This window comes from Mesorhizobium sp. DxT (assembly GCF_058448885.1).
On the sequence record NZ_JBZFLJ010000004.1, the window covers coordinates 169,869 to 225,899 of the forward strand.

51 protein-coding genes and 1 tRNA gene (2 of these 52 running past the window's edge) are annotated in these 56,031 nt (G+C 63.6%); 29 read left to right on the forward strand and 23 right to left on the reverse strand.

All coding sequences use genetic code 11. The features are described 5' to 3' along the window. From ACVJNE_RS10090 to aceA, 3 genes are all read right to left on the reverse strand, one after another. Positions 1-353 carry the 5' end (the start) of a glutamine synthetase family protein gene (locus ACVJNE_RS10090; RefSeq protein ID WP_444727158.1) on the reverse strand. 1,081 nt of this gene lie to the left of the window's left edge, so only the first 353 of its 1,434 coding nucleotides appear in the window; the start codon lies at positions 351-353; its stop codon lies beyond the left edge, outside the window. Positions 354-501: 148 nt separating this feature from the next. Next, the gene (locus tag ACVJNE_RS10095) at positions 502-747 is read right to left on the reverse strand and encodes an SMc00767 family acetate metabolism repressor (RefSeq protein ID WP_173186949.1); all 246 of its coding nucleotides are present in this window, start codon (positions 745-747) and stop codon (positions 502-504) included. 40 nt (positions 748-787) lie between these two features. Next, positions 788-2,077: an isocitrate lyase gene (gene aceA / locus ACVJNE_RS10100; protein ID WP_173186947.1), complete on the reverse strand. Its 1,290-nt coding sequence runs from the start codon at positions 2,075-2,077 to the stop codon at positions 788-790. A 226-nt stretch (positions 2,078-2,303) separates the two neighbouring features. Here aceA and ACVJNE_RS10105 point away from each other — a divergent pair, with 226 nt between their 5' ends. After that, positions 2,304-3,737, forward strand: coding sequence for a helix-turn-helix domain-containing protein (locus ACVJNE_RS10105; protein WP_499565222.1), 1,434 nt, complete (start codon positions 2,304-2,306; stop codon positions 3,735-3,737). A 14-nt stretch (positions 3,738-3,751) separates the two neighbouring features. On the opposite strand, the gene ACVJNE_RS10110 is transcribed toward ACVJNE_RS10105, so the two are convergent. The 3 genes from ACVJNE_RS10110 to ACVJNE_RS10120 all read right to left on the reverse strand — a co-directional run bounded on the left by ACVJNE_RS10110 (position 3,752) and on the right by ACVJNE_RS10120 (position 5,795). Further along, positions 3,752-4,411 (reverse strand): LysR family transcriptional regulator, encoded by a 660-nt coding sequence (locus tag ACVJNE_RS10110; RefSeq protein ID WP_499565224.1) that lies wholly within the window; start codon positions 4,409-4,411, stop codon positions 3,752-3,754. Positions 4,412-4,420: 9 nt separating this feature from the next. Continuing rightward, positions 4,421-4,630: a helix-turn-helix domain-containing protein gene (locus tag ACVJNE_RS10115; protein ID WP_499565226.1), complete on the reverse strand. Its 210-nt coding sequence runs from the start codon at positions 4,628-4,630 to the stop codon at positions 4,421-4,423. A 187-nt stretch (positions 4,631-4,817) separates the two neighbouring features. Continuing rightward, positions 4,818-5,795: an NADPH:quinone reductase gene (locus ACVJNE_RS10120; protein ID WP_499565228.1), complete on the reverse strand. Its 978-nt coding sequence runs from the start codon at positions 5,793-5,795 to the stop codon at positions 4,818-4,820. Positions 5,796-5,908: 113 nt separating this feature from the next. Between ACVJNE_RS10120 and ACVJNE_RS10125 the strand changes: the two genes are divergently transcribed. From ACVJNE_RS10125 to ACVJNE_RS10150, 6 genes are all read left to right on the forward strand, one after another. Continuing rightward, positions 5,909-6,862 (forward strand): DMT family transporter, encoded by a 954-nt coding sequence (locus ACVJNE_RS10125; RefSeq protein WP_499565230.1) that lies wholly within the window; start codon positions 5,909-5,911, stop codon positions 6,860-6,862. Between the two features lie 88 nt (positions 6,863-6,950). After that, the gene (locus ACVJNE_RS10130) at positions 6,951-8,420 is read left to right on the forward strand and encodes a glutamine synthetase family protein (RefSeq protein WP_499565232.1); all 1,470 of its coding nucleotides are present in this window, start codon (positions 6,951-6,953) and stop codon (positions 8,418-8,420) included. A 116-nt stretch (positions 8,421-8,536) separates the two neighbouring features. After that, positions 8,537-9,634, forward strand: a complete 1,098-nt coding sequence (locus ACVJNE_RS10135; RefSeq protein ID WP_499565234.1) for a polyamine ABC transporter substrate-binding protein — start codon at positions 8,537-8,539, stop codon at positions 9,632-9,634. Between the two features lie 72 nt (positions 9,635-9,706). Then, on the forward strand, positions 9,707-10,849 hold the full coding sequence (locus ACVJNE_RS10140; RefSeq protein ID WP_499565235.1) for an ABC transporter ATP-binding protein: 1,143 nt from the start codon (positions 9,707-9,709) through the stop codon (positions 10,847-10,849). Between the two features lie 15 nt (positions 10,850-10,864). Further along, a complete protein-coding gene (locus ACVJNE_RS10145; protein ID WP_499565237.1) occupies positions 10,865-11,833 on the forward strand; it encodes an ABC transporter permease subunit in 969 nt (322 codons plus the stop codon). A gap of 3 nt (positions 11,834-11,836) precedes the next feature. Further along, positions 11,837-12,655: an ABC transporter permease gene (locus ACVJNE_RS10150; protein ID WP_173186933.1), complete on the forward strand. Its 819-nt coding sequence runs from the start codon at positions 11,837-11,839 to the stop codon at positions 12,653-12,655. Positions 12,656-12,661: 6 nt separating this feature from the next. On the opposite strand, the gene ACVJNE_RS10155 is transcribed toward ACVJNE_RS10150, so the two are convergent. Further along, positions 12,662-14,497 carry an AsmA family protein gene (locus ACVJNE_RS10155; RefSeq protein ID WP_499565239.1) on the reverse strand — a complete coding sequence of 612 codons (1,836 nt, stop codon included), beginning with the start codon at positions 14,495-14,497 and terminating at the stop codon, positions 12,662-12,664. Positions 14,498-14,716: 219 nt separating this feature from the next. On the opposite strand from ACVJNE_RS10155, the gene ACVJNE_RS10160 reads away from it, so the two are divergent. After that, positions 14,717-16,675, forward strand: a complete 1,959-nt coding sequence (locus ACVJNE_RS10160) for an acetoacetate--CoA ligase (protein ID WP_499565241.1) — start codon at positions 14,717-14,719, stop codon at positions 16,673-16,675. 249 nt (positions 16,676-16,924) lie between these two features. Here the strand turns inward: ACVJNE_RS10160 and ACVJNE_RS10165 are convergent, their stop codons facing one another. From ACVJNE_RS10165 to ACVJNE_RS10175, 3 genes are all read right to left on the reverse strand, one after another. After that, positions 16,925-18,625: an ABC transporter permease gene (locus ACVJNE_RS10165; protein WP_499565244.1), complete on the reverse strand. Its 1,701-nt coding sequence runs from the start codon at positions 18,623-18,625 to the stop codon at positions 16,925-16,927. Between the two features lie 97 nt (positions 18,626-18,722). Continuing rightward, positions 18,723-19,781 carry a Fe(3+) ABC transporter substrate-binding protein gene (locus ACVJNE_RS10170; RefSeq protein WP_499565246.1) on the reverse strand — a complete coding sequence of 353 codons (1,059 nt, stop codon included), beginning with the start codon at positions 19,779-19,781 and terminating at the stop codon, positions 18,723-18,725. A gap of 192 nt (positions 19,782-19,973) precedes the next feature. Then, positions 19,974-23,780 carry a histidine kinase dimerization/phospho-acceptor domain-containing protein gene (locus ACVJNE_RS10175; protein WP_499565248.1) on the reverse strand — a complete coding sequence of 1,269 codons (3,807 nt, stop codon included), beginning with the start codon at positions 23,778-23,780 and terminating at the stop codon, positions 19,974-19,976. Between the two features lie 254 nt (positions 23,781-24,034). Between ACVJNE_RS10175 and ACVJNE_RS10180 the strand changes: the two genes are divergently transcribed. Further along, the gene (locus ACVJNE_RS10180) at positions 24,035-24,499 is read left to right on the forward strand and encodes a phasin (RefSeq protein ID WP_499565250.1); all 465 of its coding nucleotides are present in this window, start codon (positions 24,035-24,037) and stop codon (positions 24,497-24,499) included. 219 nt (positions 24,500-24,718) lie between these two features. Continuing rightward, positions 24,719-24,795 (forward strand) — tRNA-His (locus ACVJNE_RS10185). A gap of 21 nt (positions 24,796-24,816) precedes the next feature. Here the strand turns inward: ACVJNE_RS10185 and arr are convergent. Further along, positions 24,817-25,230, reverse strand: a complete 414-nt coding sequence (gene arr / locus ACVJNE_RS10190; RefSeq protein WP_499565252.1) for an NAD(+)--rifampin ADP-ribosyltransferase — start codon at positions 25,228-25,230, stop codon at positions 24,817-24,819. A 109-nt stretch (positions 25,231-25,339) separates the two neighbouring features. Between arr and ACVJNE_RS10195 the strand changes: the two genes are divergently transcribed. Together ACVJNE_RS10195 and ACVJNE_RS10200 are read left to right on the forward strand one after the other, a co-directional pair. Next, a complete protein-coding gene (locus tag ACVJNE_RS10195; RefSeq protein ID WP_499565254.1) occupies positions 25,340-25,693 on the forward strand; it encodes a hypothetical protein in 354 nt (117 codons plus the stop codon). Positions 25,694-25,760: 67 nt separating this feature from the next. After that, the gene (locus tag ACVJNE_RS10200; protein WP_499565255.1) at positions 25,761-27,230 is read left to right on the forward strand and encodes a multicopper oxidase family protein; all 1,470 of its coding nucleotides are present in this window, start codon (positions 25,761-25,763) and stop codon (positions 27,228-27,230) included. 28 nt (positions 27,231-27,258) lie between these two features. Here the strand turns inward: ACVJNE_RS10200 and gcvA are convergent, their stop codons facing one another. Further along, positions 27,259-28,158: a transcriptional regulator GcvA gene (gene gcvA / locus ACVJNE_RS10205; RefSeq protein ID WP_499565257.1), complete on the reverse strand. Its 900-nt coding sequence runs from the start codon at positions 28,156-28,158 to the stop codon at positions 27,259-27,261. Positions 28,159-28,279: 121 nt separating this feature from the next. Between gcvA and ACVJNE_RS10210 the strand changes: the two genes are divergently transcribed. Continuing rightward, positions 28,280-29,341: an SDR family oxidoreductase gene (locus tag ACVJNE_RS10210; protein ID WP_499565259.1), complete on the forward strand. Its 1,062-nt coding sequence runs from the start codon at positions 28,280-28,282 to the stop codon at positions 29,339-29,341. Positions 29,342-29,349: 8 nt separating this feature from the next. On the opposite strand, the gene xseA is transcribed toward ACVJNE_RS10210, so the two are convergent. Both xseA and ACVJNE_RS10220 read right to left on the reverse strand, forming a co-directional pair. Then, the gene (gene xseA / locus ACVJNE_RS10215; RefSeq protein ID WP_499565466.1) at positions 29,350-30,852 is read right to left on the reverse strand and encodes an exodeoxyribonuclease VII large subunit; all 1,503 of its coding nucleotides are present in this window, start codon (positions 30,850-30,852) and stop codon (positions 29,350-29,352) included. Positions 30,853-30,980: 128 nt separating this feature from the next. Further along, the gene (locus ACVJNE_RS10220; RefSeq protein WP_368802311.1) at positions 30,981-31,937 is read right to left on the reverse strand and encodes a LysR substrate-binding domain-containing protein; all 957 of its coding nucleotides are present in this window, start codon (positions 31,935-31,937) and stop codon (positions 30,981-30,983) included. A 182-nt stretch (positions 31,938-32,119) separates the two neighbouring features. On the opposite strand from ACVJNE_RS10220, the gene ACVJNE_RS10225 reads away from it, so the two are divergent. Next, positions 32,120-32,410 (forward strand): YjiS-like domain-containing protein, encoded by a 291-nt coding sequence (locus ACVJNE_RS10225; protein WP_499565261.1) that lies wholly within the window; start codon positions 32,120-32,122, stop codon positions 32,408-32,410. Between the two features lie 99 nt (positions 32,411-32,509). On the opposite strand, the gene ACVJNE_RS10230 is transcribed toward ACVJNE_RS10225, so the two are convergent. The 3 genes from ACVJNE_RS10230 to ACVJNE_RS10240 all read right to left on the reverse strand — a co-directional run bounded on the left by ACVJNE_RS10230 (position 32,510) and on the right by ACVJNE_RS10240 (position 35,786). Continuing rightward, positions 32,510-33,397, reverse strand: coding sequence for a DUF937 domain-containing protein (locus tag ACVJNE_RS10230; RefSeq protein WP_499565262.1), 888 nt, complete (start codon positions 33,395-33,397; stop codon positions 32,510-32,512). Between the two features lie 121 nt (positions 33,398-33,518). After that, positions 33,519-34,892 carry a glutamate--cysteine ligase gene (locus tag ACVJNE_RS10235; RefSeq protein ID WP_173186885.1) on the reverse strand — a complete coding sequence of 458 codons (1,374 nt, stop codon included), beginning with the start codon at positions 34,890-34,892 and terminating at the stop codon, positions 33,519-33,521. A 156-nt stretch (positions 34,893-35,048) separates the two neighbouring features. Continuing rightward, positions 35,049-35,786, reverse strand: coding sequence for a 16S rRNA (uracil(1498)-N(3))-methyltransferase (locus ACVJNE_RS10240; RefSeq protein WP_499565264.1), 738 nt, complete (start codon positions 35,784-35,786; stop codon positions 35,049-35,051). A 134-nt stretch (positions 35,787-35,920) separates the two neighbouring features. Between ACVJNE_RS10240 and ACVJNE_RS10245 the strand changes: the two genes are divergently transcribed. After that, positions 35,921-36,418, forward strand: coding sequence for a GyrI-like domain-containing protein (locus ACVJNE_RS10245; RefSeq protein ID WP_499565266.1), 498 nt, complete (start codon positions 35,921-35,923; stop codon positions 36,416-36,418). A gap of 3 nt (positions 36,419-36,421) precedes the next feature. On the opposite strand, the gene ACVJNE_RS10250 is transcribed toward ACVJNE_RS10245, so the two are convergent. Beyond that, positions 36,422-37,060, reverse strand: coding sequence for a hypothetical protein (locus tag ACVJNE_RS10250; protein ID WP_499565268.1), 639 nt, complete (start codon positions 37,058-37,060; stop codon positions 36,422-36,424). An 88-nt stretch (positions 37,061-37,148) separates the two neighbouring features. Here ACVJNE_RS10250 and ACVJNE_RS10255 point away from each other — a divergent pair, with 88 nt between their 5' ends. From ACVJNE_RS10255 to ACVJNE_RS10295, 9 genes are all read left to right on the forward strand, one after another. Further along, entirely contained in the window at positions 37,149-37,856 is a 708-nt protein-coding gene (locus tag ACVJNE_RS10255; RefSeq protein WP_499565270.1) for a type 1 glutamine amidotransferase, read from the forward strand. Positions 37,857-37,862: 6 nt separating this feature from the next. Beyond that, the gene (locus tag ACVJNE_RS10260) at positions 37,863-39,077 is read left to right on the forward strand and encodes a BaiN/RdsA family NAD(P)/FAD-dependent oxidoreductase (protein WP_499565468.1); all 1,215 of its coding nucleotides are present in this window, start codon (positions 37,863-37,865) and stop codon (positions 39,075-39,077) included. A gap of 173 nt (positions 39,078-39,250) precedes the next feature. Further along, entirely contained in the window at positions 39,251-39,547 is a 297-nt protein-coding gene (groES, locus tag ACVJNE_RS10265; RefSeq protein WP_173186877.1) for a co-chaperone GroES, read from the forward strand. Positions 39,548-39,620: 73 nt separating this feature from the next. Continuing rightward, entirely contained in the window at positions 39,621-41,264 is a 1,644-nt protein-coding gene (gene groL / locus ACVJNE_RS10270; RefSeq protein WP_368802314.1) for a chaperonin GroEL, read from the forward strand. 212 nt (positions 41,265-41,476) lie between these two features. Continuing rightward, complete coding sequence (locus ACVJNE_RS10275) at positions 41,477-41,656, forward strand: CsbD family protein (RefSeq protein WP_421928920.1); 180 nt, start codon at positions 41,477-41,479, stop codon at positions 41,654-41,656. Positions 41,657-41,943: 287 nt separating this feature from the next. Further along, positions 41,944-43,335 carry an MATE family efflux transporter gene (locus ACVJNE_RS10280; protein WP_499565272.1) on the forward strand — a complete coding sequence of 464 codons (1,392 nt, stop codon included), beginning with the start codon at positions 41,944-41,946 and terminating at the stop codon, positions 43,333-43,335. Positions 43,336-43,375: 40 nt separating this feature from the next. After that, a complete protein-coding gene (locus ACVJNE_RS10285; protein ID WP_499565274.1) occupies positions 43,376-43,810 on the forward strand; it encodes a YqaA family protein in 435 nt (144 codons plus the stop codon). A gap of 78 nt (positions 43,811-43,888) precedes the next feature. Continuing rightward, positions 43,889-45,280, forward strand: coding sequence for a class II fumarate hydratase (fumC, locus tag ACVJNE_RS10290; protein ID WP_499565276.1), 1,392 nt, complete (start codon positions 43,889-43,891; stop codon positions 45,278-45,280). A gap of 133 nt (positions 45,281-45,413) precedes the next feature. Then, complete coding sequence (locus ACVJNE_RS10295; protein WP_499565278.1) at positions 45,414-45,794, forward strand: DoxX family protein; 381 nt, start codon at positions 45,414-45,416, stop codon at positions 45,792-45,794. A gap of 103 nt (positions 45,795-45,897) precedes the next feature. Here the strand turns inward: ACVJNE_RS10295 and hisG are convergent, their stop codons facing one another. From hisG to hisS, 3 genes are all read right to left on the reverse strand, one after another. Continuing rightward, positions 45,898-46,593, reverse strand: coding sequence for an ATP phosphoribosyltransferase (gene hisG / locus ACVJNE_RS10300; protein WP_499565280.1), 696 nt, complete (start codon positions 46,591-46,593; stop codon positions 45,898-45,900). A gap of 172 nt (positions 46,594-46,765) precedes the next feature. Then, the gene (locus ACVJNE_RS10305; protein WP_499565282.1) at positions 46,766-47,884 is read right to left on the reverse strand and encodes an ATP phosphoribosyltransferase regulatory subunit; all 1,119 of its coding nucleotides are present in this window, start codon (positions 47,882-47,884) and stop codon (positions 46,766-46,768) included. A gap of 16 nt (positions 47,885-47,900) precedes the next feature. Then, on the reverse strand, positions 47,901-49,352 hold the full coding sequence (gene hisS / locus ACVJNE_RS10310; protein WP_499565284.1) for a histidine--tRNA ligase: 1,452 nt from the start codon (positions 49,350-49,352) through the stop codon (positions 47,901-47,903). 251 nt (positions 49,353-49,603) lie between these two features. Here hisS and ACVJNE_RS10315 point away from each other — a divergent pair, with 251 nt between their 5' ends. Further along, positions 49,604-49,744, forward strand: a complete 141-nt coding sequence (locus tag ACVJNE_RS10315) for a hypothetical protein (protein ID WP_173186863.1) — start codon at positions 49,604-49,606, stop codon at positions 49,742-49,744. A gap of 52 nt (positions 49,745-49,796) precedes the next feature. On the opposite strand, the gene ACVJNE_RS10320 is transcribed toward ACVJNE_RS10315, so the two are convergent. Then, positions 49,797-50,540: a metallophosphoesterase gene (locus ACVJNE_RS10320; protein WP_499565470.1), complete on the reverse strand. Its 744-nt coding sequence runs from the start codon at positions 50,538-50,540 to the stop codon at positions 49,797-49,799. After that, complete coding sequence (locus ACVJNE_RS10325; RefSeq protein WP_499565286.1) at positions 50,534-51,292, reverse strand: (Fe-S)-binding protein; 759 nt, start codon at positions 51,290-51,292, stop codon at positions 50,534-50,536. Before ACVJNE_RS10325 ends, ACVJNE_RS10320 begins: the two co-directional genes overlap by 7 nt. Before the next feature lie 127 nt (positions 51,293-51,419). On the opposite strand from ACVJNE_RS10325, the gene ACVJNE_RS10330 reads away from it, so the two are divergent. The 4 genes from ACVJNE_RS10330 to glcF all read left to right on the forward strand — a co-directional run. After that, the gene (locus tag ACVJNE_RS10330) at positions 51,420-52,916 is read left to right on the forward strand and encodes an FAD-linked oxidase C-terminal domain-containing protein (RefSeq protein WP_368802322.1); all 1,497 of its coding nucleotides are present in this window, start codon (positions 51,420-51,422) and stop codon (positions 52,914-52,916) included. Between the two features lie 36 nt (positions 52,917-52,952). Continuing rightward, a complete protein-coding gene (glcE, locus tag ACVJNE_RS10335; protein ID WP_499565288.1) occupies positions 52,953-54,158 on the forward strand; it encodes a glycolate oxidase subunit GlcE in 1,206 nt (401 codons plus the stop codon). 45 nt (positions 54,159-54,203) lie between these two features. Next, positions 54,204-54,581, forward strand: coding sequence for a DUF4870 family protein (locus ACVJNE_RS10340; RefSeq protein WP_499565290.1), 378 nt, complete (start codon positions 54,204-54,206; stop codon positions 54,579-54,581). Between the two features lie 425 nt (positions 54,582-55,006). Continuing rightward, positions 55,007-56,031, forward strand: partial view of a glycolate oxidase subunit GlcF gene (gene glcF / locus ACVJNE_RS10345; RefSeq protein ID WP_499565292.1) — the 5' portion only. 307 nt of this gene lie beyond the right edge of the window; 1,025 of the gene's 1,332 nt are visible here — the first part of the coding sequence; it begins with the start codon at positions 55,007-55,009; the stop codon falls past the right edge of the window.

The window sequence follows — 56,031 nt, forward strand, 5'->3', positions numbered from 1 at the left end:
GGCACCACGGACAGTGTCGACAGGTCAGGCAGCAGCTTCAGGTCGCCGTCATCTTCCGGGTAGGTAAAACCGTTGCCGTCTTCCGGATAATCGCCCGAGATCGTCGTCATGAAGACGGCCGAGGGCAGAGCGAGCGATGTGTTCGAGGTGAACTTCTTCGACGGCATCATCTTGCCGCGCGCCACGCCTGCCTGATCGGGCGTGATGCACTCGATGTCCTCGATGCCGCGCCAGTCCAGCCAGCCGGACGCTTCCTTCCAGTTCTTCACGCCCCTTTGGCTTTGCACGAATGCAGGTATGCGTGTCCTGCCATTGCGGCTGGCAGGCCGGGCTTCCTTCTTCTGGACGGGCATCAATCACCGGTTGGTCGTTTGAGATATGCCAGTATAGCCGGGCCCGGTGAGCGAAGGAAAGGGGGGCTCAGGCGCCGACGCGGTCGATCAATGCGAAGGGCGGCGTGTCGACACGCCGCCCTTCATCGGTTTCGTAATGTCGGTCGGGTCAGGCGGCGTTTCGCGCCTGGGTCACGATCACCGGCACCAGCAGGTCGCCCCAGTTTCCGTCGCCGCCATGGTGGCGCGCCGAGCGAACGAGCTCGACCGACACGCCCGCCTCCACCGCCTTCATGACGGACTGGTTGAGCCGGTGCAGGTCGTTCGCCACCATGCGGATGACGGCCTGCTGGTCGATGTTCATGCTCGAGGACTGCTCCTCGGCCCTTTCCTTGACACGGGTTCTGGGCGCCATTGGTCTTCTCCTTCGGTATGCCCTTGGGCGGTTGATCCGGTTATTCCGCCGCTGGGCGGAACTGGTCGTGTTCAGTCGATTCCTTCATGGCGGTGGTCGAAGACTGCCCGCCGGTGATCGCCATGGAGACGGCGTCGAAATAGCCGGTGCCGACCTCGCGCTGATGCTTCGTCGCGGTGTAGCCGTTTGCCTCGGCCGCGAACTCTGCTTCCTGAAGTTCCGAATAGGCGGCCATCTGCCGGTCCTTGTAGCCGCGCGCCAGCTCGAACATGCCGAAGTTGAGCTGGTGGAAGCCGGCCAGCGTGATGAACTGGAACTTGTAGCCCATCGCACCCAGCTCGCGCTGGAACTTGGCGATCGTCGCGTCGTCGAGGTTCTTCTTCCAGTTGAAAGACGGCGAGCAGTTATAGGCCAGCAGCTTGCCCGGATGCGCCTTGTGCACGCCTTCGGCGAACTTGCGCGCCTGCTCGAGATCGGGCTTCGAGGTCTCGCACCAGATCAGGTCGCAATGCGGCGCATAGGCCACCGCGCGGGCGATGCAGGGCTCGATGCCGTTCTTGACGTTGTAGAAGCCTTCCACCGTGCGGCCGGCGTCGTAGTCGACGAACGGCTTGTCTCGGTCGTCAATATCGGACGTCAGCAGCTTGGCGGCTTCCGCGTCGGTGCGAGCGATCACCAGCGTCGGCGTGCCCATGACGTCGGCGGCGAGTCGCGCGGCGTTGAGGTTGCGGATGTGGGCGGCAGTCGGGATCAGCACCTTGCCACCGAGGTGGCCGCACTTCTTTTCGGATGCGAGCTGGTCCTCGTAGTGCACGCCCGCAGCGCCGGCTTCAATGAAGGCCTTCATGATCTCGAAGGCATTGAGCGGGCCGCCAAAACCAGCTTCGGCGTCGGCGACGATCGGCGCGAACCAGGTATCGACCGACAGGCCCTTGCCTTCGGAGGTCTCGATCTGGTCGGCACGCTGCAGCGTGCGGTTGATGCGCTTGGCAAGCTCGGGGGCTGCATTGGCCGGATACAGCGACTGATCCGGATACATCGCGGACGCCGTGTTTGCGTCGGCGGCAACCTGCCAGCCCGAAAGGTAGATCGCCTTGAGGCCGGCGCGAACCATCTGCATCGCCTGATTGCCGGAAAGCGCGCCCAGCGCGTTGACGAAATCCTCTTCGTGGATGAGCTGCCACAGCCGGTTGGCGCCGTTCTCGGCCAGCGTATGCCGGATTTGGACGGAGCCCCGCAGTCGCTTCACGTCCGCAGCGGAGTAAGGGCGCTCGATGCCGTCATAGCGACCCTCGGGAGCGGAAGGGACGAGGTTGTAAAAATCGGTCATTGCAAACTCCGTGGCAATCTTTGCTATTCGTCAGGAGCCAATTTCGTCGACCCCGTATGTGACGAGATTTACATTGCGCTGCCGAAGACAACGAGGAAAATCAGGAAAAGGCGGCAAAAATTCGGGTGAAGCTGTATTGCGTTTGACATCGACGGTCTGTAAATTTGTAAATAATGTAAATACTGCCAGATGGGCAAGATTGTAAAATCCGGTCAAAGGCAGCGAGATGGCTGAGCAGAAAATATTCGCCGGGCCGCGCATTCGCAGGATCCGCAACGCGATAGGCCTGACCCAGACCGCGATGGCGGAGGGGCTCGGTATCTCACCCTCCTATCTCAACCTGATCGAGCGCAACCAGCGGCCGCTCACGGTCCAGCTCATCCTCAAGCTAGCCTCTGTCTACGATGTCGAGCCGGAAGCCCTGCAAGGCGAGGCTGGCGGTTCCGTCGCCGCGCTGCGCGAGGTGTTCGCGGATCCGTTGCTTGCGGGCGAACTGCCGAGCGACCAGGAACTGCTCGAGGTGGCCGAAGCCGCGCCCAATGCGTCGGCCGCGGTCGTCAAGCTGTTCCGCGCCTACAAGGAGCAGGCGGAGCGGCTGTCCGATCTTTCGGAACTGCTCGCGCGGGAGGGACGCGCGACCACTCTGTCATCGACCCGGCTTCCGATCGACGAGGTGCGCGAGACGTTCGAGCGCCGCCCGAACCACTTTCCGACACTGGAGGAGGAGGCCGAAGCCTTCACCCAGTTGCTGCAGCCCGGAGACGATCTCTATGCCGCGCTGAAGGAATGGTTGCGCCGCGATTACGGCATCGTCGTCAAGGTGCTGCCGGCTGCCACCATGCCGAACTGGCGGCGGCGCTACGACCGCCATTCGCAGCGCCTGTTCATCTCGGAGCGGCTGTCGCCCTTCGACCAGTTGCGCGAGGTGGCGATGGAGGCCTGCCTCATCCGCATGCAGGTGGCGGTGGCCGCCGAGCTGAGGGCGCTGAAGCTCGGCAGCGACGAGGCGCGCCGGCTTGCCCGCTTCGAGCTCGGGCGCTACGCGGCCCATGCGCTGATGATGCCGTATGCGGCGTTTCTGGCTGCGGCGCAGCGCGCCCGCTACGACATCGACGTCTTGCGCTCGCGTTTCGGTGTGTCCTTCGAGCAGGCTGCGAACCGGCTTGCCATGCTGCAAAGGCAGGGCGCAGCGGGCGTGCCCTTCTTCATGATTGAGGTGGATAATGCCGGCAACCGCTTCCGTCGCGCTGGCGCGCAGGGCTTTCCGCAGGCGCGTTTCGGCGGGGGATGCCCCAAGCTCGCGGTTCACGCGGCTTTCGCCCAGCCGGGGCAGGTGCTGGTTGAGGCGGTCGAGATGCCGGACGGCGCCGAGTTCCTGACGATCGCGCGTACGCTGGAAGGGCCGCAGGGCGGCTTCAACGAGCGCCCTCGGCGCACCGCGATCCTGATCGGTTGCGATATCGCTTTCCGGGATGAGGTCGTCTACGGCGCGGCTCTCCCGGCTGCGTCCGGCAAGGGGCCTGTGCCGTCCACGCCGGTCGGGGCTGCCTGCCGGCTGTGCGAGCGGGTCGGTTGTCTCGCGCGCGCCGAACCGCCGGTAACGCGACCGCTCGGCCTCGACGAGATGTCAACAGGCCTCAGCGCGTTCGATTTCCAGTAGCAGCAGCCTGGCTTCTACGCCCCGCCGACCGGCCGCTCGCCCTGGAACAGCGGCGCGTGAGCGCTGACCAGTTCCACGATGCGATCGATGACGGTTCGCACTTCGGCGCGGTGTCGGTCGTCATTGTGCATGACCAGCCATTGCGCGCCGCGCAGCTCTTCGATCTCTTCGCCTGCGCGCTCCAGCAGCGGGTCCCGGTCGCCGGCAAAGCAGGGCAGGAGGCCCTTGCCGACACCGACACGAACCAGATCGTGCAACGTACGCGGTGAGTTCGCCCAGGCGACGACATCGCCCTCGGCATGTTCGGCAAGCCAGCGGGCCGAGCGGGTCGCCATATCCTCCGGTGCGATCGCGACCCATCCTTCCTCGCGTCCCGGATGCGAGTGGCCACGGGCCCGGAAGGGTGCCTGAGCGACCATCACTGTGCGCCTGCTGGCTAGGTTCGGGCTTTCCGGCGGTGCGTTGCGCAGGCCGATTTCGACTTCCCGATGGGCGATGTCCAGCTTCGCCTCGGTGGCCTTGAAGGCGATGCGGAACGGGTCGTCAGGGGTCCACAGCCGGGCGAAATTGTCGGCGAGGAAGTTGGTCGTCCAGGTTCCGGACGAGATGCGGACCAGCGGCCGCCTGCCGCCCATATCGAGCCAGTCGTCGATCGTCCGCGCGCCGTCTTCCATCGTGCGCGCCTAGATGAGGAGCGATTGCCCGTCGGCGGTGAGTTCGTAGCCGGTCTGACGGCGGATGAAGAGTGGCCGGCCCACCGCCTGCTCGAGCGCCAGCATCCGCCTGCCGATCGTGGCGGGGCTCGATCCATACGCCTTTGCCGCTGCCGACAGCCCGCCGCCGCGGGCGACTGCGATGAAGAGTTGCAGGTCGTCCCAGTTGATGTTTTTCATCAGTGAAACATGACATCCGGATTTCCGGCGTTCAAGCGCCGAATGGCCACTCCTATCTTTCAGTTACGAAAGAATTCAGGAGATGCGCTATGGATTTCATGACAGCTCTTGTGCTCCTCCAGCACGAACTGACGCGAAAGTCGCGACAACAGCGGCGGGATTGGACGCTCGACACGCCCGAGCCCGATCATCCGACGGTGAGAACCACGTTTCCAGTCAGCCGGCCGCCTTCCACGGCCTCGTGCGCGGCAGCGATCTCGTCGAGCGGGAAAGTCGCGCCGACGGAGTGCTTGAGTGCGTCCGCCTCGAGCAAACGGGTAAGTTCGTCAACCGCCGCCGTCCTCTCGTCAGGCAGCAGGTCGTAAACGACGAAGACCGAAAGCTTGAGGCTGCCCCACAACATCGCGGGAAAGGAGATCGGGATGTCGCCTGCGACATTCGAGCCATAGCAGACCATGGTGCCATGAGGCGCGAGTACGCCCTTGGGCAACAGTGCAGCGGTGCTTGACAGGTCCATGTCGATGATGCCGTCGACGCCCTTTCCGCCGGTCAGCGCCTTGACGCGCTCGGCGACGTCCTCGTGGCGGTAGTCGATCAGTTCGTCAACGCCTGCCGCCCGGGCATGGGCCTGCCGGACCGGGGAAACGGTGCCAATCACCCGCGCGCCTCGCAACTTGGCTATTTGAACGGCGTAGTGGCCTACGGCTGCTGCTGCTCCGGTTATCAGCAGGGTCTTTCCGGCAATGTCGCCATGCAGGCTCACCGCGTGCAGCGCCGTCAGGGCCGGAATGCCAAGGCACGCGCCGGTCGCAAAGTCGATGTTCGAGGGCAGGGGGACAGCCTGTTCCTGCGGCACGGCAATATATTCGGCAGCCGTGCCCATCGGCCGCTTCCACTGGCCGTTCCAGACCCAGACCCGCTGCCCGACGCGGCTGTTCTCGACGCCTTTGCCCACCGCCTCGATGATTCCTGCGCCGTCCGAGTGCGGGATGATGCGCGGCGCGATCATGGGGCGGCCCTTGCGGCTCTTCACGTCGGAGGGGTTCACGCCGGATGCGTGCAGCCGCACCAAAACCTCGCTCGGCCCCGGTTTGGGCGTTTCCATCTCGCCGACTTCCAGAACTTCACGTGCTTCGCCATTCCGGTCGTACCAGGCCGCCTTCATGCCATCCCTCCAGCTTTGCGTGGGTGCCACAACTAGACGAGGTGGCTGGACCACGCCAGCCCCGACCATTCGCGCTAGCGATAATTCCCTTCGTCACGTCTGGAACAGCGGCCATGGCCCACGCAGCGCCACAGCACGAGATGCCGTCCGCAACGCCGGCCGCGCGCGAGGAGCTCACCGGCTTTCTCCTCGTTTTCCTGGCTGCGCTCTGCTGGAGCCTGGGCGGGGTCATCGCCCGTTTCATCGAGGCGGACGATCCGTTCACGTCGATCTTCTGGCGTTCGATCTGGGCTGCCACGTTCCTTCTTATGTACATGCTGTGGCGTGACGGCTTACGCGGCACGCTGCAGCTCTTCGGCGCCATGGGCCTGCCGGGACTGGCGGTTGCCTGCTGTTTCGCCATCGCGACATCGACCTTCGTGATAGCGCTGTCCTACACCACCGTCGCCAACATCCTGCTGATGCAGGCAGGCGCGCCGTTGATCGCGGCGCTTTTGTCGTTCCTGCTGTTCGGAGAGCGGATTTCATCGATTACGTGGCTCGCCATCGCGGTGGTCATCGCAGGCGTTGCCGTCATGGTGTCGGATTCGTTGACCGGCAACATGTCGATCGTTGGCGACGGGCTTGCGATCCTGATCGTTTTCGCCTTTTCGGTTGCGACCATCCTGACCCGTCGTTTCGCGCATGTGCGCATGACGCCCGCCATGTGCCTCGGCACCGTCTTCGCCGCCGTCTTTGCCGCGAGCCAAGCCTCGACGCTGACGGCCTCCGGTTCAGACATGGCGTTTCTGTTCGTCTTCGGTGCTGTCAATCTGGGCCTCGGCCTAGCCTTCTTCGCCACCGGTGCGCGTGTCATCCCCGCAGCCTATGCCGCCTTGCTGGCAACATTCGAGACGCTGTTCGGTCCGGTCTGGGTCTGGCTGGTGCATGGCGAGGTGCCGTCGTCGCGCACGCTTGTCGGGGGCGCGATCGTCTTTGCGGCGCTGATCATCTACATCGCGATCGAGTTTCGACGCATGTCGCGGCCGGCCCGGCCGGGCGTCACCGGCATCGCCGCGCCGCATTGACGTGCGCGCCGACCGCCCCTGTCCCCATTGACAAGCGCGCTGGGGCAGGGGCAGGCTGGCGGATCGGCAACAACCATACAGGTCTATTTTGCGTCCAACGTCACCCGGCGTCATCGCACCGGCGAGCAAGCGCACCGTCAAATCCAAAAAAACCGACAGCGCCGGCAAGACCGGCAGTAAGTCACGCGCGAAACCCAAGGCGACTGGCTTCATCTCGCCTGATCACGAGCGCGAATATCTGGCTTTCGTGGAGGAACATCCGGACATCGAGGCCGTCGAGTTCCTCATGGTCGATCCCAACGGGGTGATGCGTGGCAAGTGGGCGCCGGGCGATGCGTTGAAGAAGGCCTTCGAAGAAGGCGTCAATTTCCCGATGTCGCTCCATGGCCTCGATGTGTGGGGCAGGGAGGTCGAGGAGACCGGCCTTCACATCGAAACGGGCGACAAGGACGGCTATTGCCGCGCTACCCGGGGCTCTCTTTCGATCGTACCTTGGGCCAAGCGCAAGACCGCGCAGGTGCTGCTCCAGACCTTCTCGCCCGAAGGCGAGCCCTTCATGGCCGATCCGCGACAGGTGCTGAAGAAGAAGGTCGCCGAAGCCAACGCCAAGGGGTTCTTCCCGGTCGTCGCGTTCGAACTCGAGTTCTATCTGCTCGATCCGAACACGGACTGGGACGACGGCATGCCCGCCCCCGTGGGAGCGACAGCCGGGCCTGACCGGCTGCGCATGTATGGGCTCGACGATCTGGCCGAGCATGCGGAGCTGTTCGACATGATCCGCGACGCGGCCGCCGCGCAGAGCCTGCCGATCGACACCATCATCAAGGAAGCCGCGCCCGGGCAGTTCGAGGTCAACCTCAAGCACCGGGCCGATCCGCTGCGTGCGGCCGACGACGTCATCATGCTGCGCCGCATCGTCATCGGCTGCGCGCGTGCCCACGGGCTGACCGCCACCTTCATGGCCAAGCCGTTCCTCGAATATGCCGGCAACGGCATGCACGTTCATGCCTCGATGCTCGATGCGGATGGCGTCAACATCTTTGGTGGAGCCAAGGGAAGGAAGCGGCTGGAGTCGGCAGTCGCCGGGTTGCTCAAGACGATGCCGGAATCGCTGCTTCTGTTCATCAACACCTGGAACGGCTTCCGCCGCATCACGCCCGGCTCCTATGCGCCGACACGTGCCGTATGGGCCGAGAACAACCGATCCGTCGCATTGCGCATACCGGTATCCAACGACGAAAATCGCCGTGTCGAGCATCGCATCGCGGGTGCCGACGCAAATCCATACCTCGTCATGTCCGCAATCATCCAGGGCATGGTGGAGGGCGTGGAGCAGAAGGCGGTTCCGCCGCCGCCCGTCGAGGGCAACGCCTATGACGACGAAGGGCTCTTCCTGCCCGACGACATGGACGACGCGCTTCAGCTCATGGAGAAGAGCAGGTTCGTCGACAGGGCGCTCGGACCGCTTCTCGCCAAGGTCTACAAGGATTTGAAACGGGCGGAGATACTGGCGTTCTGGGGCGAGATCACGCCTCTGGAGCGAACGACCTATCTTTGATGCAACGCAGCGTTTTCGTGCTTGTCGCACTGCGAAAACGCCAATAGGCTTTCAACAAAGAACCCGGCCGTGAACGCAGACAACGAGCCGGGACGGGGCTTACAGAGGAGAACATCATGATCCGCAGGGCAATTGTCTATTCGACCGTCTCGCTCGCAGCGGCGACCTTCGCGTTCGCCGCGCAGGCGCAGGAGCGCGTCGTCAACGTGCTGAACTGGTCCGACTATATCGACGATTCACTCATTGCGGAGTTCACAGAAAAGACCGGCATCCGCGTCGTCTACGACGTGTTCGATTCCAACGAAATTCTCGAAACCAGGCTGCTTGCAGGCGGATCGGGCTATGACGTCGTCGTGCCGACCGGGTCGTTCCTGTCGCGCCAGATCCAGGCGGGCGTCTTCCAGAAGCTCCAGAAGGACAAGCTGCCCAATCTCTCCAACATGTGGGACGTGGTGACCACCCGCACCGACAAGTACGATCCGGGTGGCGAATACTCGATCAACTACATGTGGGGTACCGTCGGCATCGGCTACAACGTCCAGAAGGTTGCCGAGATCCTGGGGACCGAGAAAATCGATAGCTGGGATGTGCTGTTCAAGCCGGAAAACGCCGAGAAGTTCGCAAGCTGTGGCATCTACATGCTGGATTCGCCAAGCGACATCATCCCGATCGTGCTCAACTATCTCGGCTTCGATCCCAACAGCCACGAACCCGATGAGATCGCCAAGGCCGAAGAGCTTCTGCTTTCGATCCGTCCATCCATTCGCAAGTTCCACTCCTCGGAATATATCAATGCGCTGGCCAATGGTGACATCTGCCTGGCCGTCGGCTGGTCGGGTGACGTTCTTCAGTCGCGTGACCGCGCGGCAGAGGCAGACCAGGGCGTGACGGTGGCCTATGTGGCGCCAAAGGAAGGCACGCAGATGTGGTTCGACCAGATGGCCATTCCGGCCGATGCGCCCAATGTCGATGAGGCCCACGAGTTCCTCAACTTCATCATGGAGCCGGAAGTGATCGCCAAGGCGACGAACTACGTCTACTTCGCCAACGGCAACCTTGCCTCGCAGGACTTCATCGACGACGAGGTTATCAACGACCCCGCGATCTACCCGGACAAGGATGCGCTGGAGACGCTGTTCACCCACATTCCCTACGATTCCAGAACGCAGCGCGTCGTCACCCGGAGCTGGACCAAGGTGGTGACCGGCCAATAGGACGACGAAAACGCCGGTGCATCGCGCCGGCGTTTTCCTTTTGAGCGTGGCATCTGGACTGGGGAACCCGAGATGAAATCGCTTGGCAGCATTCGCAGGAGCTTTGCGCCCTGGAACGATCCCGAGGCGAAACCCTACATTTCGTTTGAACGTGTAACCAAGCGGTTCGGCGACTTCACGGCCGTCAACGACCTCTCGCTCGACATCTACGAACGCGAGTTCTTCGCGCTGCTCGGCGCTTCCGGCTGCGGAAAGTCCACGCTGTTGCGCATGCTGGCCGGTTTCGAGGAGCCGACCTCCGGCCGCATATTGCTGGAAGGCCAGGATCTGCGCGGCATTCCGCCCTATCGCCGGCCCGTGAACATGATGTTCCAGTCATACGCGCTGTTTCCGCACATGACGGTGGAAGCAAACATCGCCTTCGGTCTCAAGCAGGACGGCATGAGCAAGGGGGACATCGCGTCGCGCGTTGCCGAGATGCTCAAGCTGGTCAAGCTGGAGCAGTTCGCCAAGCGCAAGCCGCACCAGCTTTCCGGCGGTCAGCGCCAGCGCGTCGCGCTGGCACGTTCCGTGGCGAAACGACCGAAGGTGCTGCTGCTGGACGAGCCGCTCGGCGCGCTCGACAAGAAGCTGCGCGAGGAAACCCAGTTCGAACTGATGGACCTCCAGCAGGAGCTCGGCCTCACCTTCGTCGTCGTCACCCACGATCAGGAGGAGGCCATGACGATGGCTGACCGCATCGCCATCATGGACAAGGGCCAGGTGATGCAGGTGGCAACCCCTGCCGAGGTCTACGAAGCGCCTTCTTCCCGGTTCGTGGCCGATTTCGTCGGCAACGTGAACATGCTCGAGGGCACGGTCGCAGAGCGAAGCGACAACGCGGCGACAATTACGGGCGCCAGCGGCGCGCGCATTCGTGTCGAGAATGCCGGCGAGGCAACCGAGGGCAGCAGCGTCGCCTTCGCGATCAGGCCTGAGAAGATCAGGGTATCGTCGAAGCCGCCGGCCGAAGGCGCCACCAATGTGATGGAAGGCGAGATTTGGGATCTCGCCTATCTCGGCGACATGACGGTCTACCACGTCAAGCTGTCCGACGGGCAGGTGGTAAAGGCCAGCGCGCTTAACAGCGCACGTACGATGGACGACCCTCTGAGCTGGCATGACCGGGCCTGGATTTCCTTCGCGCCGGATGCCGGCGTCGTGCTGACCCGCTAGGATCGGGAGGCGGCCATGGCCCAAACGATTGCACGAGATGTCGCCGCAACGGCAGACCGGAATGAAGGGATCGGCGGCCGGTTTCTGGCTGCGGTGGCCAATCGCGCGGTGATCCTGGTCCCCTATCTCTGGCTTCTGGTTTTCTTCCTGGTGCCGTTCGGCATCGTGCTCAAGATATCATTGTCGCAGACGACCATCGCGATGCCGCCCTATCTGCCGGTATTCGGCCTCGGCGACGGCGTCTCGGGCTTCATCTCCAATTTTCGCGAACTGTCCTTCGAGAATTATCTCTGGCTCCTGGATGATGCGCTCTATTTCAACGCCTACGTCTCGAGCGTCGTCATCGCGGGCGTTTCGACATTCTTTGCGCTGTTGATCGGCTACCCGATGGCCTACGGCATGGCGCGCGCGCCTGAATCCATGCGGCCACTGCTGTTGATGCTTGTGATTCTGCCGTTCTGGACGTCGTTCTTGATCCGCGTCTACGCCTGGATCGGCATCCTGAAGCCCGAAGGTCTGCTGAACCAGTTCCTGATGTGGGTGGGCGTTATCGACACGCCGCTGCAGATCATGAATACCAACACGGCGATCTATATCGGCATCGTCTATTCCTACCTGCCTTTCATGGTGCTGCCGCTCTACGCGACGCTGGAAAAGATGGACTTTTCGCTGATCGAAGCGGCGCAGGACCTTGGCTGTCCGCCGACGACCGCATTCTGGAAGATCACCTTCCCATTGTCCTTGCCGGGCGTCGTGGCCGGTTGCCTGCTGGTCTTCATCCCGGCAATCGGCGAATTCGTCATTCCCGACCTGCTTGGCGGCTCGCAGACGCTGATGATCGGCAAGACGCTGTGGAACGAGTTCTTCTCCAACCGCGACTGGCCGGTCGCCTCGGCCGTGGCCATCGTGCTGCTGCTTATCCTCGTGGTGCCGATGATGTTCTTCCAGCGTGCTCAGGCGCGCGCGCAGGAACAGGGGAGGTAGGCCATGCAGGGGCAACTCAGCCGCTTCAACATCGCCTCGCTGGTGCTGGGGTTCTCGTTTCTCTACCTGCCGATCGTGCTGCTGGTCATCTACTCCTTCAACGACTCGCGCCTGGTCACGGTATGGGGCGGTTTCTCGACGCGCTGGTATGTGTCGCTGCTGTCCAACCAGCAGCTTCTCGACGCCGCCTGGGTGACGGCTCGGATCGCTTTCGTTTCGGCAACCGTGGCCACGGTGCTGGGCACGTTGGCGGCACTCGCGCTCACGCGTTACACGCGCTTTCGCGGGCGGTTCCTGTTTTCCGGCATGGTCTTCGCGCCGCTGGTCATGCCAGAGGTCATCACCGGTCTGTCGTTGCTTCTGCTGTTCGTTGCTGTCGGGCTCGATCGTGGGTTCCTAACCGTCACGCTCGCCCACATCACCTTCACCATGTGCTTCGTGGCGGTGGTTGTGCAGTCGCGCCTGCTGAGCTTCGACCGGTCGCTTGAAGAGGCGGCAATGGACCTCGGTGCAACGCCGGTACGCACCTTCTTTCAGGTGACGCTGCCGGTCATCATGCCCGCCATCGTGTCCGGCTGGATGCTGGCCTTCACACTGTCGCTGGACGATCTCGTGATAGCCAGCTTCACCTCGGGGCCCGGGGCCACCACGCTGCCGATGCGCATCTACAGCCAGGTGCGGCTGGGCGTGACGCCGGAGATCAACGCGGTCTGCACGATCCTTATCGTGGTCGTCACCGCAGGCGTACTGACCGCCGCCGTTCTCAACAAGCGGCGTGACGTGCAGCGCCGGCGCGATGAGCAGGCCGCCCAGCGCGGATAGCGCAGGCTATTCGAAGTCGATTGTGGATCCGACCTGTGCGGCAAACGGCGAATCCCACGCGCCACCGATGAAGAAGGAGAGATCGGCGTCGCCTGGTTGGCCATCTTCTCCGAGTGGCGCCAGATAGCCTGAAAGCGCCAGCGCGCGGCCGAAATAGGGAATGATGCCGCCGAGCGTCAGCACCTGCCCGTTGAGGCGGAATTCAGCCTTTTCGATCCGTGCGACGCCGCCATTGACCCTGGCTTTGAACTCTGCGCCGCGCATCGGCAGCGTGCCGCCGACGATTTCCGATAGAGCGAAGAACCCGCCTGCGGATGCGCGCTCCCTGAACTTGGCGAGATCGAAGCCCTGCAGCGCGCCTTCGCCCAGGGTTCCGCTAACGGTCCCTTCTGCATTGCCCATCACCGTGTTCCAGTCGCGGCCGGTGCCCTTCAGCATCAGCGAAAGATTGGCGCGCCCTTGCGGCACCAACTGAGTGGCGCCGGTCGCACTGGCGATTGCCCGCGCATCGACATTGTCTGCCATCATGCGCATCTCTACGGCCTTGCTCTCCCCCTGCAGGTCGACACGCACGCCTGCCTGCAGCTTGCCGTCGAAGACGGTCGCGTCCGAGATGTCGAAGGCGGCGAGCGTGCCCTTCACCTGGGCCGCAGCGGCCAGCTCGGTCATGGCGACTGATCCGAGTGTCGCATTGCCGGCCGACAGGCGCAGGTCCAGCGACAATTGCTCGGCGAAGCCCGTATCGATCTGGTCGTAGATGTTACCGCTCGTGGAAGCGATCGGCGTGAACGCTGCAAGAAAAGATCGCACGTCGAGCGTATCGAATGCGAGCGTCCCAGAAATGGCTGGAAGTGGATCGGCGAAGGAGACCTCAAGTACGCCGCGACCTGAATTGCCGCCCAGGTTCAGCGCGACCGAGTCAAGCCGCAGCCGCTGCGCTGTGCCTTGAACCGTTCCCGCAATAGACATCGCGCCGATCGCGGCGCCCGGCGCGATGTCTGTCTTCGACCATTCAAGCATGCGCCGCAGAGACGGCGACGAAAGACTGACCTTGCCGTCGAAGTACGTATTCGTCGACAGATTTGCCGTTCCTTCGAAGCTTGCTTCCAGTAGTGCCGATTTCAGGCTTGCGGTCGCCGGCGCATTGCCGCCGGCAAGAAGCAGCAGCGGCTGCGCGCTCGACCCTTCGACGCTGATGTTCTCGCCACGCCAGATGCCGGTGGCGTTCAGCCAAGCGGTGCGGTTAAGCGATGGCCAGACGATCTTGCCGTTGAGGCTGCTGATGCCATCATCATCGTCTCCATCGACGACCGCGATACGGCCATCGAAGAACTCGACCGTGCCGAACGCATCGTCCGGCAATGCGCTGCGGTCCGGATTGGCCGGGTTGCTGGCCACGATCCCCCGCGCCGCGGTCACCGCGCGGGTCATGCGCCCGCCGCCTGGCGAAGCGGGGAGATCGATGACCGAACCTTCGATGGTGAGCCGAAGCACCGGCCGGTACATCGCCACGGCCGAAAGCACCACATTGCCGCGCAGCGCCGACAGCGCCGAAAGGCCCACCTCCAGCCTGTCGGCCTTCAGCACCGGCGGATTTCCGTTGTCCGCCCATTCGAGGAATGCAACGTCGTGAAGCGTTGCCCTGAAGGTCGGCCAGACGTCGAGCACCGGCGCTTCGCCCAGTACTACCCGGTAGCCGCTCCAGAGACTGAGCTCATGAGCGATGCGGTCCCGTACGATCTGCGTGGATGCCACCCAGGGCAGCGCGGCTATGAACAACACCGCGAGCGCAAGCACTGTCGCCAGCGCGATAACGCCTCGTTTCAACATGGAAAGCCGCATCTCGCCTCGCCGCTGCGGGATGTCGCCGGCGACGCTCCCTACACTACTCGACCCGCAGGATAGCTGTTTTTCAACCTTTTGTGGCCTGCCGATGGCGTTTTCCACCAGCCAGATAAGGGTATTTTCGCCACCTTGCCTTGCTGGCGGACGATATGCTTAACCGTCTGCGAATTGTCGTCGGCATATTCCGCGCCGCCCGGCCCCTCAGGAGGAACCCGCATGAACCACACCGCCCCGCTTTGGAGCCCGTCGGCCGAAGAAATCGCGGCGTCGCCCATGACAGCCTTCATGGCGCTGGCTGCGAAGGCGAGCGGCAAGCCGATTGCGGATTACGAAGCGCTGCATGCGTGGTCGATCGACGATCGCGAAGCGTTCTGGTCGCTGATGTGGGACTATTGCGATGTGATCGGCGAGCGCGGCGAGCGGACGCTGATCGACGGAGACAGGATGCCGGGAGCCCGGTTCTTTCCTGATGCGAAGCTGAATTTCGCCGAGAACCTGCTTCGCAAGACGGGAAGTTCCGACGCGCTGGTGTTCCGCGGCGAGGACAAGGTTGAGCGCAGGTTGTCCTGGGACGAGCTGCGCGCACTGGTCTCGCAGCTTCAGCAGCTCTTTCGCGCTCATGGCGTCAAAGCCGGCGAGCGCGTCGCCGCCATGATGCCCAACATGCCCGAGACGATCGCCTGCATGCTGGCGGCGGCTTCCATCGGGGCGATCTGGTCATCCTGTTCACCGGATTTCGGCGAGCAGGGTGTGCTTGACCGCTTCGGACAGATCGAACCCGTGCTGTTCATCGCGCCCGACGGCTACTGGTACGCGGGCAAGCGCATCGAGGTCGGGGCGAAGATCGCGACCGTGCTTGACAGGATGCCTTCGGTTAAAGCGGCCCTGATTGTCGATTATCTCGGAGCGGCCAGGGAGGTGGCGGCCGGTATCGGCAAGGCCGAAGCGCTGGAGATCGCGCTTTCGCCTTTCGCACCTGCGCCGCTCGAGTTCGAGCGACAGCCTTTCGACCATCCGCTCTATATCCTGTTCTCGTCGGGCACGACGGGCATTCCCAAATGCATCGTTCATTCGGCAGGCGGCGCGCTGCTGCAGCACGTCAAGGAACAGCGACTGCATGCCGGCATCGGCGACGGCGACCGCTTCTTCTATTTCACCACATGCGGCTGGATGATGTGGAACTGGCTGGTGTCCGGCCTGGCATCCGGCGCGACGCTTCTTCTCTATGACGGCTCGCCCTTTTATCCGAACGGCAATGCCATCTTCGACTTCGCCCAGGCCGAGAAGATGACCTATTTCGGCACCTCCGCGAAGTTCATCGATTCCGTGCGCAAAGAAGGGCTGCGGCCGATCGAGACCCACGACCTTTCCTCCGTGCGCGTCATCTCGTCGACCGGCTCGCCGCTGGCGCCGGAGTGCTTCCGCTTCGTTTATGACGGCATCAAGAAGGACGTTCACCTGGCATCAATCTCGGGCGGAACCGACATCGTTTCCTGTTTCGTGCTCGGCGTGCCGATCAAGCCCGTCTGGGTGGGCGAAATCCAGGGGCCTGGCCTGGGCATGGCTGTCGACGTCTGGGACGATGCCGGCAAGTCCGTTCGGGGCGAAAAGGGTGAACTCGTCTGCACCCGGGCGTTTCCCTGTATGCCGGTGAAGTTCTGGGCGGACCCCGACGGCTCCAAATACAAGGCCGCCTATTTCGACCGCTTCGACAATGTGTGGTGCCACGGCGATTTCGCCGAATGGACGGAGCATGGCGGGCTCATCATCCATGGCCGCTCCGATGCGACCCTGAATCCTGGCGGTGTGCGTATCGGAACGGCGGAAATCTACAATCAGGTGGAGCAGATGGAGGAAATTCTCGAGGCGCTCTGCATCGGTCAGACCTGGGACGACGACGTTCGCGTCGTGCTCTTCGTGCGGCTTGCGGAAGGCGTTGTCCTGGATGAGGCGCTGGAAAAGAAAATCCGCACCAAGATCCGCACCGGCGCCAGCCCTCGTCACGTGCCCGCGCGCATCGTACCGGTTGCCGACATACCCCGCACCAAGTCGGGCAAGATTACCGAGCTTGCCGTGCGCGACGTGGTGCATGGCCGTCCGGTCAAGAACAAGGAGGCGCTTGCCAATCCCGAGGCACTTGAGCTCTACCGCGACATCACCGCGCTGCAATCGTAGCCGGCGTTATGGTTAGCAAACGGTTGCCGCGAAATTTACCTCGATTTCACGGATGATACAGAATCGTAAACTGCCGTATAGTCAGGTAAGGTTTTGTTAAGGTTCGGGCCCGATAGTCCTACTCAACTTGAGGGAGAAATCCCGCTCCGCTGCCTTGGAGCTCGGTACGCTCAAGCTTCTTGTGTGACAGCCAAATTCATACTCAGGCGCTTCTCTGAAGCGCCTTTTTCTTTGGCGCCGCAGCGCGCTTTACATCATCGCTTCGCGGTCGCGCATCAGCGCCCGCGACAGAAGCACGATCGGCACTGTGGCGGTGACAATGATCAGCAATGCCGCCACTGCGCCGTCCTCCACCGCTCCACGCGATGCGTCCTCGAAGACCGAGGTTGCGAGTGTATTGAAGCCAAAGGGGCGTAGCAGCATGGTTGCCGACAGTTCCTTGACCGTGTCGACGAAGACAAGTACCGCCGCAGTTGCTATTGCCGGCCACAACAGGGGCAGCAACACCTTGCCGGCGCTGCGATAGGGGCCATAGCCGAGATTTCGCGCGGCTTCGTCAAGATGCGGCGGCAGTTTTTCAAGTCCGCTACGCAACGCGCCTTCTGCCAAAGCGAGAAATCGGATCGAACATACCAGCACGACGGCCGCTGCCGAACCGGTCAGAAGCAGGCCGGTCGAGACACCGAAAAGGTCTCGCGCCCAGGCATCCAAGGCATTGTCGAACCGCGCCAGCGCAAAGAGCAGGCCTAGGCCAAGCACTGTCCCCGGCAATGCATAACCGACCATGGCGAGTCGGGTTGCAAATGCAACGGCACGTGATCTGTCGAGCCGCGCGGCCTGGATCAGCAGCATCGCCACGCAAACCGTGATGACGGCGGCACTGGAGCCGACAACAACCGTGTTGAGCAGCGTTTCTGCTAGATCACGTTCCGCGAACTGATATAGCCGCCGCGAGGCATATTGGCCGAAGACATAGAGCGGAATGCCGAAGCCGAAACCGACAGGGAGTGCGGTCAGCAATGTTGCCAGCGCTGCACGCATACCCGTCAACTGCACGCGCGATGGGCGGCTGTTCATTTGTGAGCCGCGCCCGACGTGGAAGCGCTGCTTGCGGCGCGCCCACTGCTCGAGCATAAGCACCGCGATCACGATGATGAGCATCATGCTGGCGATCTGTGCCGCACCTTCCAGGCTGCCGCGATTGAGCCATGTCGAATAGACTGAATAGGTAAGCGTCGAAACGCCAAGATATGTCGAAGCGCCGATGTCGTTCAGCGTTTCCATCATAACCAGAGCGACGCCTGCAACGATCGCGGGTCTTGCAACCGGCAGCAGCACCTTGCGCAGCACCTTGAAGGGCGGCGCGCCGAGCGTCCGTGCCACGTCGGCAATGTTGCGGCCCTGCATGATGAACACGACCCGGCTGGTCAGATAGACATAAGGATAGAGCACCATCGTGAGGACAAACGCTGCGCCGGGCGTCGAACGGATGTCGGGGAACCAGTAATCGCGCGGTGTCGCATAACCGAACAGATCGCGGATCGCGGTTTGGACGGGTCCCGTGAACAGCAGAAACTCGGCGAATGCGTAGGCCGCTAAATAGGGTGGTACCGCAAGCGGCAGCACCAGCATCCAGGCCAAAGGCCGTCGCAGCGGAAAATCGTATGCCACGACCGTCCATGCGCTGGCGACGCCGACGATCGCCGTGCCCACGGCAACAAGCGCGAGCAGCCACAGCGTCGTCGCCGTGGAATGAGGCAGCACATGCTGCGCCAGGTGACTTAGATCTGCGCCGTTGCCGGCGAGCGCGATGAAGATAACCACCATGAGCGGCATCAGCGCCAGGGCCGACGCGATCAATGCCGGTATGAGCGCGCTGTGATAGCGCATGCGGCGCACCGGTCTGGCTGGTTCCGTAGCCTCGAAGCCGTAGGTGGCGGGGGCGCTCAATTTCCGTCTCCCGGTCGCGGGGTAGCGGCCCCGGCGACATAGGCAAAAGGCCGGGTCATTGACCCGGCCCCAAGCTCTCTATTTGCGAAGCCGGCCGTCAGCTCGACGGTCCAGCGTCGAAGCCAACCTTATCGACCATCTCAGATGCAGCCTTCCGGTGCTTTGCGATCTCTTCCAGCGGCAGCGTGTCCGGCTTGATCTCGCCAAAGCTCTGGACGATTTCGGAAGCCTTGGTTCCCGGCCCGATCGGATATTCGAATACCTGCTCGGCGTAGATTTCCTGACCCTCGGGGCTCGACAGGAATTCCATCAGCTTGATGGCGTTATCCTTGTTCGGCGCATGCTTGGCCAGAGCCATGCCGGAGATGTTCACATGAGTGCCGCGATCCTCCCCGTTGGGGAACAATACCTTGATCGACTCTGCCCACTCCTTCTGCTCCGGCTCCTTCTCGTTGGTCTTCATCAGACCGACATAGTAGGTGTTGCCAAGGCCGATATCGCACTCGCCGGCGTGGATCGCCTTTGCCTGCGCGCGGTCATTGCCGTCGGGCTTACGAGCCAGGTTTTCCTTGAAACCTTCAAGCCAGTTCTCGGCTTCGTCCGCGCCCATGTGGGCGATCATCGAGGCAAACAGCGCGACGTTGTAGACGTGCTGGCCGCTGCGGATGCAGATGCGACCTTTCCACTTGGGATCGGCAAGTTCCTCATAGGTGATCGTGTCCTGCTCGACACGGTCCTTGGAGGCGTAGACCACGCGGCCGCGCGTGGTGAGGCCGAACCAGTGACCTTCGGTATCGCGATACTGCGCCGGGATATTGCCGTTGATGGTCTCGTTCTCCACCGGCTGCGTCACGCCGGCATCCTTGGCGCCCGACAGGCGGCCGATGTCGACGGTGAAGATCAGGTCGGCCGGCGAGTTGCTTCCTTCGGCAGCGATGCGCTCGTCGATGCCTGAGTCGAGAAACAGCACCTCGGTCTGAATTCCGGTTTCGGCGGTGAAGGCGTCCAGCAGCGGCTTGATGAGGTCGGGCTGGCGATACGAATAGATGTTGACCACCTCATCGGCCGCTGCGGCAAAGGGGACATAGGCGATGCCGGCTGCAAGCGCTGCCGCCGCGAGGCGGGTGCTGGTCGAGCGAGATGCTCCGAAAATCATGACTTCCTCCAGGCAGGGGGTTCAAAGCCCCGTGTTTGAACGGATCGGGTGTTCCAGCGGGAACAGGCGGTTCATGATCGAAACCGAATATGCCGTCAATAGAAAGCGCAACAAAATCAGCAGTTTAGAATTATTCTAAACTGCTGATGTCAGGTTTTAATCAGCGAATTTCGAGATTTGGCTTCCGGCGCCTCAATCCGCCAGCACGCGCGTTGACGGAAATGTGATCTCCACCATGGTGCCTTCGCCCGGATTCGACGAAATCGAGAAGCGGGCTCTGTTGGCTTCGACCATCGCCTTGGTCAGCGGCAGACCAAGGCCAGTGCCGTCGTGGCGGCCGCGCTTTAAAGCGTTGATCTGCTTGAACGGCTTCAACGCCTGGTCGATTTCCGACAGGCTCATGCCGATGCCGGTATCGCGCACCCGCATGACGACGTCGCCCGAAGGCTCGTAGGAGGTCGACACGATGACCTGCCCGCCGGCCTGGGTATAGCGGACCGCGTTGGAAAGCAGGTTCAGCGCGATCTGGCGCACGCTGCGCAGGTCGGCCACCACTTCCGGCAGGCGGGATGCGAAGCTCGAGCGGATGATGACACGGTCGCGGTTGGCCTGCGGCTGCATGACCGCGACGGACTCGCCCAGCGTGTCGTTGAGCGACACCGCCTCGTAATTCATCTCCTGCTCGCCGGCCTCGATCTTCGAGATGTCGAGCAGGTCATTGACGAGGTCGAGCACATGGTTGCCGGAACGGTTGATGTCGCGCAGGTAGTCGCGATAGCGGTCCGACCCGATCGGCCCGAACTTCTCGTCGATCATCAATTCCGAAAAGCCGATGATCGCGTTGAGGGGCGTGCGGATTTCATGGCTGACACGGGCAAGGAACTCGGTCTTTTGCGATGACGCGCGCTCGGCCTGGGTGCGCGCCTGGGTCAGTTCCTCCTCAGCGCGCTTCCACTGCGTGATGTCGCGCACAACGGCGCAATAACCGCTGTCGCCGGGCAGCCGACCGATGGTCATGAAAAGCGGAATGAAACGGCCTTCCGCCTCGCGGCCGATAACCTCGCGCCCGTCATTCAACACGCTTGCCACACCGTTTTCGGCAAGGCCGGCGAGGTAGTCCCGCGCTGCGCGCTGGCTTTCTATGGCGAACAGCGACGCAAACGGCTTGCCTTCGACGTCCACGCTGTCGAAACCGAACAGCGCTTCGGCCGGCCGGCTGATGTTGCGGATGGTTCCGTCCGCCGCGATCAGCACCACGCCATCGGTCGCCGTGTCTATGATCGTGCGCATCTCGGCGACGTGCAGCGCCATATCCTCGACCTCGGTGGGATCGGCCGTGATCGTCGGCTGGGCAAGAGGCTCCGCAGCCGCCATTGGCTGTGCGCCATCGGCGCGCTGCAGCGCCAGCAACAACGCCGATCCGTCGCGCCAGCGTATGGACTGCAAATGTGCGTCGACCGGAAATTCCTTGCCGCCCAGCGTGCGCAGCCGCAGCTTGCTCCCGTCGGGCTCCGATGCGGCATCCGGGCTCTTGTCGACGAACAACCTGTCGAGGCCGCCCTCTCGACGGATTTGATCGAGACTGGCGTAACCGGTCAGGTTCAGGAATTCGCGATTGGCGAAATAGAGGTCGTCGCCGGCGTGCACCAGAAGCGGCAGCGGCAACCCGGCTACCAGTTCGGTATCCAGCCCGGTTTCGTGGCTGCGCTCGCTGGAGACGAAAGCCGAAGGGGTGAACCCGTCCACGGCGATCGGCGGGGCAGGGGGAGGCGCGACGTCGGCGCCCATCGATCCAGCCGGCACCGCATCGATGGTCTCGTCGGATTCGGCATCCTGCGTGCCTGCTATCGGCGCCTCATCATCGGCCTGGAGGGCAGATATGTTCTCTTCGGCGGGTTCGTCGTGATAGCCTTCGGTTTCTTCGTCATATTCGGCCGAACCTTCGTCCTGTCTGACGGTGGCGAACTCTGACTCTTCATCACCCGCTGTGTCGCCAGAGGCTTCTGGCGCGTCCGGCACTTTCTGCTCAACGTCGCCGACGCCATCTTCCGCAACCGCTTCATCGTGGGCCGCATCGCCGGCCGCGTCGGCGTCTCGCTCGTCGGCGTTGTTGTAGGGGCCTGCTATGTCCTCATCGAAGTCCGAGCCTGCATCATCGGCGCCGTCTAGCTCGGCAAGGCGCGGCTCGTCGTAGAATTCGTCCGGAACTTCGTGGTGGTCTTCCGGTTCCAGCGCAACGGCATCATCGTCCGCCAAGTCGTTGGACCGCACCAGCGCGGTTTCTGCGCTCACAACGTCGGCAGGGGCCTCATCCGCCGTCCGGTCATTCGTCGCTTCAGGCTTCAAATCATCCGAGAGCTCGGTTGCCTTCTCTCTGGCCTGGTCCTGTTCCGCCTGACGCGCCTCGTTATAGTCGCGACGCAGCCGTGTCCGGATCTCCTCGAACGCGTTGCGCTCGCCCGGGGAAAGCTGCCTGCCCGGTGTGCGGACCGGGCGGTGCTCCGCGAGGCGCACGACCTTGTCGCTCGACCGCCGCTCATGTCCCTCGGTGAGTGACAGCGCCGGTACTTCTCCGTTGAATGGATCGTTGTCGGCTGGCGTCGTATCCGCGTCGCCGGATTCCTCCGCCGGCTTTCCCTCTGTGGGAGGCACGCCGCCGCCGCCCGCCAGCTTCATGCCGAGGGCATCCGGGTCGGCAGTCACGTCGCCCATGCGCACCACGCCGAAGCCGCGAAAACCTTCGAATTCGCGGTCGCGGTTGTAGACGGGCAGGGCTGCGAGATCGACGGGTGCCCGCAGGTCCGTGCCGGCGACGGGCCACAGAACCGAACGGCCTGACCAGGTGTCTCGACGCTGGAGCAGGCCGGCGATCTCGCCCTGCGGGTCGAGTTTGAACGCGGCGGCAACATCGTTGAACCGCCGGCCGAGCACGTCGGCAGCCTCCTTGCCGACGGCGCGGGTGAAATCGTCGGAGACGGCGCTGAATGCGCCATCGGCATCGGTTTTCCAGACAAAGCGCACGGGACCTTTGGGCAGATCCGGCCTCTGCTGCTGCTGCCGATCGTCAAAGTACCAGTCATCCGACGCATCCGGCGCCGGTGTTTCCTGGTCTTCGGGCGTGGCGGAAATGGGATCGGCCGCAGGGGTGGGCTCAGTCTCGGCCTCCGAAGAGTGCGCGACCTCCGCGGCTTCATCCTCGATGACGCGCTCCGGAAGATCGGCATCGGACGGAAGCGGTGCGACTTCGTCTTCCACCGGCTCCTGCCGCGCGTCGACGGTTGTCTGTGTCGGGATCTCGTCGCGGCCGCCTTCGCTGTCTGGCCCTATCTCCTCCACGGGCTCATCCACCGCGACAAGCAGGTGAAGGGCAGGCTCGTCCACGAGCCGTGCGATGCCCGCTGGAATCAGTCCGTCTCCAGCCGGAATCAGCCGCTTCACCAGCCGGTCGCTTTCGCGGGCAACCTCTTCCACCAGCCGCGACAATGTCTCCTGCGAAATTCCAAGGCCGTCGAAGCCGGGCGACGTCGCGTTCGCATGCGCCGCATCGTCGATGAGGGCGGCGAAATAACCTGCTTCGCCGAACCCTTCGATGACGCGCGCAGCGGCTTCGTCACCGCCAAGGGATCTGGGCGTTTGTGTCGGAACGGCCAGCAGTACCGCAGGCTCGCCATCGGGTAGCGTGACGCCGGACACGAGAAACTGCACGGCGCGGCTCGTCATGCCGCTTGCCAGTCGCACCATCACCTGCCGGTCGCGGTCCATACGTGGAAAGCCCGGCGTCGCTGCAATCTGCCTGCGCGCCGCAAAACCCAGGCCGGGCGAGCCGCCCATCACCGCCTCGATGTCCGGATAGCCGAGCAATGCCGCGCCAGGCCCATTCGCCCAGATCACTTCATCGAGGTCGATCGTCAGGATTGCCAGCGCATCGCCTGCGGCAAAACGCGTACGCACCTCTTCCATCACGGCAATGTCGATGAAGGAATAGGGGCCTGAAGCCATGCGAAAACCTGAAGCCGTTGAGTGGGCGGACGAGCCGTTGTTAACTCTTTGTTAGTAAAAGTTCGGTGGCGCCGCGTCCAGAAAGTCGGGACCCCACAGCGCGCGAATCTTGTTCCTTGGTTAATCCCCGGGGCGCAAATTTGCTGCATCGCAACAAAATTGTTGCAATGCACAAAAAGAGCGCCTATATTGGCGTCAAGTCAAACGAGCCGGCACGATAAGACGTTGCCGGACCAAGTGTAAAGGATCGAGCGATGACCAAAGCCGCCGCAAAGACCGCCGAAACCGCCGAAACCATCGAATTCCCGACCTTCGACGCCGACAAGACGGCAGACCAGTTCCGAGCCTTCGCCGAGAAGGGCGTCGAGCAGTCGAAGGAAGCCTATGCCAAGATGAAGACCGGCGCCGAGAACGCGCAGAAGGCCATGGAGTCGACCCTCGAAACCGCCCGCGCCGCCGGCAGCGAATTCTCGATGAAGTCGATTGCAGCCGCCCGTGCCAACACGGAAGCCGGCTTCGCTCACCTCGAGGCGCTCGTCGCGGCCAAGTCCCTCTCCGAGGTGATCGAGCTGCAGACAGCGTTCCTGCGCAAGGCCGTTGAGACCGCCGTCGAGCAGGGCAAGGATTTCCAGGCTGCGTCGACCAAAGCTGCCGAAGAGGTTTCCAAGCCCATGAAGGAAGCCTTCGAGTCGACCGTCAAGGAACTCAAGATCGCCTGACGCGTTCAGGTTGCAAGTACACCGCGTGAAGGAAACCTCCTCCCTTCCCGATCGCGGCTCAGAAGACCGGCTCCTCCTCCCGCCGGTCTCCTAACAGGAAAAGGCCGGGATCTCCTCCCCCCGGCCTTTTTCCTTTTTTTAAGCGTGGCTTGCGGCGCATCGGGCTTGAAATCGCCGCCGATAGTCCGTAAGAGCCTCGCCAGCCAGAGCTTGGCGCGTGCGGTTGTAGCTCAGTTGGTTAGAGCACCAGATTGTGGATCTGGGGGTCGCTGGTTCGAGCCCAGCCAACCGTACCATCTTCTTCCGACATTCCGCCGTCAGTCGATTGCCTCAATCCCTTGGGCTTTCAGCCGTTCGAGATTGTCCTTCATTTCCTTCAGCCGCTCCGGAGAATGGCCCTGCCATTCAGCCACTTCGCCCGTGATGCGAAGCGGTTCACGCGAGCGGTAGGATTGTGTGGGGTTGCCCGGGAATTTCTTGTCGGTCAGGTTGGGGTCATCCTCGACGGGACCCGTCGGCTCTACGATATAGATTCTTTGCCGGCCGTCGCCTGCGGCCAGTTCCGCACCCCATATCGCCGCGTCGAGAGTCCCTGTCAGATACACCCACGACGCGAGCTTTCGGGCGCCGAAATTGGAGTTGTAGCCGGCCCGGATCAGGTCTCCCCGTTTCAGGTCTGCGCGTGTGCCATGGTAGAACAGGCGTGGATTGTCGTTGTCGGGGATCGTCATTGCGTCTTTGCTCCTTGCGCCGCCGCAACACATTTGGGGTGCCTGCACGCGTCATCAAGACACGTCTGCGAATATGGACAAGACACAGACGGCTGGTTAGCGTCATGCCATGTCACGTCTGATCTTGCTGATCTGCATCGCTCTTTCCCTGTGCCTCTCCCCATACATGGCGAGCGCGGGCGAGACAGGCATGACCGGCGGCGCGTCGTACGGAATGCAGATGTCGGCCGGCGGCGACCATGACATTTCGGCTATGGTCGACTGTCCGCGCCGGGGTAGCTGCATAGGCGCTGCATCGGTCTGCGCATGGGCCTGCACCGGCAACGCCGTGGTTGACCTGGCTCACCCTGGTGTAGGCTTGGCGCATGTTCCTCGTGAGCTTTATGCGCTGCTCCTGACGCAGGTGCGCGAAGGCGTGTTTCTTCCCACGACAGAGCGCCCTCCCAAAATCCGTCTCCTGTGAGCCCGCACCCTTCGGGGTGTGAATCGTAGGATTTGCATTGGGACCAATGCGTCCCAAGGAGACGGATATGACTACTTTTTCAAGACGCGGCTTTCTCGCCGCCAGTGCTGCCGCTTTGGCAATCTCACAGTTTCCGCGAACGGGTTCGGCACAACAGCAGGCACTGGACCTGCGTGCCACAAGCCGGACGTTGGATATCGACGGAAAGGCTGCAACGGTATGGGGCCTGGCCGGCCCGTCCGGTCAGGGCCTGGTGCTCGATTCCGGGCAGCGCTTTATGGTGAACCTGACGAATGAGTTGCCGACGCCGACGCTGATTCACTGGCATGGCCAGATTCCGCCCAATGAACAGGACGGGGTGCCCGATATGCCTATGCCCATGCTCGCGCCCGGCCAGATGCGTGGCTACGACTTTGTGGCTGCTCCGGGAACGCATTGGATGCACGCGCATATTCCGCTTCAGGAGATGCGGCTTCTCGCGGCGCCGCTGATCGTCCGCAGCCCGCAAGACATCACCGGCGACCGTCAGGAAGTGACGATGTTTCTGCACGATTTCGCCTTCAAGTCCCCTGAAGAGGTAATGGAGGAAATTACCGGTGGGCATTCCTCAGTCGGGGATGCAGCCATGGGACATGGCGAAATGTCCGGGAACCGCATGCCGCAGACGGACCAGTCCGCCATGCCCGAAATGGATCATGGAAGCATGCCGATGGCTGGTATGGAGATGGACCTCAATGACTACAATTGGGACGCCTACCTGGCCAATGATCGGACGCTTTCGGACCCGGAAGTGGTTCGCGTCGAGCGTGGCGGGCGCGTACTTCTGCGCGTCATCAACGCTTCTGCCGCCACGGTGTTCTGGGTCGATACCGGGGCCGTCGAGGCGCGGCTCGTCGCTGTCGATGGTCACGCGGTGCAACCGGTGAAGGGCAGCCGCTTTGGTATCGCGATGGGCCAAAGGCTGGACATGGAGATCGACCTGTCCGGTTCCGGAGCCTGGCCGATGCTCGCTTTGCGGGAAGGCGCGCGTGAGCGCACGGGGCTGATACTCGCAACGGCAGGCGCAGACATAGCCAGGGTCGGATCGACAGCCGACGAGGACGCCGCGGCTTTCGACACCGATCTTTCCCAGGAATTGCAGCTCGTAGCCCGCGATCCGCTGCCGCCACGCGCGCTGCAGCGCAGTCACATGGTGATGCTTGGCGGTGGGATGCAGCCTTACCGCTGGACGATCAACGGCAGAACCTGGGGTGAGCATGTTCCGGTCACGGCACGCACCGGCGAGCGTGTTGAGATCATGTTCCACAATATGTCGATGATGGGCCATCCGATGCACTTGCACGGCCACGTTTTCCAGGTGGTGGAGATAAATGGAAAGCGCATTGACGGGGCTAGGCGCGACACGGTCTTTGTGCCTCCGATGGCGATGGTGACTGTCGCGCTGGATGCGGGCGAGGCCGCGCGCTGGATGCTGCATTGTCATCATATGCCGCATCTTGAAACCGGCATGATGACCGAGTTTGCAGTCGCGGCGTGATGATGACGGGGCGCGGCAACGCGCCCCGTCAGATCTTCCCGCGGTCGCTCGCCATTTCGTCAAAAATCCAGTCCCGGAAGGCGCGGACGCTTTTCTGCCTGAGCGCGCCTTCCGGATAGACGACGTAGTATTTCCACCTCGATTCAAGCGTCAGCTCAAAGGGCCGAACCAGCCGCCCGGCCGCCAGGTCGGCGGAGACGAGAACGCTGCGGCCCAACAGCACACCTTCTCCCTGCACGGCCGCCTCAACCGCGTAAGCGGCGGCTTCGAAAGTCACGCCACCTTCCGGATCGATTCCATCGAGACCCGCATGCTCCAGCCATGCCGCCCAACCGATGCGAAAATTGTCATGAATGAGCCGGTGATGCCTCAGGTCGCTGGGCTGCCGCAGCGGATGGTCTCCTTGCAGCAGTTGTGGGCTGCAGACAGGAGACACCCTTTCGTCGGACAAAAGCTCTGATACAACGCCCTCATACCCGCCCGCTCCGTAGCGTATCGCGATGTCGATGCCGCCCCGCAGGAAGTCCACCAGCGCGCCAGACGTGGAAAGGCGCACGTCAATATCGCGATGCGCGCGGTGAAAGCGGTGAAGGCGCGGCACGAGCCATCGGCCGGCGAAGCCGTCGGATGTGCTGACGTTGAGGGTTCGTCGTGGACGGGCGGCGGTGGCTGACATGGTGGCCGCCGCGATGCGGTCGAGGCTCTCCCCGACCGCCGCCGCATAGGCGGTGCCGGCGTCAGTCAGGCGCACAGACCTGGTCCCCCGATCGAAAAGCCGTATGCCAAGCTTGTCTTCCAGATTGCGCACTGCGCGGCTGACCGCGCCGTGCGTGACGTTCAGTTCGGCGGCGGCCTTGGAGAAGCTCAGGTGTCGTGCAGCGGCTTCGAAGGCGGGAAGGCTCATCAACGGAGGCAGCTTGCGGGGCATGGGTGACCTGCGAGCGATACTCACAAATGCTGCACGATTAATCGTTTGTCGTCCAGCGTGTCAGCACCAATTCTACGCCCAGGCCGGTGCGGTCAGGGGCTCGCCGGAAGCCGTTTCGGCAATGGAAGAAGTCGGTGTTTGCGGCGGTGATGCTGCAGATCGGCCAATGGCAAAGGATATGACGATGAAAATCTACCCCCATCTCTGGTTTGCATCCGAGGCCGAGGAGGCGATGGAGTTCTATACCTCCATCTTCAAGGGATCGAAGGTGCTGGAACGTGTCGACCTGCCCGATCCGGAACTCTCCGTCGTGCGCTTCGAGCTCCCGGGAATGCCCGTGGCGGCTCTCAATGCCCATTCGCGCGTGCCCTACAACGAGGCCTTTTCTTTCCTGGTCGAGACGGGTGATCAGGAAGAGACCGACTATTACTGGAACGCGCTGACGGCGGGCGGCGGCAAGGAGCAGCCCTGCGGATGGCTGACCGACAAATTCGGCGTCTACTGGCAGGTAACGCCAACCATCCTGCTCCGCATGATCGCGGATCCGGATCGTCAGAAAGCCGCCCGAGCGCTGCAGGCCATGTACAAAATGAAGAAGATCGTCATTGCCGATCTTGAGCGCGCCTTCGCCGCCGATATGACGAACGAGCAGGACGTTGCCCGTACGTTCAGCGACGTGGGCTTTTTCGACCATCTTGTATCGACAGCCGGCACGCCGCCGCCCGGTGACCCGATTGGCGATACCGATATGGAGGTGGTGCGCGGCTTTGTTGACAACAAGCTGGTCGGCGCCGTGCTGCTAGCGAAGCATGCGGTTCGGACGTTAAAAGTGGGTGGATCGATGACGTTCACGTCGGGAATCAACAAGGACCGGCCGCCGGTGCCCGGAGGGGCGGTCGTGTCCGCGGTCGCCGGGTCATTCAGCTATTTTGCGCGGGCACTGGCGTTGGAGCTGGCGCCGACCCGGGTGAACATAGTCTCGCCCGGATGGGTCGACACGCCGATGTGGGACGAACTGGTCGGGGAAGCCAAATCGGCGTTCTTTGCAGAAATGGCGCCCCGATTGCCGGCCCGAAAGATCGCGACGCCGGCGGATGTTGCGCCCGCATACATCTATCTCATGGAAAGCGAATTCACGACAGGCGAGACTATCCGCATCGACGGCGGGCACCATCTGATCTAGCTGCGCCCTCAGAAAAGCGAGCCCTGCTCGCCGCCGCCCGGCTTCGGCTTCGCCGCCGGCTTCCTGGTGGCAGGCTTCGGCGATTCGGTGCCGGATGCGACCGCTCCGGCGCGGCCGTCGGCAAACTCGATGCTCAGTACATCGCCTGGGCTGATGCGCGACGCACTTTTCACCGGCTGGTCATCGGCGTCGCGGATCAGGGCGAAACCGCGCTGCAGCACCGACTTGTGAGACAGCGTTTCCGCCAACCGCCCGGCCTGCGCAAGAAGTGTCGAGCGCCGTTCCAATGTCGCGGCAATAGTTTGATCCGCGCGCCGGCCAAGCAATTGCAGGGCCTGGCGGTGCGTTTCGACCCGCCGAAGCAGCGTGGACGGTGCGACCCGCGCGGCGTCGCGGGCAAAGCGTGTCCGCGCCTCGTTGACGCGACGCTGAAGCATCGCGGGCGACAGGCGCAGGCCGCGGAAGCGCAGGCGCTTCGCCTCTGTGTTGGCGAACAACGCGCGGCCCAGCCGGCTGGCGGCCTCGTCGAAGCGCCGGCGCGGCAGCGCCAGCAACTGGTCGGCCGAGGGCAGCGCGCGCGCCGCAGCGCGCAGACCCTGGCGTTTGCGTTCAGTGCTGCGCGAGACGGCACCTTTGACACGAGCCGAGAGCCGCGAAAGCGCCGCTTCCAGATCGGCCTTTACCGGCACCGCGAGCTCTGCCGCGCCGGTCGGCGTGGGCGCGCGCACATCGGCTGCATGGTCGATCAGCGTCCAGTCCGTCTCGTGGCCCACGGCCGAGATCAGCGGAATGCTTGATGCGGCGGCCGCGCGGACCACTGCTTCATCGTTGAAGCCCCACAGGTCCTCAAGGCTGCCGCCCCCGCGCGCGACGATCAGAACGTCCGGCCGCGGTATCGGACCTGCCGGATCAAGCCGATTGAAGCCTTCGATCGCCGCTGAGACTTCCGCCCCCGTCGTTTCGCCCTGAACCCGCACCGGCCACACCAGCACGTGCAGCGGGAAGCGATCGGTGATGCGGTGGATGATGTCGCGAATGACCGAGCCGGTGGGCGACGTGACGACGCCCACCACGCGCGGCATATACGGCAGGGCGCGCTTGCGTTGGTCGTCGAACAACCCTTCGGCCGCGAGCTTGCGCCGGCGCTCCTCCAGCAGCGCCATAAGCGCGCCGACGCCGGCCGGCTCCAGATTGTCGATGACGATCTGGTATTTCGACGAACCGGGATAGGTGGTCAGCTTGCCGGAGGCGATCACCTCCATGCCTTCCTCGGGCCTGAATTTCAGGCGCGAGAAGGTGCCTTTCCAGATGACTGCTTCTAACCGCGCGCGCTCGTCCTTCAGTGCGAAATAGGCATGGCCAGACGAGTGAGGCCCCCGGTAGCCGGAAATCTCGCCGCGCACGCGCACATTGCCGAACTGGTCCTCCACCGCACGCTTCAGCGCGCCCGAAATCTCGGAAACGGTGAATTCGGCCGCATTGGTTGCAGCACTGGAAGGGAGGTCGGACAAAGGCAAGGATTCGCTCATCGTCAAAGCATGGCATGAAAGCGGTGATGCACGTCAAGGATCGTGGCGCAAGCGATTGGCAGCAAACTGCGGACAAACGCCTGCTGGCTCATCGCTGCAGGCGTTGACCGTTACCAGCCAGCCATCGCCGGCCGTTGCTTCTGTCGCTTCACGCGGGCAAACGCCATTCCGTCGAAGTCGAACTGGCCGGACTCCTCGGGAACAGGCACGGAGATGTTGTCGAGGCTGTCGCAGATGTGACGCGCCAGCGCATCGACCAGCTCCGGCTGGCTCGAATGGCCCCGCACGATGCCGATGCGCACGTCGGGCAGGGCGCCGAACCCGTCCGTCTCCCCGAGTATGCGCATGCCAGGCCGCAGCGCACACTCCGGCAGAATCGAAACGGCCTGGCCCGACAGCACTGCCGCGATGATGACGGTAGCCGACCAACTCGTGAACAGGATGCGGTAGTCGCGGCCCATCTGGTCGAGCATGTCGCAGGCCGTTCTGCGCCACATACAGGTGGCGCGGCCGACAGCGATCGGCAGCACGTCCTCCATGTGGATCGAGTGGTTCGCTGAGGTGACCCACAGAAGCGGCTCGCGCCGCACCACCTCGGCCGCGCCCTTGTCACTGTCGTGGGTGATCAGGGCGATGTCGAGATGGCCGCGCTTGATGTGGTCGATCAGGTTCACCGTTGGCTCACAGATGACGGACAGTTCCACGCGCGGGTTGGACCGCGCGAAGCGGGCCATGATCTCGGGCAGGAATCGGTCAGCATAATCGTCCGGCGTGCCGATGCGAATATGGCCTTCCAGGCTAGCGTCGTCGAAGGCCGCCAGCGTCTCCCTGTTCAGGCGCAGAAGTCTTCGTGCATAGGTCAGCAGGCGTTCGCCTTCCTCGGTCAGCCGGTTTGTGCGGCCTTCCTTTTCGAAGAGCGCCTTGCCCAGGCGTTCCTCCAGCCGCCGCATCTGCATGGAGACCGCCGATTGCGTGCGATGCACTTCATCCGCGGCCCTCGTGAAGCTGCCGGTGTCGGCTATGGTGATGAACGTGTGAAGCTGGTCGAGATCGAGCGGAGCGGCCATGCGCGTGATCCATCATGTTTTCTGATCCAACACATTAAAAACATTCGTTAGACTAATCAATCGCCTCGTGGGACTGTCTCGATGCTAACCAGCAGACGCGATTCAACAGCGACTGTCGCGGCGCATTCGTGCGCTGGCGGTGGATTCGTGATGCGCCGCGTCGATTTTGAAGGAGAGATGAGATGACCGCCCTTGACCACCACACGCATGCGATCGCTGCCGAACGGCGCACGGTTGCCGCCGTGTCGCGCGTGGCCAACGGTTTCCGCGCATTCCTGCGCGCGCTCATCAATCGACGCGAAGTAAACCGCCTCGGCGATCTGTCGGACCACGAACTCGCCGACATCGGCCTGATGCGCACCGACCTCGTGGTCGCCATGCGCTCGCCGATAAGCATAGATCCGACGGCGCGTCTCAGCGACATCGCCCGCGAACGCTACCTCACCGAGGACGGCGCGCGCCGGGTTTGCTGATGCCACAGTTTCCGCAGGCTGACTCCCACATCCCGCCGGTTCCCCTCCGGTAGCCTGCATGCTGCCCGGTCATCCTCCCAGGATGGCCGGGCTTTTTTATTAGCGCCGCGGGTTCTTCATGCCCTGCAGGAACTGGTCGAAGACCGATTCCATATTCTTCTGGTAATCGTCCCGCGTCTTGCGACCGCTTTCGAACATGTCGCCGAAGAGATCGTCATAGGGCGTTCGCGCGCGTCCGCTTGGATTGGTGCGCGGCTGGGGTTGGGATTCGCGCTGGGTCTGCGGCCGAGGCTGTTGTTGCCCGCCCCGCATCATCTCCTCGAAAATCTTGCCGAGCGGGTTGTCGAAAGGCCCCTGCGGTGCGCTGGGCGCCTGCCGCTGGGCCTGTCCGCCGCCGAACATGCCTTCCAGGATCTTGCCGAATGGGTTGTCGAACTGGTTGAGGTCGGGCTGCGGCGCTTCCGGGCGTGGTGCCGGCTGCTGGGGCATGCCGCCCTGCTTCATCATCTGCTCGATGATTTCCTGAAGCGGATTGCCCTGGCCGCCGAAGCCGGCTGCCTGCACCTGGCCGGTCGACTGCTTGAAAAGCCCGCCCATGATCATCGTCGCCAGCGCGGGCAGCATCTGCTTGAGGACGTCCTGGCCGATGCCTGTCGCCTGCGAGGCCTGTGCCGCCACTGCGCGCGAAAGCTCCTTGGAGCCAAAAAGATGGCCTAGGATGCCGTTGCCTTCTTCCATGCCCTGAGGCGAGAAGGATCTCGTCGCATCCTCGAAATATTTCGCGTGCTGGCCGGAAGACAACGCAGTGAGGAACGAGCCGAGATCGTAGGGGTTCGAGGCATTGCGCTTCAGCCCCTGGCTGAAGGCAGGCAGCAGCGCTTCCATGGCCTGCTGTGTCTGCTGTTGGGAAAGGCCGAATTGCCGCGCCATCTGGTCGACGGCGTTGCCGTTTTGGGCCTGGGCGAGCATGTCGAACAACGGCAGCATGGCGGTCTCCTCCGGTATCGCTTTGGGCCGAAAGCCTACCCTATGGGCAGGCGTTCGCAAGCGTCATCGCAAGTTTGCCATAGGCGGGCATCGTGGAGTGCGGTGCCGGAAGCCCTCTGCCTCAGTAGGCGTATTCGAGGAAGACGGGTTCGATGGAGCCGCCCCAGCGCGTGTTGTAAGCCTTGAGCATCTCCTCCGCGCTCGTGCTGCCCCGCGCGACCACTTCCTCCAGCGGGGCAAGAAAGCCGGTCTCGTCGTAGCCTTCGCGGTTCTTGCGGTCACGGCGGGCGAGGCCGCCGCGCGAGATGTCGAGCACGTCGCGCGCAACCTCGCGCAGCGTCCTGTTCCCATAGGGCGTCGCCAGTCCCTGCGCCGGCACGGCATTCCGCATCGCCTCGACGTCGGTAAAGGTCCACTCTTTCGTCAGTGCCTCAGCGGCGTCCAGCGCGGCCTCGTCATAAAGAAGACCGACCCAGAAGGCGGGCAGGGCGCAGATACGCCGCCACGGCCCGCCGTCGGCGCCGCGCATTTCGAGAAAGCGCTTGAGCCGTACATCGGGAAACAGCGTGGACAGATGGTTGGCCCAGTCGCCCATCGTCGGCAACCCGTCCGGCACGCTGTCGCGGAGCGCCCCGTCCATGAACTGGCGGAAGGTGACATGGGTCACGTCGAAGTAGCGCCCCTCGCGGATCAGGAAATACATCGGCACGTCGAGCGCCCATTCGACGTAATCTGCGAAGCCGAAATCGGGCGAGAAACACAATTCCAGCAGGCCCGCCCGCTGGTTGTCGGTGTCGCGCCATATCTCGCCACGCCAGCTCTGCAGGCCGTTTGGCCGTCCCTCGGTGAATGGCGAGTTCGCGAAAAGCGCGGTCGAAAGCGGCTGCAGCTTCAACGAGACCTGCATCTTGCGGCGCATGTCCGCCTCGCTCTCGAAGTCCAGGTTCACCTGGATCGTGCAGGTCCGGTACATCATATCGAGGCCCTGCGTCCCAACCTTCGGCATGTAGGCCGTCATGATGTCGTAGCGCGATTTCGGCATGCGTGGCGTTTCGGCGAGCGTCCATTTCGGGCTGCCGCCAAGGCCGAGGAAGCGGATTCCCAGGGGCTCGGCGATCTCGCGAAGCTGGGCGAGATGGGCGTTGCCTTCTCGGCATGTCTGGTGGATCGTCTCGAGCGGCGCTCCGGAGAGCTCGAACTGACCGCCCGGCTCAAGCGAGATCGCGCCCTGTCCGGTCGGCTCCACCAGTCCGATGATGTGGCCGGCATCGACGATCGGTTCCCAGCCGAGCACACGCTGCATGCCTTCCAGTAGTGCCTTGATGCCGCGCTCGCCGCCATAGGGTACCGGTGCGTTGCCGTCGATATAGAAGGGAAACTTCTCGTGCTCGGTGCCGATTCTCCATTGGTCGCGCGGCTTGTTGCCGGCGCTCAAATAGGAGACCAGTTCGTCGATGCCTTCGATCGGCCGGAAATCGGTCGTGTCGCGCGCCATGTCGTTTCCTCAACTAAATGTCCGGCCGGCCGTTCTTGCGACGGCGCGCGAGTGTTGAACGAAAGACCGCCGTGCGATCAAGCGAAAAATCCTGACAGCACGTTGACGCTAAGTTGATTGTCGCGCGTTGAAAGCTTCTCGTGGCCTTACCATGCATCAGCTCCAGTCGCCGATTGTCGCCTGGATAACGGCGAGAGCAGCAACCGCCGCCGTGTCGGCGCGCAGGATACGCGGGCCAAGCGGTATGGCGGTCACGAACGGCAAGGCTCTCAGCATTCGGCGTTCGTTTTCTGAAAATCCCCCTTCGGGACCGACGAGCAGGCCAATTCTGGTTTCAGCGATCGAACGCAGCGCCGGCACCGGGTTGTTTGTTGCGGCGTCCTCGTCGCATAAAATCAGCCGCCTGTCGGGTTCCCAGTCGCCGAGCAGCCGCTCCAGTTTCAGGGGCGGGCGCACCGGCGGCACTGCCAGCACGCCGCACTGCTCGGCCGCCTCGATCGCGTTCGCCTCGAACTTCTCAAGCGATGTCCTGGTGTTTTGTGTGTGCTGGGTGATGACGGGCTGCAGCACGCCAGCGCCCATTTCCACGGCCTTTTGCACCAGATAATCGAGCCGGCCGACTTTCAGGGGGGCAAAGGCGTAGATGAGGTCCGGCCTGGGCGGTTGCGGCCGTGTCTGGCTTTCCACCACAACGCTAACCGCCTTCTTTCCAACCGCTTCTATTCGCGCGCTCCACTCGCCGTCGCGCCCGTTGAAGACGAGTAGTTCGGCCCCTTCGGCCATGCGCAGCACGTGGGCCAGATAGTGGCTCTGTGCCTTGTCGGCCTCGAAGGTCGTGTTCTGGGCGAGGTCGTGCGGCACGTAGAGCCGCTGAAGCTTGTAGTTGGCGCGCATGATGCTGTGTTGCGATGGCTGCCCGGCATTCGTCAAGTTCGCGGGGCGCTGAATTTTTCCCGCCCTTCTGTCGGGTCGGTCCCGCCGCAAGCGTCCTGCGTTCGGAGTTAAGCAACGCGAAGGAGAAGAATGCAATGCTCACTTTGCCGGAAATCGTCGAGCGTGGTCCGCAGCCCTATGTCGCCGTGCGAGAACGTGTTTCGCTCGGCGCGATGAAGCCGACGGTGGACCGGGCGTTCCAGAAGCTGTTCGGATGGCTTGGCGCGAACGGAGTGGAGCCGGTCGGCGCTGCGTTCTTCAAGTACAATGTCATCGACATGGGTGGAATGTTGGAAGTCGAGTTCGCTGTACCGGTAGCAAAAGAGGTCGATGCAGGCGGAGAAATCACCGCAGCCATGCTGCCGGCAGGCCACTATGCTCAGGTCAAATGGACCGGCCCCTATGACGCGCTCGTGGATGTCAACGCCGTGCTGGTCGGCTGGGCGAAGGAAAAGGGTGTCCGCTGGGACGCGCAGGAAACGCCTGAAGGCGACCGCTTCGCTGCCCGCATCGAGATCTATGAAAACAACCCAGCCGAAGTCGAAGACCCGAAAGACTTGGTGACGACAGTCGCCATCAAGATCGCCGACTGATCTTCAGGCCCTCGCACTGGGATGCCACGCCGGCGCATAGCCTGCTCGCAACGCCGCGATTGTGGATCGTGGCGTGAGGAGCCGGGCATGCGCAGGCAAGGCCCGGGGCTCCCCATACCCGCTGAAGCTCCATGGCAGTGCCAGTCCGGCTCGGAGTGCAAATATTCCTGCATTGGCCGCGATTGCCGCGCCGTCGGGAAGCTGGCGGATCTGGTCTTGCTGCAGCGGCGGCTTCTCGCCGGTGACGGCGTGCCTTTCGGCGTGCAGCAGGCTGTCGATCCGAGGCGCCGGTGCAGTGGTAAGCCAGGCGCCCTTGGCGAAGCACCGTTGAAAATCCTGCGCCACCTCTCGCCGGCAATAGAAGCAGGGCCGGTGGCCTGCAGAGAGCGCCGTAACCTCGTCGAGAAAGAAGAGTTCGGTCCAGCCGGCGCCGCCCGACGGGCTGTTGCGCCCCATCGGCTCCCGCCGCGTTCCGTGCGGGTGTTCCAGTGTGCAGACGATCCAAGCCTTCGTCGTCCAACGTCGCGCCAGAAGCGCCTTCGACGCTGGATCGTGAATGACGCCGCGATTGCCTGTGAAGAGACCCCGCGCCGTCGTCGCGACGATATCCCCGGCGGGGTCGACCCGGTTTTGCAGTGGCACAAGCAGCCTCCCTTTCCTGCGTCGCGCGCGCCATGCTATCGCTCCGCGCAGTCTTCGACACCACCCGAAAAAAAAGCCGGAAGCCGCCATGCACGTTCTTGTTGTCCAGAATTTCGAGGGTGCGAGCCTCGGACAGGTGGCGATTGCGCTCGACGAAGCCAATGCAACCGTCGAGACGATCCGCGCCGACAAGGGTGAGCCGCTGCCGGACGGCGCGAATGGCTACGACGCACTGGTCGTGCTGGGTGGCGCGCAAAATGCGCTGGCCGACGATATATGCCCGTGGCTTCCCGCACTGTGCGATCTGATGCGCGATTTCTCCGAAGCCGATCGGTCCGTGCTCGGCATTTGCCTTGGCAGTCAGCTTCTCGCTCGCGCCTATGGTGCGCAGAACATCGTAGGCGGGGCGACCGAGTTCGGCTGGCGCGAGGTCGAGTTGACGGGCGACGGCGTTGCCGACCCGATCTTTGAAGGCGTGGGTGAACGCTTTCGCACCTTCGAGTGGCACGATGATACTTTCATGTTGCCCAGCGGTGCCGTTCGGCTTGCCGGCAATCTCGACGTTCAAAATCAGGCTTTCAGGGTTGGCCGCGCGGCCTATGGCATGCAGTTTCATTTCGAGGCCGACCGGCCGATGGTCGAGCGATGGAGCGATGCATTCGCGACGCTGTTGGCCGATCTCCAGCCTGGTTGGGCCGAGCGGCACCCTGCTGAGGCCGCCCTGCACGGACCGCAGGCCGACGCTGCCGGCATGACCATCGCCCGCAACTGGGTGCGCACCATCGCAGCGCCTTAACCCGTGATGCGCACCGAGACTTTCGATACCGTCATCCTCGGCGCGGGCGCGGCGGGCATGATGTGCGCCATTCATGCCGCTGCGCGCGGCGGTCGTGTGCTCGTGCTGGACCATGGGAAATCGCCAGGCGAAAAAATCCGCATCTCAGGCGGCGGCAGGTGTAACTTTACCAATCTCGGGTCGAGCCCCCGCAACTTCCTCTCGCAAAATCCGCATTTCGCCAAGTCGGCTTTGGGCCGCTACACGCAGCACGATTTCATCGCGATGGTGGAAAAACACGGCATCGCCTACCACGAAAAGACGCTCGGGCAGCTCTTTTGCGACAACTCCGCCAAGGACATCATAGCGATGCTGCTGGATGAGATGGCGCAGGTCGGTTGCGAGATCAGGCTCAAGACAAGCCTCGGTACGGTCGAACGAACGGATGCGGGGTTTTCGCTTGTGCTGGCGGGTGATGGCGCGGGCAAGGTGCGATGCCGCCACTTCGTGGTCGCTTGCGGGGGGAAGTCCATTCCCAAGATGGGCGCGACGGGGTTGGGCTATCAGATCGCGGAGCGGTTCGGGCTTGCCGTCACCGAAACGCGACCCGCGCTCGTCCCGCTGACATTCGGCGAGGACATGCTGGAAGGTTTCCGCGAGATCGCCGGCGTGGCGGTCGATGCGCGCGTTTCCTGCGGCAAGGCCGCCTTCGAAGAGGCTTTGCTGTTCACCCACCGCGGCCTTTCCGGCCCGTCCATCCTGCAGATTTCCTCCTATTGGCGCGAGAAGCAGCCTATCCGCATCGCCCTGCTGCCGGATGTCGACCTCTCGTCCGCCCTGCTTGCCGCCAAACGGGAAAACGGGCGACGCAGCATCGCCAACGCGCTGGGTGAAATCCTGCCGAGGCGGCTGGCGTCGTATCTGGCGCAGACGCATGGCTGGTCGGGAACCCTCGGTGAGGCAAGCGACCGGAAGCTCTTGTCGATCGCGCAGGCGCTTCATGGATGGGAGCTGTATCCCGTCGGATCAGAAGGCTACCGCACCGCCGAGGTGACTTTGGGCGGCGTGGATACGGCTTGCCTGAACTCGCGGACGATGGAAGCGAAGGGGGTCGATGGCCTCTATTTCATTGGCGAGGTGGTCGACGTGACCGGCTGGCTGGGCGGGTACAATTTTCAGTGGGCGTGGTCGTCGGGCTGGGCGACCGGGACGGCTATCGCCGAACGCGGTACGGCGCATTAAGTAAAACCACACGGCCCTTAACCAAGACGCGCGTCGATCTTCTTGACTCGCCCGGGCGCAGTGACTATCTCACCGCTCATGTTAGCACTCTCTTCAGGTGAGTGCTAACCGCGATCCGGCCCCAGCCGGACGGAGGGAACCCTTAACCTATCCTTATCGAGGACACCAGAGACATGGCAAAGTCGAAATTCCGCCCGCTCCATGACCGCGTGGTCGTTCGTCGGGTCGAATCCGAGGAAAAGACCGCCGGCGGGATTATCATCCCGGACACCGCCAAGGAAAAGCCGCAGGAAGGCGAAGTTGTCGCCGTCGGTTCCGGCGCTCGTGACGAGGCCGGCAAGCTCGTGCCGCTCGACGTCAAGGCCGGCGACCGCGTCCTGTTTGGCAAGTGGTCCGGCACCGAAGTGAAGCTCAATGGCGAAGACCTTCTGATCATGAAGGAATCCGACATCATGGGCATCATCGGCTAATCCGACCAAACCCGATTTCAGGTTCATAATGGCCGGTTCGCCAGGCGACCAGCCGTGAAAACAGGAGCTCAACATGGCTGCCAAAGACGTAAAATTCTCCCGTGACGCCCGCGAGCGCATGCTGCGCGGTGTCAACATCCTCGCCGACGCCGTGAAGGTCACGCTCGGCCCCAAGGGCCGCAACGTCGTCATCGACAAGTCGTTCGGCGCCCCGCGCATCACCAAGGACGGCGTCACCGTCGCCAAGGAGATCGAGCTGGAAGACAAGTTCGAGAACATGGGCGCCCAGATGGTGCGTGAAGTGGCCTCGAAGACCAACGACATCGCCGGTGACGGCACCACCACCGCGACCGTTCTGGCCCAGGCCATCGTGCAGGAAGGCCACAAGGCCGTCGCTGCCGGCATGAACCCGATGGACCTGAAGCGCGGCATCGACCTCGCTGTCAGCGACGTCGTCGCCCAGCTCGCCAAGGCCACCAAGAAGATCAAGACCTCGGAAGAGGTTGCGCAGGTCGGCACCATCTCGGCGAACGGCGAGAAGGAAATCGGCGAGATGATCGCCGCCGCCATGCAGAAGGTCGGCAACGAGGGCGTCATCACCGTCGAGGAAGCCAAGACCGCCGAGACCGAGCTCGAGGTCGTCGAGGGCATGCAGTTCGACCGCGGCTACCTGTCGCCGTACTTCGTCACCAACCCGGACAAGATGGTTGCCGAGCTGGAAGACGCCTACATCCTTCTGCACGAGAAGAAGCTCTCCAACCTGCAGGCAATGCTGCCGGTGTTGGAAGCTGTCGTGCAGACATCCAAGCCGCTCCTCATCATCTCGGAAGACGTCGAGGGCGAGGCTCTGGCCACGCTGGTCGTCAACAAGCTGCGCGGCGGCCTCAAGATCGCTGCCGTCAAGGCTCCGGGCTTCGGCGATCGCCGCAAGGCCATGCTGGAGGACATTGCGATCCTCACCGGCGGCCAGGTGATCTCGGAAGACCTCGGCATCAAGCTTGAGAATGTCGGCCTCAACATGCTCGGCCGCGCCAAGAAGGTGTCGATCTCCAAGGAAAACACCACGATCGTCGACGGCGCCGGCAAGAAGGGCGAGATCCAGGGCCGCGTTGCCCAGATCAAGCAGCAGATCGAGGAGACCTCTTCCGACTACGACCGTGAGAAGCTCCAGGAGCGTCTGGCGAAGCTGGCTGGCGGCGTGGCCGTCATCCGCGTCGGCGGTGCGACCGAGGTCGAGGTCAAGGAAAAGAAGGACCGCGTCGATGACGCCCTGAACGCGACCCGCGCGGCCGTTGAGGAAGGCATCGTTCCTGGCGGCGGCACCGCGCTGCTGCGCGCTTCCCACAACCTCAAGGCCAAGGGCGAGAACGCCGATCAGGACGCTGGCGTCAACATCGTTCGTCGCGCTCTGCAGGCTCCGGCCCGCCAGATCGCGACCAACGCCGGTGACGAAGCTTCCGTGATCGTCGGCAAGATCCTCGAGAACAAGTCGCAGACCTATGGCTACAACGCCCAGACGGGCGAGTTCGGCGACATGATCTCCAACGGTATCGTCGACCCGACCAAGGTCGTGCGCACCGCACTGCAGGACGCGGCTTCGGTTGCCGGCCTTCTGGTCACCACCGAGGCCATGATCGCCGAAGCTCCGAAGAAGGAATCGGCGGCTCCGGCGATGCCCGGCGGCGGCATGGGCGGCATGGGCGGCATGGACTTCTAGGAAGTCCATAAAGCTCGCCCATCGCTTAAGAATCTCAAGCCCGTCAAGCGGGCTTGAGTGGCGGCATGGATTTCTAGGAAGTCCATAAAGCTTCAGAATATGAAGGGGCGGCAGCAATGTCGCCCCTTTTTCTTTGTGCTCAGGCAACCAAAATCCTGTCCTGCCGTTGTTTGAGGCCGCAAAGGCGCGGTTGCTCGAAAGGAACCAGGCAGATGGTCAACAAGGATCAGGTCAAGGGTGTCGCAAAGCAAGCCACGGGTTCGGTCAAGGAAGCTGTTGGCAAAGCCACTGGCTCGAAGAAAACCGAAGCCAAGGGAAAGGCCGAAAAGGCTGCCGGCAAGGTCCAGAAGGGCTTTGGCGATGCCAAGGAAAAGGTCAAGAAGGCGCTGTGAAGCATTGCTTCTGAGCAATACAAGGGGGCGAGCCAATCGCTCCCTTTTTTGTTTTAGGCGAGGGAGAGACCAGGAATTAGCGAAGGCGCTGCAAGGGCGATGAGCGCGATGCGCCATTGACAGCTTTGACGCTGCCCGCTACCCACCGCCGCGGCAAGAGGCGCCAGCCGCTCGCGGCGAAAGCCAAGGTGAAGCCTCTCCGACACGCCCGTCGTAACCGACGCATCGGCAACAATGGCAATGCGAGCCCCATTCGCTCTCCTTCGATGCGATCTGGAGACGACCATATGACGACGCCTGAACCGTCGCGTCAAAACGCGTTCCTGCACGGCCCGTTAGGCCCGCTTTTCATCAAGACCGCACTTCCAATTATTCTCATCATGAGCACGAACGGTCTGCAGACCGTGATCGATGCCTGGTTCCTCGGCGAATTCGTCGGCGCGGATGCACTGGCTGCCGTAACGCTGATGTTTCCGGCATTCATGCTGCTGGCCGCGCTTTCGACACTCGTCGCGAGCGGCATGGCAAGCGTGCTGGCCCGCACCTTCGGCGCCGGCGATATCGGCGCCGCGCGCGTGGTCTTTGCCGGCGCGCACGGCCTTGCGCTGTTGGTCTGCGCGGTGCTGAATGCCTGTTTCTGGCTGGGCGGAGAGGCTCTGGTCAACCGCCTTGCAGATGGTTCGCCGTCGCTTGCAGCCATGGGCTACACCTATATCGCGATCGTCATCTGGAGCTCTCCGTTGATGTTCGTCCTGTCCATCAATGGCGATGCGTTGCGCAGCGAAGGACGGCTTGGCTTGATGACCGTGGCTAGCCTCGTCACTTCCCTCGCCAACATCGTCATGAACTATCTGCTTATTGTCGAGTTCGGCTATGGCGTTGCCGGCTCCGCAATCGGCACCGTGCTTGCGCAAATTATCGCGCTGGCGATCGTGGTGGTCTATCGGACGAGGGGCAGGACGCCGCTTCGCTACGGCGTGTTTTCCGTCCGACAATGGCGCGCGCATTGGGGATCGTTCCTGGCGCTTGGCGCACCGCAGAGCCTGAGCTTCATCGGCATCTCGCTGACGGCTGCGGCCGTGATCCTTTCCGTCCAGCGCTGGTCGGGCGAAGACTATGCGGCCACCGTCGCCGCTTACGGCATCATCACGCGCATCATGACCTTTGCCTTCATGCTGCTGCTGGGCCTCAACATGGCCATGCAGACGATCGTCGGCAACAATTTCGGGGCGCAGCTCTGGTCGCGCTCCGATGCGGGGCTCCGGCTCGGCCTTGCGGCGGCGCTTGGCTACTGCCTCGCCTTCGAGGTCGCGATGCTGCTTTCCGCCCCGGTGATCGGCGGTATCTTCGTCGACGATCCGGCCACCATCGCGGAGGTCGGGCGCATTCTGCCGGTGACGATCATGCTCTATGTCGTTGCCGGACCGATGATGATGCTTTCCGGGTATTTCCAGGCGATTGGCGATGCGCGACGGGCGCTGTTGCTGAGCGTGACGCGAACCTACTGTTTCACGATCCCGCTGACTATCGCCCTGCCATTTGCGATCGGAGAGTGGGGTATCTGGTACGCCGGACCGACCTCGGAAGGGCTTATGCTCCTGCTTGCGCTGGGCCTGCTGGCCTATACTCAGGCCGCAACCGGCTATCGCTGGGGCGTGTTGCGGGCTGCTAGATCGTGAACCGGCCCGGGTAGGGCGAAGGAAGGGGCGAGCGTGACACGTGGCGGATAGTTCCTGGCTCCTTGTGCTGGCGCTGTCCGCCTTCAGCTCCGCCACGCTGCTGCCCGGATCCTCGGAGGCAACGCTGCTTGGATTGCACCTGTCTCAGGTCGCGCCGGGGTGGCTGTTGCTGGCAGTTGCGTCGCCGGCCAACGTGGCCGGCTCATGTGTCAACTGGATGCTAGGCCGGTTTGCGGCCCTTTATGTCGGGCGGCGTTGGTTTCCGGCTACGCTGGCGCAGCTTGACCGCGCGTCCGCGTGGTATCGTCGGTTCGGTTGGCCGACACTTCTGCTTTCCTGGGTCCCGGTCATTGGCGATCCGCTGACGGTCGTGGCCGGCATCCTGCGCACACCGCTATGGCTGTTCCTGATCGTTGTGGCCTTTGCCAAGACGGCGCGCTATGCAGCCTTGCTCTGGTTGATCGACCTGATCTGAGCACGAGATTTAATGCCGGCCACGCCAGCCCCGTATGGATGAGCAAGCTACGGACGGCTCTGAAAAAGGAGACCGACAATGACGAAAACCCGCACCGAAACCGACACTTTCGGCCCCATCGAGGTCGATGCCGGAAAATATTGGGGCGCGCAGGCGCAGCGCTCGCTCGGCAATTTCAGGATCGGCTGGGAGAAGCAGCCGCAGCCGATCGTGCGCGCGCTCGGCATCGTCAAGCAGGCCGCTGCGGAGGCCAACATGGACCTCGGTCGCCTCGACCCTGCGCTCGGCAAGGCAATCGTCGATGCGGCGCAAGAGGTGATCGATGGCAAGCTGGACGATCACTTTCCGCTGGTCGTCTGGCAGACGGGATCGGGCACCCAGTCTAACATGAATGCCAACGAGGTGATCTCCAACCGGGCAATCGAGATGCTCGGCGGCGAGATGGGCTCCAAGAAGCCGGTTCACCCCAACGACCACGTCAATATGAGCCAGTCGTCCAACGACACCTACCCGACGGCGATGCACATCGCCTGCGCGGAGGAGATCGTGCACCGGCTGCTGCCGGCTTTGAAGAATCTGCACGGCGCGCTGGACGCGAAGGCAAAGATGTGGGGCGACATCATCAAGATCGGCCGCACCCACACGCAGGATGCGACGCCGCTGACACTCGGCCAAGAGTTTTCCGGCTATGCGCAGCAGGTCGAAAACGGCATCGCCCGCATCGAACAGACCTTGTCGGGCCTGATGCAGCTCGCGCAGGGCGGCACGGCTGTCGGCACCGGCCTCAATGCACCTGTCGGCTTTGCCGAGAAGGTCGCCGCGCGCCTTGCCGCGATTACCGGGCTCGCCTTCACCAGCGCGCCCAACAAGTTCGAAGCGCTGGCAGCGCATGACGCGATGGTATTCTCCCACGGCGCGATCAACACGGTCGCGGCGTCTCTGTTCAAGATAGCCAACGACATCCGCTTCCTCGGTTCCGGCCCGCGTTCGGGCCTTGGCGAACTGGCGCTGCCGGAAAACGAGCCCGGCTCGTCGATCATGCCAGGCAAGGTCAACCCGACCCAGTGCGAGGCGCTGACGCAGGTCTGCGTGCAGGTTTTCGGCAACCAAGCGGCGCTCACCTTTGCGGGCAGCCAGGGCCATTTCGAGCTGAACGTGTTCAACCCGGTCATGGCCTACAACTTCCTGCAGTCGGTGCGGCTGATGGCGGATGCGGCGGTCTCCTTCACCGACAATTGCGTGGTCGGCATCGAGCCGCGTGTCGACAACATCAAGGCCGGCGTGGAGCGGTCGCTGATGCTGGTGACGGCACTGGCGCCGAAGATCGGCTACGACAATGCGGCAAAGATCGCCAAGACGGCGCACAAGAACGGCACGACACTGCGCGAGGAGGCGCTCGCCACCGGGCTGGTGACCGAGCAGGAATACGATTCCATCGTGCGGCCCGAGGCGATGACGCAGCCGGGGTGAGGCACCCAGAGATTGTGAACGGAATTTTCGGTGCCGTTCGCAATCAATGAACACTGAGTTTGCAGCTCTGCGGATTGTTGCAGCGCACAGATAGTTTATTTGGGCGGGACGAAACCCGGAGAGTTACCTGCCAATGTCAAACGACCTCGTACTACTCGTCGCGCGCATCTTTCTCGTCGCGCTGTTCCTCGCTTCCGGCATCCCGCTGATTTTCGCTCCTGGCGGCTTCGCCGGCTTCATGGGCTCAATCGGCTTGCCCGCACCCATGCTCGTCACGTGGATCGTCATCGCCGTAAAGGTGCTTGGTGGACTGGCCGTTCTCGTCGGCTTCCAGACGCGCTATGCAGCTTATGCTCTTGCCGCCTTCTCGATCGGCTCGGCACTGCTCGGCCACACCAACTGGGCCGACATGAATGAGTTCAACAACTTCTTCAAGAATTTCGCGATCGCCGGCGGCTTCCTTGCCCTGTCGGTTGCGGGCTCGGGCGCGCTGTCGGTTTCCGGCCGCCGCTGATCCCAAGCCCTCCCAAGGCGGATACGAAGAGGCCCGGAACAATCCGGGCCTTTTCTTTTGGGTAGGCTGAAGCAGGCCGTGCATACACTGGCCTAGAGAGAAACTATCCGCCGTTCACCGCTTTCAGCACACCATCCAGCGCCGCAGCATCCGCGTTGCTCCGCTCCTTCAGCGATTGCACGAGGCACGCTTCCGAGCGCAGGATCACGCCGTCTTCCAGTATCTTCAGGTGGTTGGCGCGCAACGTCGAGCCCGTCGTCGTGATGTCGACGATCACGTCCGCCGAACCGGCCGCCGGTGCACCCTCGGTCGCGCCGAGGCTCTCCACGATGCGATAGACCTGAATGCCGTGCTGGCTCGAAAAGAACTGCTGGGTCAGCCGCCAGTATTTGGTGGCGATGCGCAAACGGCGGCCATGCCGCTGTCGGAAATCGGCAGCGACGTCGTCGAGGTCCGCCATGGTGTCCACGTCGAGCCAGGCGTCGGGCACGGCGACGACCACGTCTGCGCGGCCGAAGCCGAGCCGCGCGCCGACCGACACGCGCTTTTCCCATTCCGGTATGGTCTCGCGCACGAGGTCCTCGCCGGTCACGCCGAGATCGACCGTTCCGGCACCCAGCTCGCGGGCGATTTCGGACGCGGAGAGGAAAGCGACTTCGATGTCGTCGCGCCCTTCGACCCGCGCGCGATAGCGGCGCTCGTCTTCCGGCTGGACGACCACCAGCCCCGCGCGCGTCAGCGCCTCCATTGCCTCATCCTTGAGGCGGCCCTTGGAAGGCAGTGCAAGCGTGATGGTCATGCCGCCCCCCTTTCCTTCGACTCTATCCTCGCGGGTTGGCGGATTGCATAACCCCACCCCTCACCCCTCCCCACAAGGGGGAGGGAGATTCTGAGGCGCTGATGCCCCCCTCCTCCTTGTGGGGAGGGGTAAGGGGTGGGGGTAGGAACGTAAGAAGCCATACGCCGACGGGTCATGCCGTATCTCCCCGCAGCGCCGCGATACGGTCGAGCCAGACGGAGAAGCCGACGCCGGGAATGGGGTTCGCGGCGCCGAGAAGCGTGAGCAGCCGATCGTAGCGCCCGCCACCAACGAGTGGCTTGGCGCCGCCGGTCGTCGAAATCTCGAAGACGAGGCCGGTATAGTAGTCGAGCGGTCGGCCGAAGCTTGCATCGTAGTCGACGCCGCCCGTTGCCAGTCCATGCGCCCGAAGCGCTTCGACCCGCGCGCCGAACAGGTCGAGCGCGGCACCCAGCGATACGCCTGCATCGCCGGCGAAACCGCCAAGCGCGGCGGCCGCTTCTTCCAGCGGCACGCGAATGGCGAGGAACCGCTTCAGCGCGTCGACTGCGTCCTTCGAAAGCCGCACGCTGCGCAGTTCGGCCTTTTCGATCAATCGCCGCGCGATTTCCCGGGGCGTGCGCCCGGCGCTCGCCGAAAGGCCGGACTGTCCCATCAGCACGCCGACATGGCCGGCAAGGCCGTCGATGTCGCCCTCGGATACGAAACCAGCCACCGCCTCGGCGGGCGCCGCGCGCTGGGACGGGTTGGCCAGATCGTCGAGCGCGGCCACAAGCTGCTCGCGCGACCCGAAGGCGCGCGCCAGCCGCTTCTGCCAGCCGCGCGGCAGGCCGAGCGCCGCCAGCACCGCCTCGAACACGCGCTGGTCGCCCAGCGTGACGGCCAGCGTCTTGCCGGGCAGGGTGCGTGCCAGCAGGGCATGGGCGTCGGCAATCGAGCGGGCGTCGGCGGTGGCGATGTCGGTCTCGCCGAGGTCCTCGATGCCGGCCTGGAAGAATTCCGCCTCGCCCTCGCGGCGCTGGCGAAACACCTCACCCAGATAGCCGTAGCGGCGCGGCGTGCCGGCGCGGCTGGCGATATGGTCGAGGCAGACGGGAATCGTGAATTCGGGCCGCAGGCACAGCGCCTCGCCGGTCTCGCTCTCGGTCAGGAATATGCGGCGGCGCAGGTCTTCGCCCGCCATGTCGAGGAACGGATCGGCGGGCTGGATGGTCGGCACGTCGATCAGCCCGGCCCCGCGTTCGGAAAACAGCGCGAGGATGTCGGGCGCGAATGAGGGCAGGGCGGTCATTGCTGTGCGCGCCGCATCACGCTTTTCGCTCCGCCGCCTGATCCGCCAGCACCTTGCGCACCGCCTCGACCAGCTCGCTCACGGGCACGGAAAACTGCGCCGGGCGGCTTTCGCGCCATTCGGTGTTGTCGGTGATCGCCTCGGCGGCTTTCGCGCCGGCGACGAGGTCCTTGATCTGCACCTCGCCTTTTTCCAGCTCGTCGCCACCCTGAATGACGACGCAAGGGCTGCCGCGCCGGTCGGCATATTTCATCTGCGCCTTCATGCCCGAGCCGCCGAGATACATCTCCGCGCGGATGCCGGCCTGGCGCAGCGAGGCGACCATCTTCTGGTAGCGGCCGAGCGCTTCGGTGTCCTTGTCCATGACGAGGACGACCACGGGGGCGACGACGTCGGAAGCGTCGAGCTTGCCGAGATTCTTGAGTGCCGCGGTCAGACGCGAGACGCCGATGGAAAAACCCGTCGCCGGCACCGGCTCGCCGCGAAAGCGCGAGACCAGCCCGTCATAACGCCCGCCGCCGGCCACGGAACCGAAGCGCACGATCTCGCCCTTCTCGTTGGGCACCTCGAACAGCAACTCGGCCTCGTAAACCGGGCCGGTGTAGTATTCGAGCCCGCGCACTACGGAAGGGTCGATTTTCACGCGCCCATCGTCGTAGCCAGCGGCAGCGCAGAGCGCGCGGATCTGCTCCAGTTCGTCGACGCCTTCGTTGCCCGCTACCTTGCCTGTCTCGATATAGTCGAGCACCGCATCGATGGCTGTATCATCCAGCCCCGCACCCTTGGTAAAATCACCGCTCTCGTCTAGCCTGCCCTTGCCAAGCAGGAGCCTGACCCCTTCCGGCCCGAACTTGTCGAGCTTGTCGATGGCGCGCAGGACGGTGAGCCGGCGACCGGCATTCTCGTCGCCGCCGAGGCCGATCGCCTCCAGCACACCGTCGAGCACCTTGCGGTTGTTGACGCGGATCACGTAGTCGCCGCGCTTGATGCCGACGGCTTCCAGCGTGTCGGCCATCATCATGGCCATTTCGGCGTCCGCCGCCACGCCGGGCGTGCCGACGATGTCGGCGTCGAACTGCATGAACTGGCGGAAGCGGCCAGGGCCGGGCTTCTCGTTGCGGAACACCCAGCCCTGCCGGTAGGACCGGTACGGCTTCGGCACCTGGTCGAAGTTTTCCGCCACGAAGCGCGCCAGCGGCGCAGTCAGGTCGTAGCGCAGCGACAGCCACTGTTCGTCGTCGTCCTGGAAGGAAAAGACGCCTTCGTTCGGGCGGTCCTGGTCTGGCAGGAATTTTCCGAGCGCGTCGGTGTATTCCACCATCGGCTGCTCGACCGGCTCGAAACCGTAGAGCTCGTAGACTTCTCTGATGCGCGCGGTCATCGCGTCGACGGCGCGTATGTCGGCCGCATGGCGATCGACGAAGCCTCGCGGGAGCCGCGCCTTCATCCTGTCCGCCTTGTCAGCCATGGTTTTCCGTCCGTCTGTCTTGGAGAATGCATCCCCGGCGGGGAGCGCCGGTTTCCTAGCCGATAAGGTCCGGAGCGGCAAGGGCGGCAGGTGCGTTGCATTTCAGCAACGCTCAGCCGAATCCCCCGGAGGACATACCAAATGGATATGGCGTTTGTGGAACGCCGGCCCTATCAGCGCGTTCCGAACGAAGCCGGCCCGAAACCGGATCGTAACTTTGTCGAAGCTATAACATCGGAAAACCAACCGAGATGTCGCCCGTGAAAGCCGTTATCCTGTCCGTATTCATGCTCTCCGGCATCCTGATGTGGGGCGCGGGCATCTATGCCGCCGACGCGGCAGGCGATCACATCGCCGTCGACGGCTACGGCGTCACGATGGCGACGCGCTAATCGGGCTTTAGAGAACTTGGTTGGAGATACGCGCTTTAGAACGCGCGCGGCTCTAGGCTTCAGCCACCAGAAACCGTTTTTGCATTCCGTCGACCACGAGCGCGGTCAGCCGCCCGCTGTCGAACGCGGCCGTGTCGACGTTGACACGGTTTCCCATCACCTGCGGATCGTGATGCGGTGTGTGGCCGTGCACCACGACCTTCTCGAACAGGCCGGGATGGTTCAGGAACTCGCCCCGAATCCAGATCAGGTCGTGCGGGCTCTGCGCGTCGAGCGCCACGCCGGGCCGCACGCCGGCGTGACAGAAGAAGAAATCGCCGAACGAGATCGAGCGCGGCAGATCGCGGATAAAAAGCGGATGAGCGTCGGGCATCGCAGCAAGCAGTCGCCGGTGGCTGTCGGCGCGAGCCTGCGGGGTCTGCACGTCCAGCACCACGCCGTATGAGGCGGCGGTGTCGAAGCCGCCATAGCGCACGAAAAGCTCGGAGTCGGCGGGGGAGGCGAGAAAGTCCAGCATGCCTTCGTCGTGGTTGCCCATCAGTGCGAGGACGCGTTCGTCGCGCGCGGTGGCGTCCACCAGAAAGTCCAGCACCTGCGCGGATTGCGGCCCGCGGTCGACATAATCGCCGAGGTGGATGATGCGCCAATCCGACGGTCTGTCCCGCTCGAGCTCGTCGGCAATCAGCGCGTGCATGCGCGTCAGCAGGTCGAAGCGGCCATGCACGTCGCCGATGGCGTAGAGCCTCATGCCGTCCGGCGCAGCCGCATCCAGGAAATGTACGCCTTCGTTCATGATGCGCCTCCCGCGCCGATCGGCGGCGTGTCGTTCATCCCTGCCAGTACCTCGGCCACGTGTCGAACTTCCACCGCCGATCCGTCGCGCTTGAGGCGCCCTGCCAGCCCCATCAGGCAACCGAGATCGCCGGCGAGCAGCATGCCCGCGCCGGCCGCACGGATGCTGGCAGCCTTTTGCGCCGCAGCCTTGCCCGCCAAGCTGGCACAGCCTTCGGCACCAAGTCCGCAGCAGGTGGCAGCACCCTCCATCTCCCGGAGCGAGAGCCCGTCTACCGAGGCGATCAGCCGGCGCGGCTGCGGCGCGAGCCCGCCTCCGCACGCATCCTGATAGGTCACGCTGCCATGAAGCCGCGCATCCACGCGCGAAACGCCCCTGACGTCGACCAGAAAGGCGACCAGCTCGTGCACCTTAGCACAGAACGCTTGCGCGCGTTTCGTCCACGCCTCATCGCCAGCAAAGTAATCCGCATGATAGGCCATCAGCGTCTCGGCGCAGCTCCCGGACGGCGCCACCACATAGTCGAAATCCTCGAAGGCGCGGATGGTTGCTTCGGCAGCCGCACGGGCGTCGGCCGCATCGGCAACGCCGCGCGATGGCCGTCCGCAGCAGCTCTGCGCCGCAGGTACCTCGACGATGCAGCCGGCATCCTCGAGCAACTTGACCGCCGCGAAACCCACGCTCGGTCGAAACAGATCGACAAGACACGTGACGAACAGGCCGACGCGCGGCGGTTTTGAACTGGTTTGCCGCAAAATTGGTCCCGTCCGCACACTATTTGCCTGCCGCGATTGCGGATTTTCCACTACCCGCGGCGCGCGAGCTGGTTATAAGGACTGTGCTTCGCTGGCGGAAGGCCCCGCCGCGATGAAGGAGGAAGTCATGTCCGGCCTTGCCATGCCAGCCCTCGATACGGCCACGCTTGCGCGGCGCGACGAGATCGTTGCCGATATGCGCATCATCGTGCCCGGCGAGGGCGTGGTCGACACCGAAAACGCGATGCGTCCGTTCGAGACGGATGCGCTGACGGCCTACCGGCAGCTTCCGCTGGTGGTGGTGCTGCCGCAGACGACGGCGCAGGTGGCGCGCATCCTCAAATATTGCTCCGACCGCAATATCCGTGTCGTGCCGCGCGGCTCGGGCACCTCGCTGTCGGGCGGTGCCTTGCCGCTCGGCGATGCGGTGCTGCTGGTGATGAGCCGCTTCAACCGCATCCTCGATATCGACTACGCCAACCGCACCGTCACGGCGCAGCCGGGCGTCACCAATCTCGGCATCACCAACGCCGTCCAGCACGAAGGTTTCTATTACGCGCCGGACCCGTCCTCGCAGATCGCCTGCTCGATCGGCGGCAACGTCGCGGAAAATTCGGGCGGCGTGCACTGCCTCAAATACGGGCTGACGGCCAACAACGTGATCGGCGTCGAGATGGTGCTGATGAATGGCGAGGTGGTGCGCCTGGGCGGCAAGCATCTCGACGCGGAGGGCTACGACCTGCTCGGCATCATGACCGGTTCGGAGGGCCTGCTGGGCGTGGTGACAGAGGTTACCGTACGCATCCTGAAGAAGCCGGAGACGGCCCGCGCCGTGCTGCTCGGCTTCCCGTCCAGTGAGCAGGCGGGCCAGTGCGTCGCCGACATCATCGGCGCCGGCATCATTCCGGGCGGCATGGAGATGATGGACCGCCCGGCGATCAAGGCGGCGGAGGACTTCGTCCAGGTCGGTTATCCGCTCGACGTGGAAGCGCTGCTGATCGTCGAGCTCGACGGCCCCGGCGCCGAGGTCGACCACCTGATTGCCGAAGTCGAGGCGATCGCCGGCCGCAACGGTTCGACCACCTGCCGTATATCCACCTCCGAAGAGGAGCGCATGGCATTCTGGGCCGGCCGCAAGGCAGCCTTTCCTGCGGTCGGCCGCATCTCCCCCGATTATCTGTGCATGGACGGCACGATCCCGCGCAAGGAGCTGCCGAAGGTGCTGGCGGGCATGCGCGAGCTTTCGGAAAAATACCGGCTGCGCGTCGCCAACGTCTTCCATGCCGGCGATGGAAACCTGCATCCGCTCATCCTCTACGACGCCAACAAGGACGACGAGCTCGAGCGCGCCGAGGCGTTCGGCGCCGACATATTGCGCCTGTGCGTCAAGGTCGGCGGTGTGCTGACCGGCGAGCACGGCGTCGGGGTCGAAAAGCGCGACCTGATGCCGGAAATGTTCTCCGAGGACGACCTCAACCAGCAGATCAGGGTCAAATGCGCCTTCGACCCGAACCACCTGCTCAACCCCGGCAAGGTGTTCCCGCAACTCCACCGATGCGCCGAACTCGGCCGCATGCACGTCCACCGCGGACAGGTGGCGTTCCCAGATATTCCGAGGTTTTGAGATAGGCGCACGGCCCGGCCAGATTGACAGACTCGCATGACGACATTCACCCCCGATACAGCCGACGAAACGCTCGAGGCCATTCGCTGGGCCGTCTCCGAGGAGACGCCGCTTGAAGTGCTGGGGCAGGGCTCCAAGCGCGGGATCGGCCGCCCGGCGCAGACGGAACATGCGGTGGACTTGTCGCGTCTCACCGGCGTGACGCTCTACGAACCCGAGGAGCTGGTGCTGTCGGCGCGCGCGGGCACACCGCTGGCCGAGTTGCAGGCGCTTCTGGCGCAGCACCGCCAGGAATTTGCATTCGAGCCGATGGATTACGGGCCGCTGCTGGGCGTCGAGCCCGGCCGGGGCACCATTGGCGGCGTGCTCGCGGCCAATCTTGCCGGCCCGCGCCGCCTCAAGGCGGGCGCGGCGCGTGATCATATCCTCGGCGTCCATGCCGTTTCGGGGCGCGGGGAGGCGTTCAAGTCGGGCGGGCGGGTGGTCAAGAACGTCACCGGCTACGACCTTTCCAAGGCGATGGCCGGCTCGTGGGGCACGCTCGCGGTGGTGACCGACGTGACCTTCAAGGTGCTGCCGGCAGCCGAGACCGAAGCGACGCTTGTGCTGCGCGGGTTGACAGAGGAAAAGGCCGCCGATGCGATGGCGATCGCCATGGGATCGAGCGGCGAGGTTGCTGGCGCGGCCCACCTGCCCGAAAGCGTCACTGGCCGCGTGCTCGACGGCGCCTTGAAGGGCAGGGGCTCGACGCTGCTGCGCCTCGAAGGCTTCGGCCCGTCCGTCGCCTACCGTTTCGAGCGGCTTGCAACCCTTCTCTCCGGTTACGGCACGCATGAGCGGCTGGAGGAGGAACAATCGCGGCGCGTCTGGCGCGAGATCCGCGACTGCCAGCCCTTCGCCGACGGCACCCAGCGTCCGGTCTGGCGCGTTTCGATGGCGCCGTCGGATGGCCACCGCATGGTCATGGCGCTGCGCATGGGTGCCGCGGTCGATGCCTTTTATGACTGGCAGGGCGGCCTCGTCTGGTTACGCATGGAAGGCGATCCCGAGGCCGATGCGCTGCGGCATCTTATCGCCCGCCATGGCGGCGGCCACGCGACGCTGGTCCGTGCCGCGCCGTCGGTCCGCGCCGCCGTGCCGGTCTTCCAGCCGCAGCCGCCGGCGCTTGCAGCGCTTTCGCAGCGCCTGAAGGATCAGTTCGATCCGAAAGGCATCCTCAATCCCGGACGGTTGAATGCCTGACCGGTCCATGACAGCTTCGCTCCGTTCTCACAGGGAGATCACGCAATGTCCGATCCGAACATGAACCCGGTGCCCCGCAGCACGGATGGCTGGCTCGATCCGGGGCCGAAAAACGTGCAGGTGATCTACATCTGCTACCTCGTCGGTTTCGTGATCGGCGTCACCACGCTGGTGGGCATCGTTCTCGCGTACCTCAACCGCGGCAAGTCGCCAGCGTGGGTGGAAACCCATTATACCTGGGCGATCCGCACCTTCTGGATCGCTCTTCTGTTCGGCTTCATTTCGCTGCTTTTGCTTTTCGTCGCCATCGGCTTCCTGACGGCACTGGCAACCGCGATCTGGGTCGTCGTGCGCGTGGTGATCGGGCTGCAGGCCATCGGCCGCAGCGAGCCGATCAAGAACCCGCAAAGCTGGCTGATCTAGCGGGGGAGTTGCATCTTGGGTCGAGTTGCAGGACCGCCATCCAAATCAGCCGAGGTACGTGCATGGAAGCGAACCGTTGCGTTTGAGCGCCGTCGCCGAGCCGACGAGCCACCAACACCAATGCTTGCAGTACCGAGTGCAAATAGACGCCAGCATGCGCTGCTATGGGCTATAGACTGCAAAGGCGGCGAACTCGTAGTGGGTAGCAAAGGTTGCCCCCCATATACGCGCGACATGCGGGAACTGGTACGGTGGGGCATGCTGCGTCTTACTAGGCGCCATCAACTTGGTATTGGCCTAAACGTGCTTGTTATGACCGACCGCGGTCGAGCGTTGATACGTAGGATGCCGCCCGATAACGCGGCGGTCGGCTACGTCGTGAATGCGTTCGAATCCGATACTCTACGCTGAGGCCTAATACTGGAATGCAGACCAACTTTTCCCTCGCCCAGCTTGCCGACGCGCATGTCGCCGAATCGGAGCAGATTCTACGCAAATGCGTACATTGCGGGTTCTGTACGGCGACATGCCCCACCTATGTGACGCTCGGCAATGAGCTGGATAGCCCGCGCGGGCGCATCTACCTCATCAAGGATATGCTGGAGAACGGCAGGGCCGCGGACGAGGAGATCGTCACCCACATCGACCGCTGCCTCTCGTGCCTCTCCTGCATGACGACCTGCCCGTCGGGCGTGCACTACATGCACCTCGTTGACCACGCCCGCGCGCATATCGAGCAGACCTACCGCAGGCCGTTCCTCGACCGCACGATCCGCGCGGTGCTGGCGGCGGTCCTGCCCTATCCCGCGCGTTTCCGCTTCGCGCTCGGGCTCGCGCGCTTCGGCCGGCCGTTCGCGGGGCTGTTCGACAAGATGCGGCCGCTGAAGCCGCTTGCGGCCATGCTGAGGCTGGCGCCTTCGTCGGTGCCGGCAAAGCAGGAAGCAGTTTCCGCCGCCCCGGTCGAGGGCGTCCAGCGGCGCGGCCGCGTCGCCATTCTGGCCGGCTGCGCGCAGTCGGTGCTGGACCCCGGCATCAACGCGTCGACCGCGCGGCTGCTCGTGCGTTTCGGCGTCGAGGTCGTTGTGCCAGCGGGGGAGGGTTGCTGCGGTGCTCTGGTCCATCATATGGGCCGCGAGGATGACGCACTGGCTGCGGCGCGGCGCAATGTCGACGCCTGGACGCGCGAGATCGAAGCCGGCGGGCTGGACGCCATCATCATCACCGCCTCGGGCTGCGGCACCACGATCAAGGATTACGGTTTCATGCTCCGCCTCGATTCGGCCTACGCTGAAAAGGCCGCCCGTGTGTCGGCGTTGGCGAAGGACATCACGGAGTATCTCGCGACCCTCGAGCTGCCGGAACCCGACACACGTCCGGGCCTGACCGTCGCCTATCACTCCGCCTGCTCGATGCAGCACGGCCAGAAAATCCTGCGCCAGCCGAAGGACCT

What these genes read in the sequence shown, in the direction of transcription:
- ACVJNE_RS10095 (WP_173186949.1), bottom strand. Translation starts at nt 747, where the DNA reads ATGGCGCCCAGAACCCGTGTCAAGGAAAGGGCCGAGGAGCAGTCCTCG.
- aceA (WP_173186947.1), bottom strand. Translation starts at nt 2,077, where the DNA reads ATGACCGATTTTTACAACCTCGTCCCTTCCGCTCCCGAGGGTCGCTAT.
- ACVJNE_RS10105 (WP_499565222.1), top strand. Translation starts at nt 2,304, where the DNA reads ATGGCTGAGCAGAAAATATTCGCCGGGCCGCGCATTCGCAGGATCCGC.
- ACVJNE_RS10110 (WP_499565224.1), bottom strand. Translation starts at nt 4,411, where the DNA reads ATGGAAGACGGCGCGCGGACGATCGACGACTGGCTCGATATGGGCGGC.
- ACVJNE_RS10115 (WP_499565226.1), bottom strand. Translation starts at nt 4,630, where the DNA reads ATGAAAAACATCAACTGGGACGACCTGCAACTCTTCATCGCAGTCGCC.
- ACVJNE_RS10120 (WP_499565228.1), bottom strand. Translation starts at nt 5,795, where the DNA reads ATGAAGGCGGCCTGGTACGACCGGAATGGCGAAGCACGTGAAGTTCTG.
- ACVJNE_RS10125 (WP_499565230.1), top strand. Translation starts at nt 5,909, where the DNA reads ATGGCCCACGCAGCGCCACAGCACGAGATGCCGTCCGCAACGCCGGCC.
- ACVJNE_RS10135 (WP_499565234.1), top strand. Translation starts at nt 8,537, where the DNA reads ATGATCCGCAGGGCAATTGTCTATTCGACCGTCTCGCTCGCAGCGGCG.
- ACVJNE_RS10140 (WP_499565235.1), top strand. Translation starts at nt 9,707, where the DNA reads ATGAAATCGCTTGGCAGCATTCGCAGGAGCTTTGCGCCCTGGAACGAT.
- ACVJNE_RS10145 (WP_499565237.1), top strand. Translation starts at nt 10,865, where the DNA reads ATGGCCCAAACGATTGCACGAGATGTCGCCGCAACGGCAGACCGGAAT.
- ACVJNE_RS10150 (WP_173186933.1), top strand. Translation starts at nt 11,837, where the DNA reads ATGCAGGGGCAACTCAGCCGCTTCAACATCGCCTCGCTGGTGCTGGGG.
- ACVJNE_RS10155 (WP_499565239.1), bottom strand. Translation starts at nt 14,497, where the DNA reads ATGCGGCTTTCCATGTTGAAACGAGGCGTTATCGCGCTGGCGACAGTG.
- ACVJNE_RS10160 (WP_499565241.1), top strand. Translation starts at nt 14,717, where the DNA reads ATGAACCACACCGCCCCGCTTTGGAGCCCGTCGGCCGAAGAAATCGCG.
- ACVJNE_RS10170 (WP_499565246.1), bottom strand. Translation starts at nt 19,781, where the DNA reads ATGATTTTCGGAGCATCTCGCTCGACCAGCACCCGCCTCGCGGCGGCA.
- ACVJNE_RS10175 (WP_499565248.1), bottom strand. Translation starts at nt 23,780, where the DNA reads ATGGCTTCAGGCCCCTATTCCTTCATCGACATTGCCGTGATGGAAGAG.
- ACVJNE_RS10180 (WP_499565250.1), top strand. Translation starts at nt 24,035, where the DNA reads ATGACCAAAGCCGCCGCAAAGACCGCCGAAACCGCCGAAACCATCGAA.
- arr (WP_499565252.1), bottom strand. Translation starts at nt 25,230, where the DNA reads ATGACGATCCCCGACAACGACAATCCACGCCTGTTCTACCATGGCACA.
- ACVJNE_RS10195 (WP_499565254.1), top strand. Translation starts at nt 25,340, where the DNA reads ATGTCACGTCTGATCTTGCTGATCTGCATCGCTCTTTCCCTGTGCCTC.
- ACVJNE_RS10200 (WP_499565255.1), top strand. Translation starts at nt 25,761, where the DNA reads ATGACTACTTTTTCAAGACGCGGCTTTCTCGCCGCCAGTGCTGCCGCT.
- gcvA (WP_499565257.1), bottom strand. Translation starts at nt 28,158, where the DNA reads ATGCCCCGCAAGCTGCCTCCGTTGATGAGCCTTCCCGCCTTCGAAGCC.
- ACVJNE_RS10210 (WP_499565259.1), top strand. Translation starts at nt 28,280, where the DNA reads ATGGAAGAAGTCGGTGTTTGCGGCGGTGATGCTGCAGATCGGCCAATG.
- ACVJNE_RS10220 (WP_368802311.1), bottom strand. Translation starts at nt 31,937, where the DNA reads ATGGCCGCTCCGCTCGATCTCGACCAGCTTCACACGTTCATCACCATA.
- ACVJNE_RS10225 (WP_499565261.1), top strand. Translation starts at nt 32,120, where the DNA reads ATGACCGCCCTTGACCACCACACGCATGCGATCGCTGCCGAACGGCGC.
- ACVJNE_RS10230 (WP_499565262.1), bottom strand. Translation starts at nt 33,397, where the DNA reads ATGCTGCCGTTGTTCGACATGCTCGCCCAGGCCCAAAACGGCAACGCC.
- ACVJNE_RS10235 (WP_173186885.1), bottom strand. Translation starts at nt 34,892, where the DNA reads ATGGCGCGCGACACGACCGATTTCCGGCCGATCGAAGGCATCGACGAA.
- ACVJNE_RS10240 (WP_499565264.1), bottom strand. Translation starts at nt 35,786, where the DNA reads ATGCGCGCCAACTACAAGCTTCAGCGGCTCTACGTGCCGCACGACCTC.
- ACVJNE_RS10245 (WP_499565266.1), top strand. Translation starts at nt 35,921, where the DNA reads ATGCTCACTTTGCCGGAAATCGTCGAGCGTGGTCCGCAGCCCTATGTC.
- ACVJNE_RS10255 (WP_499565270.1), top strand. Translation starts at nt 37,149, where the DNA reads ATGCACGTTCTTGTTGTCCAGAATTTCGAGGGTGCGAGCCTCGGACAG.
- ACVJNE_RS10260 (WP_499565468.1), top strand. Translation starts at nt 37,863, where the DNA reads ATGCGCACCGAGACTTTCGATACCGTCATCCTCGGCGCGGGCGCGGCG.
- groES (WP_173186877.1), top strand. Translation starts at nt 39,251, where the DNA reads ATGGCAAAGTCGAAATTCCGCCCGCTCCATGACCGCGTGGTCGTTCGT.
- groL (WP_368802314.1), top strand. Translation starts at nt 39,621, where the DNA reads ATGGCTGCCAAAGACGTAAAATTCTCCCGTGACGCCCGCGAGCGCATG.
- ACVJNE_RS10275 (WP_421928920.1), top strand. Translation starts at nt 41,477, where the DNA reads ATGGTCAACAAGGATCAGGTCAAGGGTGTCGCAAAGCAAGCCACGGGT.
- ACVJNE_RS10280 (WP_499565272.1), top strand. Translation starts at nt 41,944, where the DNA reads ATGACGACGCCTGAACCGTCGCGTCAAAACGCGTTCCTGCACGGCCCG.
- fumC (WP_499565276.1), top strand. Translation starts at nt 43,889, where the DNA reads ATGACGAAAACCCGCACCGAAACCGACACTTTCGGCCCCATCGAGGTC.
- ACVJNE_RS10295 (WP_499565278.1), top strand. Translation starts at nt 45,414, where the DNA reads ATGTCAAACGACCTCGTACTACTCGTCGCGCGCATCTTTCTCGTCGCG.
- hisG (WP_499565280.1), bottom strand. Translation starts at nt 46,593, where the DNA reads ATGACCATCACGCTTGCACTGCCTTCCAAGGGCCGCCTCAAGGATGAG.
- ACVJNE_RS10305 (WP_499565282.1), bottom strand. Translation starts at nt 47,884, where the DNA reads ATGACCGCCCTGCCCTCATTCGCGCCCGACATCCTCGCGCTGTTTTCC.
- hisS (WP_499565284.1), bottom strand. Translation starts at nt 49,352, where the DNA reads ATGGCTGACAAGGCGGACAGGATGAAGGCGCGGCTCCCGCGAGGCTTC.
- ACVJNE_RS10315 (WP_173186863.1), top strand. Translation starts at nt 49,604, where the DNA reads ATGTCGCCCGTGAAAGCCGTTATCCTGTCCGTATTCATGCTCTCCGGC.
- ACVJNE_RS10330 (WP_368802322.1), top strand. Translation starts at nt 51,420, where the DNA reads ATGTCCGGCCTTGCCATGCCAGCCCTCGATACGGCCACGCTTGCGCGG.
- glcE (WP_499565288.1), top strand. Translation starts at nt 52,953, where the DNA reads ATGACGACATTCACCCCCGATACAGCCGACGAAACGCTCGAGGCCATT.
- ACVJNE_RS10340 (WP_499565290.1), top strand. Translation starts at nt 54,204, where the DNA reads ATGTCCGATCCGAACATGAACCCGGTGCCCCGCAGCACGGATGGCTGG.